The sequence below is a fragment of the Clostridium lentum genome, assembly GCF_014287815.1.
GTDB lineage: Bacteria > Bacillota > Clostridia > Clostridiales > Clostridiaceae > Clostridium > Clostridium lentum.
Window position 1 is genome coordinate 1 of the sequence record NZ_JACOOQ010000005.1, and the last position, 57,671, is coordinate 57,671.

General features: G+C 28.3%; 57 protein-coding genes, 1 pseudogene and 2 riboswitches (1 of these 60 running past the window's edge). Of the genes and pseudogenes, 34 read left to right on the forward strand and 24 right to left on the reverse strand.

Annotated elements, in window-relative coordinates:
- The 3 genes from H8R92_RS04090 to H8R92_RS04100 form a co-directional block, all read right to left on the reverse strand.
- Nucleotides 1–673, reverse strand: a 673-nt coding sequence (locus H8R92_RS04090) for a transposase (protein ID WP_186834807.1), incomplete at its 3' end; no start/stop codon positions are given.
- Nucleotides 674–787: 114 nt separating this feature from the next.
- The gene (locus tag H8R92_RS04095; RefSeq protein ID WP_186834808.1) at nt 788–1,609 is read right to left on the reverse strand and encodes a TPM domain-containing protein; all 822 of its coding nucleotides are present in this window, start codon (nt 1,607–1,609) and stop codon (nt 788–790) included.
- 6 nt (nt 1,610–1,615) lie between these two features.
- Nucleotides 1,616–2,185, reverse strand: coding sequence for a LemA family protein (locus H8R92_RS04100; RefSeq protein ID WP_022211056.1), 570 nt, complete (start codon nt 2,183–2,185; stop codon nt 1,616–1,618).
- 86 nt (nt 2,186–2,271) lie between these two features.
- Between H8R92_RS04100 and aat the strand changes: the two genes are divergently transcribed.
- On the forward strand, nt 2,272–2,925 hold the full coding sequence (aat, locus tag H8R92_RS04105; RefSeq protein WP_022167235.1) for a leucyl/phenylalanyl-tRNA--protein transferase: 654 nt from the start codon (nt 2,272–2,274) through the stop codon (nt 2,923–2,925).
- Nucleotides 2,926–2,961: 36 nt separating this feature from the next.
- Here aat and H8R92_RS04110 read toward each other — a convergent pair whose 3' ends face one another.
- Nucleotides 2,962–3,426, reverse strand: coding sequence for a peroxiredoxin (locus H8R92_RS04110; RefSeq protein ID WP_022211057.1), 465 nt, complete (start codon nt 3,424–3,426; stop codon nt 2,962–2,964).
- A 204-nt stretch (nt 3,427–3,630) separates the two neighbouring features.
- Between H8R92_RS04110 and H8R92_RS04115 the strand changes: the two genes are divergently transcribed.
- Nucleotides 3,631–4,410, forward strand: a complete 780-nt coding sequence (locus tag H8R92_RS04115) for a PHP-associated domain-containing protein (protein ID WP_022211058.1) — start codon at nt 3,631–3,633, stop codon at nt 4,408–4,410.
- A 46-nt stretch (nt 4,411–4,456) separates the two neighbouring features.
- Here H8R92_RS04115 and H8R92_RS04120 read toward each other — a convergent pair whose 3' ends face one another.
- Nucleotides 4,457–5,179: a polysaccharide deacetylase family protein gene (locus tag H8R92_RS04120; protein ID WP_022211059.1), complete on the reverse strand. Its 723-nt coding sequence runs from the start codon at nt 5,177–5,179 to the stop codon at nt 4,457–4,459.
- Between the two features lie 326 nt (nt 5,180–5,505).
- On the opposite strand from H8R92_RS04120, the gene H8R92_RS04125 reads away from it, so the two are divergent.
- The 6 genes from H8R92_RS04125 (at nt 5,506) to H8R92_RS04150 (ending at nt 13,424) form a co-directional block, all read left to right on the forward strand.
- On the forward strand, nt 5,506–6,519 hold the full coding sequence (locus H8R92_RS04125; RefSeq protein WP_022211060.1) for a LacI family DNA-binding transcriptional regulator: 1,014 nt from the start codon (nt 5,506–5,508) through the stop codon (nt 6,517–6,519).
- Nucleotides 6,520–6,647: 128 nt separating this feature from the next.
- Complete coding sequence (locus H8R92_RS04130; RefSeq protein WP_022211061.1) at nt 6,648–7,622, forward strand: alpha/beta fold hydrolase; 975 nt, start codon at nt 6,648–6,650, stop codon at nt 7,620–7,622.
- Nucleotides 7,623–7,709: 87 nt separating this feature from the next.
- Nucleotides 7,710–9,776: an alpha-galactosidase gene (locus H8R92_RS04135; protein ID WP_186834809.1), complete on the forward strand. Its 2,067-nt coding sequence runs from the start codon at nt 7,710–7,712 to the stop codon at nt 9,774–9,776.
- A 57-nt stretch (nt 9,777–9,833) separates the two neighbouring features.
- Entirely contained in the window at nt 9,834–9,986 is a 153-nt protein-coding gene (locus tag H8R92_RS04140) for a hypothetical protein (protein ID WP_186834810.1), read from the forward strand.
- Nucleotides 9,970–11,340 carry a melibiose:sodium transporter MelB gene (gene melB / locus H8R92_RS04145; protein WP_186834811.1) on the forward strand — a complete coding sequence of 457 codons (1,371 nt, stop codon included), beginning with the start codon at nt 9,970–9,972 and terminating at the stop codon, nt 11,338–11,340. Before H8R92_RS04140 ends, melB begins: the two co-directional genes overlap by 17 nt.
- A 131-nt stretch (nt 11,341–11,471) precedes the next feature.
- Nucleotides 11,472–13,424, forward strand: coding sequence for a beta-galactosidase (locus H8R92_RS04150; protein ID WP_022211064.1), 1,953 nt, complete (start codon nt 11,472–11,474; stop codon nt 13,422–13,424).
- 54 nt (nt 13,425–13,478) lie between these two features.
- On the opposite strand, the gene H8R92_RS04155 is transcribed toward H8R92_RS04150, so the two are convergent.
- Both H8R92_RS04155 and H8R92_RS04160 read right to left on the reverse strand, forming a co-directional pair.
- On the reverse strand, nt 13,479–14,501 hold the full coding sequence (locus H8R92_RS04155) for a LacI family DNA-binding transcriptional regulator (RefSeq protein WP_022211065.1): 1,023 nt from the start codon (nt 14,499–14,501) through the stop codon (nt 13,479–13,481).
- A gap of 73 nt (nt 14,502–14,574) precedes the next feature.
- Entirely contained in the window at nt 14,575–15,729 is a 1,155-nt protein-coding gene (locus H8R92_RS04160) for a galactokinase (protein WP_370545589.1), read from the reverse strand.
- Between the two features lie 452 nt (nt 15,730–16,181).
- Between H8R92_RS04160 and H8R92_RS04165 the strand changes: the two genes are divergently transcribed.
- The 10 genes and pseudogenes from H8R92_RS04165 (at nt 16,182) to H8R92_RS04210 (ending at nt 29,299) form a co-directional block, all read left to right on the forward strand.
- Complete coding sequence (locus H8R92_RS04165) at nt 16,182–17,285, forward strand: ABC transporter ATP-binding protein (RefSeq protein WP_022211067.1); 1,104 nt, start codon at nt 16,182–16,184, stop codon at nt 17,283–17,285.
- Between the two features lie 35 nt (nt 17,286–17,320).
- Nucleotides 17,321–18,289: a PucR family transcriptional regulator gene (locus tag H8R92_RS13450; RefSeq protein ID WP_022211068.1), complete on the forward strand. Its 969-nt coding sequence runs from the start codon at nt 17,321–17,323 to the stop codon at nt 18,287–18,289.
- A 126-nt stretch (nt 18,290–18,415) separates the two neighbouring features.
- A pseudogene (locus H8R92_RS04175) lies at nt 18,416–18,841 on the forward strand (LacI family DNA-binding transcriptional regulator); the annotation flags it as partial.
- A 31-nt stretch (nt 18,842–18,872) separates the two neighbouring features.
- Nucleotides 18,873–20,372: a 4-alpha-glucanotransferase gene (gene malQ / locus H8R92_RS04180; protein WP_022211070.1), complete on the forward strand. Its 1,500-nt coding sequence runs from the start codon at nt 18,873–18,875 to the stop codon at nt 20,370–20,372.
- 2 nt (nt 20,373–20,374) lie between these two features.
- Nucleotides 20,375–22,735 carry a glycogen/starch/alpha-glucan phosphorylase gene (locus H8R92_RS04185; protein WP_022211071.1) on the forward strand — a complete coding sequence of 787 codons (2,361 nt, stop codon included), beginning with the start codon at nt 20,375–20,377 and terminating at the stop codon, nt 22,733–22,735.
- 158 nt (nt 22,736–22,893) lie between these two features.
- Complete coding sequence (locus H8R92_RS04190) at nt 22,894–23,670, forward strand: potassium channel family protein (protein WP_022211072.1); 777 nt, start codon at nt 22,894–22,896, stop codon at nt 23,668–23,670.
- Between the two features lie 65 nt (nt 23,671–23,735).
- Complete coding sequence (locus H8R92_RS04195; RefSeq protein WP_186834812.1) at nt 23,736–24,704, forward strand: D-2-hydroxyacid dehydrogenase; 969 nt, start codon at nt 23,736–23,738, stop codon at nt 24,702–24,704.
- A 119-nt stretch (nt 24,705–24,823) separates the two neighbouring features.
- Nucleotides 24,824–26,491, forward strand: coding sequence for a 2-isopropylmalate synthase (leuA, locus tag H8R92_RS04200; RefSeq protein WP_186834813.1), 1,668 nt, complete (start codon nt 24,824–24,826; stop codon nt 26,489–26,491).
- A 57-nt stretch (nt 26,492–26,548) separates the two neighbouring features.
- Nucleotides 26,549–26,625: riboswitch (glycine riboswitch) on the forward strand.
- Nucleotides 26,626–26,712: riboswitch (glycine riboswitch) on the forward strand.
- 101 nt (nt 26,713–26,813) lie between these two features.
- The gene (locus H8R92_RS04205) at nt 26,814–28,190 is read left to right on the forward strand and encodes an alanine/glycine:cation symporter family protein (protein WP_022211075.1); all 1,377 of its coding nucleotides are present in this window, start codon (nt 26,814–26,816) and stop codon (nt 28,188–28,190) included.
- Between the two features lie 146 nt (nt 28,191–28,336).
- Nucleotides 28,337–29,299, forward strand: a complete 963-nt coding sequence (locus tag H8R92_RS04210) for a glycoside hydrolase family 73 protein (protein ID WP_022211076.1) — start codon at nt 28,337–28,339, stop codon at nt 29,297–29,299.
- A 37-nt stretch (nt 29,300–29,336) separates the two neighbouring features.
- Here the strand turns inward: H8R92_RS04210 and H8R92_RS04215 are convergent, their stop codons facing one another.
- Genes H8R92_RS04215 through H8R92_RS04240 form a run of 6 tightly spaced genes read right to left on the reverse strand, consistent with a single transcriptional unit; the run spans nt 29,337 to nt 33,965 of the window.
- Complete coding sequence (locus H8R92_RS04215; protein WP_022211077.1) at nt 29,337–29,606, reverse strand: acylphosphatase; 270 nt, start codon at nt 29,604–29,606, stop codon at nt 29,337–29,339.
- 13 nt (nt 29,607–29,619) lie between these two features.
- Entirely contained in the window at nt 29,620–30,678 is a 1,059-nt protein-coding gene (locus tag H8R92_RS04220; RefSeq protein ID WP_022211078.1) for an ABC transporter substrate-binding protein, read from the reverse strand.
- On the reverse strand, nt 30,679–31,482 hold the full coding sequence (locus H8R92_RS04225; RefSeq protein WP_022211079.1) for an ABC transporter permease: 804 nt from the start codon (nt 31,480–31,482) through the stop codon (nt 30,679–30,681).
- On the reverse strand, nt 31,483–32,322 hold the full coding sequence (locus tag H8R92_RS04230; protein WP_022211080.1) for an ABC transporter permease: 840 nt from the start codon (nt 32,320–32,322) through the stop codon (nt 31,483–31,485).
- Between the two features lies 1 nt (nt 32,323).
- Entirely contained in the window at nt 32,324–33,367 is a 1,044-nt protein-coding gene (gene potA, locus H8R92_RS04235; RefSeq protein WP_022211081.1) for a spermidine/putrescine ABC transporter ATP-binding protein, read from the reverse strand.
- A 58-nt stretch (nt 33,368–33,425) separates the two neighbouring features.
- The gene (locus H8R92_RS04240) at nt 33,426–33,965 is read right to left on the reverse strand and encodes a helix-turn-helix domain-containing protein (protein ID WP_022211082.1); all 540 of its coding nucleotides are present in this window, start codon (nt 33,963–33,965) and stop codon (nt 33,426–33,428) included.
- 409 nt (nt 33,966–34,374) lie between these two features.
- Between H8R92_RS04240 and pflA the strand changes: the two genes are divergently transcribed.
- On the forward strand, nt 34,375–35,091 hold the full coding sequence (gene pflA / locus H8R92_RS04245) for a pyruvate formate-lyase-activating protein (RefSeq protein ID WP_022211083.1): 717 nt from the start codon (nt 34,375–34,377) through the stop codon (nt 35,089–35,091).
- Nucleotides 35,092–35,177: 86 nt separating this feature from the next.
- Here pflA and H8R92_RS04250 read toward each other — a convergent pair whose 3' ends face one another.
- Both H8R92_RS04250 and rocF read right to left on the reverse strand, forming a co-directional pair.
- Entirely contained in the window at nt 35,178–35,810 is a 633-nt protein-coding gene (locus H8R92_RS04250; protein ID WP_022211084.1) for a 3'-5' exonuclease, read from the reverse strand.
- A 99-nt stretch (nt 35,811–35,909) separates the two neighbouring features.
- Complete coding sequence (rocF, locus tag H8R92_RS04255) at nt 35,910–36,809, reverse strand: arginase (protein WP_022211085.1); 900 nt, start codon at nt 36,807–36,809, stop codon at nt 35,910–35,912.
- Between the two features lie 317 nt (nt 36,810–37,126).
- Between rocF and H8R92_RS13150 the strand changes: the two genes are divergently transcribed.
- From H8R92_RS13150 to H8R92_RS04275, 5 genes are all read left to right on the forward strand, one after another.
- Nucleotides 37,127–37,366: a hypothetical protein gene (locus tag H8R92_RS13150; RefSeq protein ID WP_243166591.1), complete on the forward strand. Its 240-nt coding sequence runs from the start codon at nt 37,127–37,129 to the stop codon at nt 37,364–37,366.
- 12 nt (nt 37,367–37,378) lie between these two features.
- Nucleotides 37,379–38,482 carry an LCP family protein gene (locus H8R92_RS04260; RefSeq protein WP_420314169.1) on the forward strand — a complete coding sequence of 368 codons (1,104 nt, stop codon included), beginning with the start codon at nt 37,379–37,381 and terminating at the stop codon, nt 38,480–38,482.
- A gap of 125 nt (nt 38,483–38,607) precedes the next feature.
- Nucleotides 38,608–39,243, forward strand: coding sequence for a site-2 protease family protein (locus H8R92_RS04265; protein WP_022211087.1), 636 nt, complete (start codon nt 38,608–38,610; stop codon nt 39,241–39,243).
- A gap of 71 nt (nt 39,244–39,314) precedes the next feature.
- Nucleotides 39,315–40,691: an arginine--tRNA ligase gene (locus tag H8R92_RS04270; protein ID WP_022211088.1), complete on the forward strand. Its 1,377-nt coding sequence runs from the start codon at nt 39,315–39,317 to the stop codon at nt 40,689–40,691.
- Between the two features lie 46 nt (nt 40,692–40,737).
- Entirely contained in the window at nt 40,738–41,853 is a 1,116-nt protein-coding gene (locus H8R92_RS04275) for an AI-2E family transporter (protein ID WP_022211089.1), read from the forward strand.
- Between the two features lie 22 nt (nt 41,854–41,875).
- On the opposite strand, the gene feoB is transcribed toward H8R92_RS04275, so the two are convergent.
- Nucleotides 41,876–43,774 (reverse strand): ferrous iron transport protein B, encoded by a 1,899-nt coding sequence (gene feoB, locus H8R92_RS04280; RefSeq protein ID WP_186834814.1) that lies wholly within the window; start codon nt 43,772–43,774, stop codon nt 41,876–41,878.
- A 12-nt stretch (nt 43,775–43,786) separates the two neighbouring features.
- On the reverse strand, nt 43,787–44,008 hold the full coding sequence (locus H8R92_RS04285; protein WP_022166644.1) for a FeoA family protein: 222 nt from the start codon (nt 44,006–44,008) through the stop codon (nt 43,787–43,789).
- Nucleotides 44,009–44,214: 206 nt separating this feature from the next.
- On the opposite strand from H8R92_RS04285, the gene H8R92_RS04290 reads away from it, so the two are divergent.
- Nucleotides 44,215–44,910 carry a ribonuclease H-like domain-containing protein gene (locus tag H8R92_RS04290; protein ID WP_022211091.1) on the forward strand — a complete coding sequence of 232 codons (696 nt, stop codon included), beginning with the start codon at nt 44,215–44,217 and terminating at the stop codon, nt 44,908–44,910.
- A 46-nt stretch (nt 44,911–44,956) separates the two neighbouring features.
- On the opposite strand, the gene H8R92_RS04295 is transcribed toward H8R92_RS04290, so the two are convergent.
- Nucleotides 44,957–45,826, reverse strand: a complete 870-nt coding sequence (locus H8R92_RS04295; protein WP_022211092.1) for a ComEC/Rec2 family competence protein — start codon at nt 45,824–45,826, stop codon at nt 44,957–44,959.
- Between the two features lie 115 nt (nt 45,827–45,941).
- Here H8R92_RS04295 and H8R92_RS04300 point away from each other — a divergent pair, with 115 nt between their 5' ends.
- Both H8R92_RS04300 and H8R92_RS04305 read left to right on the forward strand, forming a co-directional pair.
- Nucleotides 45,942–46,658, forward strand: a complete 717-nt coding sequence (locus H8R92_RS04300; protein ID WP_022211093.1) for a lysophospholipid acyltransferase family protein — start codon at nt 45,942–45,944, stop codon at nt 46,656–46,658.
- 363 nt (nt 46,659–47,021) lie between these two features.
- Nucleotides 47,022–48,770, forward strand: coding sequence for a phosphoenolpyruvate carboxykinase (ATP) (locus H8R92_RS04305; RefSeq protein WP_022211094.1), 1,749 nt, complete (start codon nt 47,022–47,024; stop codon nt 48,768–48,770).
- 38 nt (nt 48,771–48,808) lie between these two features.
- On the opposite strand, the gene H8R92_RS13455 is transcribed toward H8R92_RS04305, so the two are convergent.
- The 3 genes from H8R92_RS13455 to H8R92_RS04320 all read right to left on the reverse strand — a co-directional run bounded on the left by H8R92_RS13455 (nt 48,809) and on the right by H8R92_RS04320 (nt 50,294).
- Nucleotides 48,809–49,471 (reverse strand): putative ABC transporter permease, encoded by a 663-nt coding sequence (locus H8R92_RS13455; RefSeq protein WP_186834815.1) that lies wholly within the window; start codon nt 49,469–49,471, stop codon nt 48,809–48,811.
- Between the two features lie 91 nt (nt 49,472–49,562).
- Nucleotides 49,563–49,763: a DUF378 domain-containing protein gene (locus H8R92_RS04315; RefSeq protein WP_022211096.1), complete on the reverse strand. Its 201-nt coding sequence runs from the start codon at nt 49,761–49,763 to the stop codon at nt 49,563–49,565.
- 63 nt (nt 49,764–49,826) lie between these two features.
- Nucleotides 49,827–50,294: an Lrp/AsnC ligand binding domain-containing protein gene (locus H8R92_RS04320; protein WP_022166651.1), complete on the reverse strand. Its 468-nt coding sequence runs from the start codon at nt 50,292–50,294 to the stop codon at nt 49,827–49,829.
- A 203-nt stretch (nt 50,295–50,497) separates the two neighbouring features.
- Between H8R92_RS04320 and H8R92_RS04325 the strand changes: the two genes are divergently transcribed.
- Complete coding sequence (locus H8R92_RS04325) at nt 50,498–50,845, forward strand: hypothetical protein (protein WP_022211097.1); 348 nt, start codon at nt 50,498–50,500, stop codon at nt 50,843–50,845.
- Between the two features lie 24 nt (nt 50,846–50,869).
- On the opposite strand, the gene H8R92_RS04330 is transcribed toward H8R92_RS04325, so the two are convergent.
- Complete coding sequence (locus H8R92_RS04330) at nt 50,870–51,913, reverse strand: CehA/McbA family metallohydrolase (RefSeq protein ID WP_022211098.1); 1,044 nt, start codon at nt 51,911–51,913, stop codon at nt 50,870–50,872.
- Nucleotides 51,914–52,034: 121 nt separating this feature from the next.
- Here H8R92_RS04330 and H8R92_RS04335 point away from each other — a divergent pair, with 121 nt between their 5' ends.
- Together H8R92_RS04335 and H8R92_RS04340 are read left to right on the forward strand one after the other, a co-directional pair.
- Nucleotides 52,035–52,535: a gamma carbonic anhydrase family protein gene (locus H8R92_RS04335; RefSeq protein WP_022211099.1), complete on the forward strand. Its 501-nt coding sequence runs from the start codon at nt 52,035–52,037 to the stop codon at nt 52,533–52,535.
- Between the two features lie 13 nt (nt 52,536–52,548).
- Nucleotides 52,549–53,382 carry a CvfB family protein gene (locus H8R92_RS04340; RefSeq protein WP_022211100.1) on the forward strand — a complete coding sequence of 278 codons (834 nt, stop codon included), beginning with the start codon at nt 52,549–52,551 and terminating at the stop codon, nt 53,380–53,382.
- Between the two features lie 69 nt (nt 53,383–53,451).
- Here the strand turns inward: H8R92_RS04340 and H8R92_RS04345 are convergent, their stop codons facing one another.
- Both H8R92_RS04345 and H8R92_RS04350 read right to left on the reverse strand, forming a co-directional pair.
- A complete protein-coding gene (locus H8R92_RS04345; protein ID WP_022211101.1) occupies nt 53,452–53,943 on the reverse strand; it encodes a restriction endonuclease in 492 nt (163 codons plus the stop codon).
- A complete protein-coding gene (locus H8R92_RS04350) occupies nt 53,936–54,490 on the reverse strand; it encodes a restriction endonuclease (RefSeq protein WP_022211102.1) in 555 nt (184 codons plus the stop codon). Before H8R92_RS04350 ends, H8R92_RS04345 begins: the two co-directional genes overlap by 8 nt.
- Nucleotides 54,491–54,753: 263 nt before the next feature.
- Here H8R92_RS04350 and H8R92_RS04355 point away from each other — a divergent pair, with 263 nt between their 5' ends.
- From H8R92_RS04355 to trxA, 4 genes are all read left to right on the forward strand, one after another.
- Nucleotides 54,754–55,140 (forward strand): hypothetical protein, encoded by a 387-nt coding sequence (locus tag H8R92_RS04355; RefSeq protein ID WP_022211103.1) that lies wholly within the window; start codon nt 54,754–54,756, stop codon nt 55,138–55,140.
- 79 nt (nt 55,141–55,219) lie between these two features.
- Nucleotides 55,220–55,642 (forward strand): YaaR family protein, encoded by a 423-nt coding sequence (locus tag H8R92_RS04360; RefSeq protein ID WP_022211104.1) that lies wholly within the window; start codon nt 55,220–55,222, stop codon nt 55,640–55,642.
- 21 nt (nt 55,643–55,663) lie between these two features.
- Entirely contained in the window at nt 55,664–57,379 is a 1,716-nt protein-coding gene (locus tag H8R92_RS04365; RefSeq protein WP_022211105.1) for an ABC transporter ATP-binding protein, read from the forward strand.
- Between the two features lie 227 nt (nt 57,380–57,606).
- Nucleotides 57,607–57,671, forward strand: partial view of a thioredoxin gene (trxA, locus tag H8R92_RS04370; protein WP_186834816.1) — the beginning only. Its footprint extends 250 nt past the window's final position; the window shows 65 of its 315 coding nt (coding positions 1–65); the start codon lies at nt 57,607–57,609; the stop codon falls past the right edge of the window.

The window sequence follows — 57,671 nt, forward strand, 5'->3', positions numbered from 1 at the left end:
TTTTACCTTTTCCATGAACAAATTCAATTTTATTTTCAACTTTAATAGTATCTAACTTGTGTAATATTTTAGATACGAAATCAACTGTTATTTTATCATTATTAATATTGATTTTTATATCTAACTCATCTTTTAAATGTTTTAAAGTATCTTTAATTTTTTCTTGTAGTTTATTTTCAAATTTATCAGTTGCTTTTTTCCATATAAAAGTATACTTATTAGCATTCGCTTCGATTTTTGTACCATCTACAAATAAATTTTCATATTGAATTTCATTATTTTCTCCTAAATAAATAATAAGTTGATTAAATAAATCACGAAGGCAATTTGCTAAACGTTGACTTCTAAATCTAGCAATTGTATTATGATCCGGAGCCTTTTGCCCCTGCAAAAGCCAAATAAAGTTTATATCACGTTTGCAAGCCTTTTCTAATTCTCTACTGGAGTATATTTTGTTCATATCTCCATATATTAATAGCCTAAATAAAGTGACTGGATCGACTGCTGGATTTCTACCTAATGTAGAGTATGTTTTATATAAATTTGTATAATCTAATCCCTCCGTAACTTCAAATAGCAGTCTTACAGGATCATCTTCTTTAGGTATAAAAGGGACCTGTATTGGAAAACCTATTTGTTGCATAGGTATCACATTCTTTTTGAAGTTTTTCATAACGATATTATATGCAAAAAAGGGAATTCAAATACGAATTCCCTTTTTTCAAATATTATTTTGATACAGCCCCATTTTTTTTATTTAAAAATTATTTATTATTGGGTAAAAATTTTACCATGAACCTGAAGAACCTCCACCATTGGAAGAGCCACCACCGAATCCGCCGTTTCCACCACTGTTTCCACCACCAAATCCGCTGCTGCCACCACCAAATCCGCCACCACCGCCTCTAGGACCACGATGATGACTAGAGATAATTATCATTTGTAAAAAAGTACGGCATACTCTTCCTCTATTTAAAATGATATCTAAAAAGATAAGTAGTATAATAACTCCAGGAATAACCTTATTGGAAGTATTAGATGAAGAGTTATTATTGTTGTAATCTTTAGAAGAAACATTTATATTTTCTAGGGAAGTTAACGAAACTCCATATTCTTCAGCAATTTTATTAGAAAATTCATAATAACAATTCAAGAGACCGTCATTATAATTTCCATCACGGAAATAAGGCTTTCCATAAGAAGTCATAATTTTGTTGCTAAGTACATCTGGTACAGCACCTTCAAGACCTTTACCTACTTCAACTCTCCAATTTCTATCATCCATAGCTAATAATATTAAAAGACCATTATTTTTTTCAGAGGTACCGATACCCCATGAGCGAAATAATTCATTTGCATATTTCTCTATAGGTACATTATTAGTGGAGTTTATTACTACAATAACACATTGTGCAGTTGTTTTTTCTTCAAGTTCCTTACCAATTGATATAATTTTTTCAGTATAATTTTTTGAAATTGTTCCAGTATAATCATTAATATACTTATTGGTTGTAACTGAAGGGAATTTGGTATTTGCCGCAAAGGTAATAGAATAAATACATACTAATAAAAGAGAAGAAATTAATAATACCTTTTTAAAAAGTTTCATTATATATTAACTTGAAAAATCTACAGAAGGAGCAGTTTGAGCACCTTCGCTAGCTTTATATAATGGCTTTTGTTCAAAATTAAAAATAGAAGCAATTATATTGCTTGGAAACCTTCTCCTCTTAGTATTATATTCAGTAACAGCATCATTATAATCCTGACGGGCTATAGTAATTCGATTTTCTGTGCCTTCAAGTTCAATAGCTAAGTCTTGGAAATTTGAACTTGATTTTAAATCAGGATAGTTTTCTACAACCACAAGAAGTCTTGATAAAGCACTAGTTAACTCATGGTCAGCAGCAGCTTCTTCTTGGATGGTAGAAGCACCTGCTAATTTACTTCTTGCATCAGCGATATTTGTATAAATTTCGCTTTCTAAGTTAGCATATCCCTTTACTGTGCTCACTAGATTTGGAATTAAATCTGATCTTCTTTGAAGTTGAGTATCAATATTAGATTGAGCAGTATCAACTTTTTGCTCTAAAGCTACTAAGTTATTGTAGCCACTAACTACTGGTATAGCTATGATTATTATTACTACCAGTATACCTATAAGTACTTTTGATAAATTTTTCATATTTTTACACCTCTTTATATATTATAACAGATGAAATACGGTATAATACAACATATAATAAAAAATTAAGTAGTGAGGAAAAGAAAATGGCAGTATTTAGATTAAATAATGAAATAGTATTTCCAAATCCTGAATTATCAGAAGAAGATGGATTATTAGCTATAGGCGGTGATTTATCTGTAGAAAGATTAATACTAGCATATTGTAATGGAATATTTCCTTGGTATAATCCAGGAGAGGAAATATTATGGTGGTGCCCTAAACCAAGGTTTATTATTTACCCAAGTAAAATTAAAATATCAAATTCCATGAAGAAAATTTTAAAGAAGAATCAGTTTAAAATAACTTTTGATAATGATTTTGCTGCCGTGATTTCAAATTGCAAGGAGATTAGGGAGTGTCAAGAAGGTACATGGATAACAGACCATATGAAAGAAGCATATATAAAATTACATAACTTAGGATTAGCATCTAGTGTTGAAGTATATGAAGATGAGCAGTTAGTAGGTGGTCTTTATGGAGTTAAAATAGGGAAATGTTTCTTTGGAGAAAGTATGTTTTCAAAGGTAAGCAATGCTTCAAAAGCTGCACTGATATCTTTAGCTAAGAAGCTAGAAGAAGAAGGGTTTTTATTTATAGATTGTCAAATGCATACCAATCATCTTGAGAGTATGGGGGGAGAGTTTGTAGAGTGGAACAAATTCAAAGAGATGCTTAAAGAAGGAACGAAATTTAATTAAGAATGAAAAATTGAGGAGGGAACTCCATTGGAGTTCCTAAAGGTTGCATTTTACATCATCTACGTGGCCGGCAACTTTTACTTTTCTATAAATCTTAGTGATTATTCCTTCTTCGTTAATGATAAAAGTACTACGTTCTACACCAATTCCTGTACGACCACACATAGTTTTTTCTTTAAGGACATCATATAATTTACAAACTTCTTCATTTCTATCTGATAAAAGTACAAAAGGTAAATCATATTTAGCTATAAATTTATTATGTGAAGCTATAGTGTCTCTGCTAACTCCAAGTATTACAGTGTTATTCTTATTGAATTCTTCAGCATTATCTCTAAATGCTTCAGCTTCTCTTGAGCAGCCAGGGGTATTGTCTCTTGGGTAGAAATATAGAACAACTTTTTTTCCAAGATAATCACTTAATTTATGGTTTTTTTCATCTGAACCAGGAAGTGTGAAATCAGGTGCTTTCATTCCTTCTTCTAAAATTATATTTTCCATAAGTACCTCCTATATAATATAAAGTTATATAAGAATTATTATTATATAAAAAAATATATTTGTAAAGTATAAAAGAGATGAAAATACAATAATAATTATTATATTAATATGTAGGCAGAAATCTCATATTAAGCATATACATATAATAAGATGAAAATTAAAGTTTTGTATAGATTAAAAAATAATTAATAAGGAGAAAACAGTATGAACATAGACTTCCATGTTCATGGTTTGCTAAGTAAAAGAAAAGATTTTAATGAAAATTTTTTTTTAAATGAAATAAAATATGCCAAGGAAAATAAGATAGATGGAATAATTTTATGTGAGCATTTTAATGCTATATGCTTCAATGTAATATATAAATATTTAGAAGAAAACTATATATATGAAGGAAATAGATATATGGTTGATGGAGTAGCTATATTCCCAGCATTAGAAGTTAATGTGAAAGGAAAGGGCCACGTTATAATAGCAGGAGATAGAGATGACATAATGGATATTCATAAAATCTTAGAACAATACATGGAAAAAGAAAATTTGATTGAATTTGAAGAATTACTAGATATGTCAGATATTTATAACTGTTTGAAAATTGGAGCTCATCCTTGTAGAAAGGGACACAAGCTTTTTAAGCATTCAGAAGAAAGTTTAAAAAGGTTAGATGCCATTGACTTAAATGCTAAAGATATATTTAGAAAAGGGGAAACAAAAGCTAAAAATGAACTTATTGAGCTATCTAAAAAGCTTTCTGTTAATATAGTTACAGGAAGCGATAGCCATACTCCTTTACAGATAGGGGCTATATTTACCACTTTCAATAAAGAATGTAGTACTATAGAAGAAATAAGAAAAGCTATAAAGTCAGAAGAATATTCTATTAATATAAGCGATTTACTTCCTTTTAAAGTTTATTCATCGAAAGTATTAAAAAGATATTTAATGTCTACTGGTCAATATAATGCTAATATGAATTTTAATTTGTAAATATAAATTTGATATTAAATAGGAGCTAAAAATTTAAGCTCCTATTTTAATTTAAAGTATCAAATTTATAACCTTGCTCTTTAAAATATTCAATTATTTTTGGCAATGCTTCAACAGTTGTTGTTTTTGTCATACAATCATGCATAAGGACGATAGCTGGTGATTTTAAATGTCCATCTTTATCTTTTGAATCTTTAACTACATTGTTATAGATGGTTGTAGCGGGAATATTATTTCCTTTGGCATCTCCAGAATCAACATTCCAATCATAACAATTTATACCTTGTTCATTTAGCTTTAATATGATGTTTTCTGTAAAAGAACTTCCATGAGCATTTCTAACTAAAGTGTTATGAGATCCACCAGGAAATCTAAATATTGTACAATCTTTTCCAGTTATTTCTTTAAGGAAGTTTTGATGTTTATTAAAGTTATTCCAAAAAGCTTCTTCTGATAAATATATATATTTAAATTCGTGATTATGAGTATGGTTGCCAATAGCATTACCTTCATCATAAGCACGTTTTATTAGAGCATTATGGGACTCTATGTAAGGACAAATTACGAAAAAAGTTGCATGTACATCATTTATTTTAAGGATATCTAAAATTTTAGAGGTGTTTTTACTAGGACCATCATCAAAGGTTAAATATACAACTTTTTCTGTGTTAATTTTATCATAAGCATTACTGTATACATAATTAAAGCATGAAATTAATAGTGAAAATAAAGCGAAATATACAAAAATTTTAATAAATAAAGTTTTCAAATTTACACCTTCTTCAGATTTAATAAATGATAATTTAATATTAGTTTGTTTTATAAATTATTAAATATTCACAAAGAAAATATATTATTAATAAAAATATGAAGATGATAATTTTATTGAGAGTATTACTAAAGCACTAAAGGATAAAGAAACATTTTTTATTGTTGCCATTGTACATGTGAAGATGCATACAATAAGATTAAGAAGAGACTAAAAGAAAAATTCATATTATTAAAGTTGGGGGCTGTATAAATAAGAGATGTAAGTAGTGTAATTATTTATAAAATATATTATAATAAAGTAAAAAGGCATTATAGGGGGTAAAAGTGGCAACTTTAAAGGAAATAGCTGATAAGGTAGGAGTTTCTTTAGCTACTGTATCGAGAGTTTTAAATAACGATTCTAAGATTGTAGTTTCTGATGAGACAAGGATACAAATATTGAGAGTAGCAGAAGAATTGAAATATAAGACAGCAAAGCAAAGAAAGAATAAAAGTAAGAATATCTATGTAGTTGGAATTGTTGAAATGTTTGATGTTGCACAACAACTGCAAGATCCATATTATCTTTTTTTAAGAAGTATAGTTGAAAAGCAATGTTTTCAAAAAGGTATAAAAGTAGTAAGTGTATTTAAAAATGGGGGAGCTTATCAATTGTTTGAAGACACTAAGCTAAATGGAATCATTTGCATTGGTAAATTTACAGAAGAGGAAGTAAAAGAAGTATCAGCAATTTCTTCTAATTTAGTCTTCCTTGATTCAAGTCCAAATGATGAAATATATGATGGGGTTAAAACTAATTTTAAATTAGGTGTATTCCAAGCGTTAAATTATTTTACTAAAATGGGTCATGAAAAAATAGGGTTTGTTGGTTCAAAAAAAACACTAAATGATTTAAAGATATTTAGTCTTGATGATAGATTGAAATTTTATAATGAATATATGAAAGAAAAATCGCTATATAATGAGCAGTTTATTATAGATAGTAAAATGACATATGATGGTGGATATCGTTCAATAAGTGAGTATTTAAAAAATAATGATAGTCTTCCAACAGCTTTATTCGCATCAAATGATGCAGTGGCAGTAGGGGTTATAAGGGGACTTAAGGAAGCTGGATATGAAGTTCCAAAAGATATCAGTATAATTGCTTTTAATGATACAATAGTGTCTCAATATACTAATCCACCATTGACATCAGTTTCTGTACATACAGAATACTTAGGAGAGGTAGCTGTAGAACTTATGGTAGAAAAACTTTCTAATGATAGGCGCTACGCTAAAAAGGTTATAGTACCATCGGAGTTTGTGATTCGAGAAAGTGTAAAGAGAATAATATAGCCATATATTGAAAAGGAAGTATGATTATTTAAAAAAAGTTCATACTTCTTTATTTTTCGATATTTACAATGAATAGTAGTATAATATATGATTAGGTTGTACATATAAAATTAAAAAGAGGGATAAAAATGAATGAAATAGCAAATATATTTTGTTCAAATTATGGACAAGATGAAGAAATTATTAGATATGTGGAAAGAAAATTAAATACAAAGAAGGAAAGTGGGTATTTTAAAGGTTGTAATAATATAAATATCTATTATGAAAAATTTATTGTTCAAGATGAAAAGGGAATCATTGTTATAAGCCATGGATTTACTGAATGTTTAGAAAAGTATACTGAACTTATTTATTACTTTACAGAAATGGGATATTCGGTATATGGTCTAGAACATAGAGGTCATGGAAGATCATCTAATTTGAATTTTAAGGAAAAGAGTCAAATTCATATAGATAGCTTTGATTACTATATAGAGGATTTAAAGATTTTTATGGATGAAGTAGTGAAAAAGAAAGGTGAATCTGTATTTTTATTTGCTCATTCTATGGGTGGAGGCATTGGAGCTTTATTTTTAGAAAAATATCAAGAATATTTTGAAAAAGCTGTATTAAGTTCACCGATGATGGAAATAAACACAGGAAATTATAGTGAAAATATGGCTTATTTAATCAGTAAATTCTTTATATATGTTGGAAAAGGTAATAATTATATTTTTGGACAAGGTCCTTTCAATGGAGAGTATAATTTAGAAGAATCAGCTACATCAAACCAATATAGATATTCACGACATTTAAATGCATTACGAGCAAATGAAGTGCTTCAGAGAAATGGAGGATCTTTTAAGTGGATTAATGAAGCAATAAAAGCAACAAGAAAATTAAAAAAAGAAGAAAATATAAAGAAAATTCAAATTCCAATTTTATTATTTCAATCAGGAAAAGATACTTTTGTAAATGATGAAGGACATAATACTTTTCGTAAATATGCTAAAAATTGTAAATTTGTTAGATTTGATAATGGCAAACATGAGTTATATTTTGAAAATGATGATATCTTAGAGCCATATTTAAAGGAAATAGTAAAATTTTATAATGAAATTTAGTAAAAATATTGATTTTTTTACTATGAGTATATTATAATCTAATTAAGAAAACGTTATCTTAGTAAAGGGATTGAAAAAGGAGAAATTATGGGAATTAAGATTAATGAAAATCAAAATATATTTAGCATTGAAACTAAAAATACATCTTATATCTTTGGAGTTGATAATTTAGGACTTATAAGGCATTTATATTGGGGAAATAGAATTGATAATATTAATGACTTCCAAATGCCTGTTTTAAATGAAGTATCAACTAATGATCCAGTTCATGAAATAACTCCAGAAGAGTTTCCAGTGCATGGAGGATTAAGATATAAAGAAACTTGTTTAAAAGTTAATTTTAGTGATAAGACAAGAGAAATAGTATTACGATATGAAGGATATGAAATAAATGGACAAGAACTAATCATAAAATTAAAAGATAATCATTATGATTTTGATGTAAATTTACATTATAGATCACATTATGATTATGATCTTATGGAAAGATGGGTTGAAGTTGTAAATAATACTAAAGATCAAGTATTGGTGGAAAAGATACATAGTGCTCAATTCCATATTCCATATGAAGGATTAAATTTTTCTAATACTTGTGGACATTGGGGAGCTGAACAACAAAGATTCACTCAAAAGATGAGCTTTGGAAAAGTAGTTATTGAAAATAGAAGAGGAATATCAACTCATAATCATAATCCTCATTTTATTTTAGATAAAGATGCCACAGAAAGTACAGGGGAAGTTTATTTTGGAGCTTTAAAGCTAAGCGGAAACTTCAAAGGTGTTGTTGAACAGACGCAATATGGTGAAACTTTAGTTCAAATGGGAATTAATGAATTTGATTTTGAATTATCTCTTGAAGCAGGAAAGAGTTTTATAGCGCCAGCAATTATATGTGGATATACAAGCAGAGGTTTTGAAAGAATGAGCCATAATCTGCATAAGTTTGCTAATGATAATATTTTAAGAAGTGGTTTAAGACCAGTATTATATAATTCATGGGAAGCTACTGAATTTAAAGTTACTTGTAATGAACAAATAAAATTAGCTAAAAAAGCAAAGGAAATAGGAGCAGAATTATTTGTTGTTGATGATGGATGGTTTGGTGAAAGAGATTGTATATATAATGGTCTTGGTGATTGGTATGTAAATGAAGAAAAATTTCCTAATGGTTTAAAACCTTTGATTGATGAAGTTAAGGGGTTAGATATGAAATTTGGTATATGGGTTGAGCCTGAGATGGTAAATCCGTTAGCAAGCTTATATAAAGAGCATCCAGATTTGATATATCACTATGAAACTAGAGTTAGTGATACTTCAAGAGGACAATATGTATTAAATATGACTAAAAAAGAAGTTAAAGAGTTTGTTTACCAAATGCTAGACAATTTGTTATCTTCATATGAAATAGATTATATAAAATGGGATGCTAATAGACCTATATCACAAGCTGGTGTTGAAAAAGATATCTGGTATAAGCATATTGAAGCAATTTATGATATTGTAAAAGAATTAAAGAAGAAGCATCCAGATGTATTATTTGAAGCTTGTGCTTCAGGTGGAGGAAGAACTGATTATGGTATACTAGGTATATTTGATGATTTCTGGACAAGTGACAATACTGATGCATATGATAGATTAAAAATTCAAAATAGTTATTCATATATTTATCCAATAAAGGCCATGAGAGCTTGGGTGACAGATTGCCCAAATTTTTTATCACAAAGAGTAATACCTATGAAATTTAGATACCATAGTGCCATGATGGGTACACTAGGCATTGGCTGTAATATATTAAAGTTAAGTGAAGATGAAATAGAGCTTTCTAAAGAGATGATTAATGAATATAAAAATATTCGTCATATAGTTCAAGAAGGAAGTTTCTATAGGCTAGAAAACACATCTGAAAATGATTATGCCCTATTCCAATACGTAAAAGAGGGAGAGGTATTATTATTTGCATTCTTACCTCAAAGTAAGTTAGGACATAGAGCTGCAAGGGTAAAGCTTAGAGGATTAGATGGTGATAAAATTTATAAATTCCAAATAAATGAAGAAGAAATTGAAAAAAGCGGAAGCTATTTAATGAATCAAGGAATTGATATAAAATTAATTGGAGATTATGATAGCAAGATAATAAAATTTATTTGTAAATAGGCTTAAAATAAGACTGTATAAGATGGTTATACAGTCTATTTTTAACTTTTTAGTAAAATGTATATAAAAAAGATAGTAAAAAATAGTAAAAAACTCTTGCAAATTATTGGTGAAAATGTTATCATAAATCTTGTAACAGATGTAAACAGTTTCAAAGATAAATGTGAAATTGAAAATGAAAGGGATGGGAAATATGAATTTATCTTTTAAAACAAAATATTCATTTGGTGTAGGAGCCTTAGGTAAAGATTTAGTTTATGCTATAGTTTCATCATACTTAATGATTTACTTAACAGACTTAGTTGGAATATCACCGCTATTTGTTGGGAACTTATTTTTAGTAGCTAGAGTATGGGATGCTTTTAATGATCCAATGATGGGGATGATAGTTGATAATACAAGAAGTAAATATGGTAAATTTAGACCATGGATTTTACTTGGAACATTGGTTAATGCAGTAGTATTAATTTTCTTATTTAAAAAGCCAAATTTAACAGGGACAAGCCTTTATGCTTATTTCTCAGTTATGTATATTTTATGGGGAATGACATATACATTAATGGATATACCATACTGGTCAATGCTTCCTTCATTATCTAAGACTAAGGAAGAAAGAGATCAAATGTCAGTTATTCCAAGAATTTTTGCTAGTTCAGCATGGCTTATTATAGGAGCATTTGGTTTAGCAATGGTTAATAAGCTAGGTAGTGGAGACCAAACAATAGGATATGGAAAATTAGCAATTATAATTTCGGTAATATTTGTTATATCATCAATAATTACAGTGGTAAATGTTAAAGATAGTAGCTGCAATATGGCTTCATCAGGACAATCAGCTGAAAAGACAACATTAAAACAAGCGTTTAAAGTAATTAAAGAAAATGATCAATTATTAGTATATATTGGTGTAGTATTAGCTTACAACTTAGTTGCTCAATTAGCAGGTGGTATGGCAATCTATTATTTCAAATATGTTACAGGAAATGAAAATATGTATTCAGTATTTACAGCATTTGCTTCACTTGCTGAAATCAGTGCTTTAATATTATTCCCAATAATATCAAAGAAAATGAGTAAGAGAAATGTATTTAGAATGGCATGTTACTTACCAGCAGTTGGTTTAATAATGTTATTATTAGTAGGAATATTTATGCCAACAAATGCAACATTAATAGCAACTTCAGGAATTATCATGAAGATGGGTACAGGATTTATCTTAGGAGCAACAACAGTTATGCTTGCTGACGTTATTGATTATAACGAAGTTAAATTTGGTACTAGAAATGAAAGTATTATAGCTTCATTCCAAACACTTTTAGTTAAAGGTGCATCAGCAGTTTCTGCATGGTTAATCGGTGTAGGTTTAACAATAGTAGGATATAAAGCAAATGTAGTTCAAACAGCTGGTACAATATTTGGTATGAGAGTTTTAATGATTGGTATACCTTCAGTAATAAGTATTATAGCCTTTATAATTTATAAAAAAGGATATAAGATCGAAGGACAATTCCAAGATGAAATTATCAATAAGTTAGAAGAAAAAAGAAATGCTGAAATGGCATAATATACAAAACCCAGTCTTAGGGCTGGGTTTAAATAATATTTTTTAGTAAAATTTAGTAAAAAATAGTTAAAAACATATATAAATGTGGTAAAATTATTATAAAAAAGAGTTAAGGTAATGGAGGTATAAAAATGTACTTAGGTGTTGATTATTATCCAGAGCACTGGAATGAAAATATGTTAAATGAAGATTTAGATAATATAATAGAATTAGGTAGTAATGTAATAAGAATAGGTGAATTTGCATGGCATATGATGGAGAGAATTGAAGGGGAATATGATTTTTCTTATTTCGATCATGTGATAGCAAAAGCTAAGGAAAAGGGATTGAAAGTTATTTTCGGTACTCCTACAGCTACTATGCCAGCATGGCTTGCAAAAAACTATCCTGATGTGTTATCAGAATTTGAAGATAACACAAAGAGAGCTTTTGGAGGAAGAAGACAGTATTGCTTTAACAGCAGAACATATCATAAGTTTAGTGAAAAAATAATAAGAGCTCTTGCAGAGCACTATAAAAATGAAAAAGGAATTGTTGCATGGCAAATAGATAATGAGTTTGGTCATGAAGGAAGCGATATTTGTTTTTGTGATGAATGTAAGAGAGCTTTTAGAGATTATTTAAAAGAGGCTTATAATAATAATATAAATAGACTTAATGAAATTTGGGGAACAGTATTTTGGTCGCAAGAGTACAATGACTTTGACGAAATACCTCTTCCAGCTAAAACTATAACCACTCATAATCCTTCATTACGTATGGAGTGGGAAAGATTTAGAAGTTTAAGTGTTGAAAGATATGCAAAGATGCAAGTGGATTTATTAAAGGAAGTATTAGGTGAAGATTCTGTAGTAATGCATGATTTTTCAGGTGGATATTTTGATAAGAGCTATGATTTTTCAAAAGTTGCACAGCATTTAGATGTTGTAGCTTACAATAATTATCCAGTATGGGGTGGGCAAAGAGAGCCAATTCCAGCTCATGAAATAGCATGTGGTTTAGATTATATGAGAGGTGCTAAAAAGCAAAATTTCTGGATAACTGAAGCCATAATGGGTGCTCAAGGACACGATGTAATTGGATATCTTCCAAGACCAAATCAAGCAAAAATGTGGTCATATCAAGCAATGGCTCATGGATGTAATTCGCTTATGTATTTTAGATATAGAGGAGCTGTTAAAGGTGCAGAGCAATATTGTTATGGAATATTAGATCAAGATAATATAAAGAGAAGAAAATTCTTTGAAGTTCAAGATTTCTTTAAGGATATTAAAGAAAATGAAGAAGTAGTTAATAGTAAAGTAAAAGCTGAAGTAGCAGTTATTTATGATTATGAATCTATGGCTTCATTTAGAATTCAAAAACAAAGTTTCTTAATGGATTATAAGAATGAAGTATATAGACTTTACAGACCATTCTATAATAAGAATATAAATATTGACGTTATTCCATCTTATACTGATTTTAGTGAATATAAAGTATTATTAATACCAACAATGATAGTATTTAAATCAGAGGTTCAAGAAAGAATTAGAGAATTTGTTAAAAATGGTGGAAAAGTTGTATTTAGCTTTAGAACGGCTATTAAAGATTACTATAATAATCTAACTCTTGGAGAGCTTAATCCAACATATTATAATGAGTTAATTGGTGGTTATGTTGAAGAAATAGAATCTCTTCAAGAAGGACAAGAGGTAGATATAAAAGGTATAGATGAATTTGCAGGCATTTCAGGTAGTGGAGTTGTCTTTAGAGATATGTTAAAAACTACTACTGCGAAACCTCTATTTGTGTATAATGATGAATTTTACAATCATTTAAGCGCTGTAACTGTTAATAATTTTGAAGAAGGTCAAGTTTATTATATAGGAACAGGTCTTGATAACTGTACTATGGATGCCATAGCAGCAAAGATAATTACTGATGCAGCTATTGAATGGATAGATACAGAAGAAGGCGTTGAAGTAGTTAAGAGAGAAGTTAATGGAGAAACTTATTACTTTGTTATGAACCACACTGACAAGGTTAAGAACTTCAATAATATAGAATTAAAAGCTTACGAAAGCAAGATAATGAAAAACTAATAAAAATAACCTGGTAATTCTAAATTACTGGGTTATTTTTATTAGTTTTGAAGATTAATCACCTTGCTGATTAACAGTTTCTCTTATCACAAGTTTGTTATTTAAAATTATTTTTTTGCTGAATTCATTATTATAAGTTATCTTTTCTAATAATAGTTCAGCAGCATTTTCTCCTAAAAGAGACATATTTTGATCTATGGTAGTTAATTTAGGTTCTACTATTTTGCTTAACTCAGTATTATCAAAACCAATTACAGAAATATCTTCTGGAACATTTAAGCCTAGTCTTTTGCAGGCATTTATGGCACCAACGGCCATAAGATCATTACAAGCAAAGATAGCTGTTATTTTTCTATTTTTAGTTAAGAAATTAGTTACAGATACAATTGTATTATCTACGGTTTCACTACCATTTCCCTTACCGATATTAATTACATTAGATGGGTGGTAATGATTTGAATTTGTAAGCATGCTTATATATTTTTTTTCTTTGATATCATAAGAAGCACTATTTTCTCCACGAATGAAAAGAATATTCTTATGGTTATTATTGATGAGATATTTTAAAGCAATCTCAGCACCAATGCTTTCATCATTGGAAACAGAAGATATGTTTTCTACGGAAGCATGCCCGTTTATAAATACAATAGGAACTGTTTTAGCAATTGATTTATAAAAATCTGAATTGATATTTGAAGTGTTAGGATCTAGTACAATTACGCCTGCAACATTTCGTGCAAGGAGGTCATTGATACATCTTACCTCTTCTTCTCTATCATTATTAGAGCAGCAAAGAATTAAAGAATAGCCTTTTGCTTTTAAAGCAGTTTCTATGCTTGTAACAACTTCAGGGAAAAACATATTATTAATACTAGGGAGAACAACTCCTATGGCAGTGGATTTTTGTCTAGTAAGTTCTCTAGCTTGTATATTAGGAATAAAATTAAGTTCTTTTATTACTTTTTGAACTTTTTCTTTTGTTTCAGCTTTTACAGGATAGTTGCCATTTAGCACTCTAGATACTGTGGCAACAGAAACTTCAGCCTTTTTAGCAACATCTTGAATAGTAATCTTCATTTAATCACACCTTGCATAGTAATAAATAGGCTATCCTTTTATGGATAGCCTATTTAAATAATTGTATAATATATTATAATAATTTTCTAGCACCATCAGATATAGTTGCCACATAGAAATCAGGAGCATAACCGATGATTTCAGTATATTTTTTAGTGATAGTATCTATGAAGTTTTGAACATTTTCTTCTTTGACTATACTAACTGTACATCCACCGAATCCAGCACCAGTCATACGAGCACCTATTACTCCAGGCATTTCCCATGCTAAAGATACTAAAGTATCTAATTCCTTACCAGTAACTTCATAATCATCTCTTAAAGAAATATGAGATTCAGACATAAGTTTTCCAAATAATAATAAATTGTTATTTTCTAAAGCCTTAACAGCTTTTAAAGTACGTTGGTTTTCATAAACGGCATGTTTCGCTCTTTTTCTTACTATTGGATCTGTTATTACGTTCTTAACTTCTTCAAATTCTTCTTCAGTAAGTTCTCCTAAAGAATTGATATTTTTAACAGTTTGTATTTGAGCTAATGCAGTTTCGCATTCAGAACGTCTTTCATTATATTTAGAATCAGCAAGTCCACGTTTCTTATTAGTATTACCGATTACTATTTTATATCCTTCCATATTGATTTTACTATATCTATATTCTAAAGTGTTACAGTCTAACAGTATAGCACATCCTTCAGTACCCATACCAATAGCAAATTGATCCATGATACCACAGTTAACGCCAATGAATTTATTTTCAGCTTCTTGGCACATTTTCACCATAGATATCATATCTAAATTAAAGTTGTTTAAATCATTAATGATTACAGCCATTAATACTTCTAATGAAGCTGAAGATGAAAGTCCAGCTCCGTTTGGAATATTTCCGTAGAATAATATATCAAAACCGTGTTCAGTTCTATATCCATGATTTTCAAAAGTTTTTATAACTGCTTTTGGATAGTTTGCCCAATCATGTGCTTTATCATAAACCATATAATCTAGACTAAACTCAATAACTCCTAAATCTTCAAAGTTCATTGAATATAATCTTACTTTTCTATCATTTCTTTTAGATATTATTCCATATGTTCCAAAAGAAAGTGCACAAGGGAAAACATGTCCACCATTATAATCTGTATGTTCACCTATTAAATTAACTCTTCCTGGTGAGAAGAATAAGTGTTGATCCTTTACATTAAATACGTTTATAAAATTGTCTTGTAACATTGATACTATATTCTTATGCATATTAATTACCTCCTAAATATACCATTAATATTATAGTAACCGATTACTATAAAAATGTAAATAGTAAAATTATAAAAAATAATAGAGTTTTAAATATAGGAATATACAGATAGTAACCGATTTCTAATATTCTTTTTGAATTACCATAAATAAATGAAAAATACTTCTTGGATAATTAAAAAATAATAAGTAAAAAAGGATGAATTTTTTTGATGTATATAGTGAGTAGAAACTTTAATACATTGAAAATAAACTTTATGTTATGTTATGATTACAAAGTAAAAGTATATATGTAAGAAATTAACATATTAGATATTATTACAAAAAATAATATGTTAATTTGTAACTATTACATATAGATGAAAACAATTTCAAGAAGTACAATATAAATATATTAAGAGTTTAAAAATGAATTTATGGAGGGAATATATATGGCAAGTTTATCATTAAGACATATTTATAAAATTTATCAAGGCGATGTAACAGCAGTTAAAGATTTCAACTTAGAAATAGAAGATAAAGAATTTATAGTTTTCGTTGGACCATCTGGTTGTGGTAAGTCAACTACATTAAGAATGATTGCAGGGTTAGAAGATATTTCAAAAGGTGAATTATATATAGGGGATACATTAGTAAATGATGTTGAACCAAAAGAAAGAGATATAGCAATGGTTTTCCAAAACTATGCTTTATATCCTCATATGTCTGTATATGACAATATGGCTTTTGCATTAAAATTAAGAAAGATGCCAAAGGATGAAATAGAAAAGAAAGTTACAGAAGCAGCTAAAATTCTTGACATCGAACATTTATTAAAGAGAAAACCAAAGGCTTTATCAGGAGGGCAAAGACAAAGAGTTGCATTAGGAAGAGCCATTGTAAGAAATCCTAAGGTATTCTTAATGGACGAGCCATTATCTAACCTTGATGCAAAACTAAGAGTTCAAATGAGAACTGAAATTAGTAAATTATATAGAAAATTACAAACAACATTTATTTATGTTACACATGACCAAGTAGAAGCTATGACAATGGGTACAAGAATTGTTGTTATGAAAGATGGTGTAATTCAACAAGTTGATACTCCACAAAATATTTATAACTATCCAACAAATTTATTCGTTGCTGGATTTATGGGAAGCCCACAAATGAATTTTATAGATGGTGTTATTGAAAAATCAGGAAATGATTTATTTGCATCATTTAATGGAAATAAGATCAAGTTTCCAGCAGATAAATGTGATGCATTAAAATCTTATATAGGAAAAGAGGTTACTTTTGGTATAAGACCACAAAGCTTAAGTGATGACAAAGAACTTATAGCAAATAATCCACATTCAACTATTGTTGGTGATATTGAAGTTGTAGAACATATGGGAGCAGAAAGTTATGTTTATACTAAATGTGGAAATGCTTCAGTAACAATAAGAATAGAAGGGACTACGAATTTAAAAGTAGGAGAAAAAGCTAAGATATACTTAGATGCTAATAGTTTACATGTATTTGATAAGGATACAACTTTAAGGGTAATCTAAGATAAAGTATATGTAAGTGCTTAAGAGGTGATATTGTGGAATGTATTGAGAACATGGTAAAAAATATTTATGAATGTTGTAATATACCTTTCCGATTATCAATTGAAAGCTTAGGAGTTTATGAAACTTTAGAATATGATGATAGTGATCAGATAGTAAGTAAAAGTATTAAATTTAATGGAACCGAATGCTGCTTGAAAACAAAAGCAGCATTTGGTAGTACATTAAATTTATTGGCATATTCTTTAGAAAATAAGCTAAAAGATATTTTGATTCATAAGGAAAGTATAGTTACATCATTACTAGAAGGAAAAAATATAGAAAAAGATATAATTTCGGCAGTATGGCCTGCTCTTTTAGATAAGTTTTATTTAATAGATATATATATAGAAAGTAAATTATACGATGCTTATCTATATATAAAAGAGTTATATCATGATAGTGATATAGAAGTTATTTTAATTAATGATAAGTTACTTTTGATTGCTGAAGTAAAAGAAATTTATGAGCATATTATAGGAATAAAGGATGCTTTACTTAATAATTTTACCAGTAGATATTATATAAGCTATTGCCAGATTGAAAATTATGAAGCCTTAAAAAAATCTTTTGAAGAGTGTGAATATAAACTTATGTTAGCTAATAAATATAAAGTAAGTGAAAGTGTTATTAATGAAAAAAAATTAATTTTAGAAGGAATTATTGATTCAGTATCAGAAGAAAAGAAGGAGAAGATATATCATATATTTAATGAGGGATTTTCTAAGCTTGACAATGAAATGATACGAACTATAGAAGTGTTTTTTAGGTGTGGACTTAATTTAAGTGATGCAGCTAAGGCGTTATATATTCATAGAAATACACTTATATATAGGCTGGATAAGATAGAAAAATACACTGCTTATGATATACGTAACTTTAATACTGCAGTATTATTTAAGGTTGTTTTTTTTATTTGGAAAGAAAAAAATAATATTATATTTGAAAACAGTTTAAAACGATAATATAATGTAAATATAGAAAAAAATGTAAATAATTTTAGTGGTAATAATTGTACAAGCCATTAAAATTATTTTTTAATGATTTTTTGGAATAGTTACCGATGTATTGTTCCAAAAGAAGGGTTAAAAATGAATATAAGAGATATAGCTAAGTTGACAGGAGTTGGAGTAAGCATAATTTCAAGAGCGCTTAATAATCATCCAGATGTTAAAGAAAGTACAATAGAAAAGGTGTTAGAATTTATTAAGGATAGTAATTATATCCCTAATAACAGTGCTAGAATACTAAAGCAAAATAATACAAAAAAATATTGGTGTTTTAGTAAAAGGGGTTTTTAACCCACTCTTTTCTGAAATGATCAGTATAATAGGTAATAAGATAAAGGAATCTAAATATACAATGATATTCTAGCAAAATGATTATACATTAATATTGATATGTTTATATCATTTGTAAAAGAAAAGAGACTACAAGGGATAATATGTTTATGAGGAAACTTTATAGATGGAACAGAAAATAGTTTTGAAAGTTTAGGAATATCTATAGTAATTACTATAGATTATTTATTCTTAAGGGAGGATAATCATGGATAGAAGTGCAGGAGTTATAATGCATATTTCTTCTCTGCCAGGTAAGTTTGGCATAGGGACATTTGGCAAGGAAGCATATAAATTTGTTGATTTTTTAAGTAGGACAGGATTAAGTTATTGGCAGGTACTTCCTCTTGGGCCTACTGGATATGGAGATTCACCATATCAATCATTTTCAGCCTTTGCAGGCAATCCATATTTTATTGATTTTGACATCTTAAATGAAGAAGGTATTTTAGAAAAGTTAGATTATGAAGATGAAGATTATTACAAAGATAAAGAAAGTATTGATTATGGATTATTATTTAAAACTAAATACAAGGTGCTTAAGAAAGCTTATCTAAATTATAAAGAAAGTGGCAATCTTAGAATTAGCAATGAAATAGCAGCATTTAAAAAAGCAAATAAGAAATGGTTAAAAGATTATTCATTATATATGGCTATAAAAGAATACTTTGGCTTAGTATCATGGCTTAAGTGGGATGATGATATTAAAAGAAGAGATATAGAAACTTTAGAAAAATGTGAGTTACTGCTAAAAGATGAAATTGAATATTGGAGCTTTATACAGTATTTATTTTTTAAGCAATGGCACAAGCTTAAAAGCTATGCCAATATGCAAGGCATTAAGATAATAGGGGATATACCTATATATGTGGCTATAGATAGTGCAGATGTATGGAGTAATCCAAAAGATTACTTAGTAGATGAAGATACATTAGAACCTAAAGCTGTAGCAGGATGTCCAGCAGATGCTTTCTCAAAAACAGGACAATTATGGGGAAATCCTATATATAATTGGAAGGCAATGGAGGAAGATGGATTTACTTGGTGGATAAGAAGAGTTGAAGAAAGTTTAAAGTTATATGATGTTCTGAGAATAGATCATTTTAGAGGCTTTGAAAGCTATTGGAGTGTGCCATATGGAGAAAAAACAGCAGTGAATGGCAAATGGGTCAAAGGACCTGCAATGAAGCTTTTTGAAGCCATAAAGAATAAATTAGGTAAAGTAGATATAATAGCAGAAGATTTAGGATATCTCACTGAGGAAGTTATAGAATTCTTAAAAGAATCAGATTTCCCAGGTATGAAAGTTCTTCAATTTGCTTTTGATGCAAGAGAAGAAAGTGATTATTTACCACATAATTATATGAACAAATGCATAGTGTATACAGGTACTCACGATAATGATACCTTCAGAGGATGGTATGAAAAAACAGGAGCTAAGGAAGATGTTAAATATTGTAAGGAATATTTAGCTATGAATAGCAATGAAGGATATAATTGGGGCTTCATAAGAGGTGCATGGTCTAGTGTTGGAAGTTTAGCCATAGCACCTATGCAAGATTTCTTGAATTTAGGAAATGAAGCAAGAATGAATTTACCATCAACCTTAGGTGAAAATTGGAAATGGAGAGTTAGAGAGAATATATTAAACTGTGATTTAGCAGATAAAATATATAAATATACAAAAATGTATGGAAGGTGTGAATAAAAGTGGTAAGAGAAGAAATAAAAAGAGGAATTGAGAGATATTTAAAGATAAAATACGCAAAAAGAATTGAAGATGCAGAGGATTTTGAAATATTTAATGCTCTTTCTCTTACAATAATGGAAGAAATAATTGATAAATGGAATGATACAAAGGAATTATATGAAAATGGAAAGCAAGCATTTTATCTATCTGCTGAGTATTTAATGGGACGAGCATTAGGTAACAATTTGATATCAACTGGATTATATGAAGATGTTAAAGCAGTTTTAGAAGAGCTTAATATTGATATAAATAAAATAGAAGAAATTGAAGAAGATGCAGGACTTGGTAATGGAGGTCTTGGAAGACTTGCTGCTTGCTTTATGGATTCAGCAGCTACAATGGAAGTACCACTTACAGGTTATGGAATAAGATATAGTAATGGATTATTCTCTCAATATATTGAAAATGGAGTACAAAAGGAAACTGGGGATTTTTGGCTTAAATATGGAGATCCATGGAGCATAAGAAAAGACTGTGAGACTGTTATTATCAATTACAAAGATATGAAGGTTAAAGCAGTACCTTATGATACTCCAATCATTGGTTATGGAAATAAAAATATAAATACATTAAGATTATGGAAATGTGAACCTATAGAAGAGTTTAATTTCACATTATTTAATGCTCAAAAATATGATGAAGCCTTAGAAGATAAAAATAGAGCAGAAGATATCTCAAGAGTGTTATATCCAAATGATTCTAATAAAGAAGGTAAGATGCTTAGACTTAGACAACAATATTTCTTCTCAAGTGCATCATTGCAAGATATAATAAGAAGTTATAAAAAGAAATATGGTAAGGTAACAGAAGATATAGGAGATATGATTGCTGTACAATTAAATGATACTCATCCTACTATTGCAATTCCTGAGCTTATAAGAATATTAACACAGGAAGAAGGAGTTGAATTTGATGCAGCTTTAAGAGTTGCAAATAAAGTATTTGCTTATACTAACCATACAATTTTAGCGGAAGCTTTGGAAAAATGGAATGAAGATTTATTTAAGGAACTATTTCCAGAAGTATTAGATATAATAAAAGAAATTGATAAAAGATTTTTAGAAGAATTAAAAGACAAGGGATATGCTGGAGCAGAAATTCAAGAGTTCAGAATAATTAATAACAATACAGTTAGAATGGCCAACTTAGCTATACATGTTGGACATACAGTAAATGGAGTAGCACAACTTCACACTGATATTTTAAAGAAAACAGAATTAAATAATTGGTATAAATTATATCCAGAAAAATTCCAAAATAAAACTAATGGAATCACTCCAAGAAGATGGTTAAGATTGTGTAATAAAGAATTATCAAAATTAATTACAGAACTATTAGGTAATGAAGATTGGGTGAGAGAGTTATCTTTATTAAAAAATCTTGAAAAATATGCAGATGATGAAAAAGTCTTAACAAGGTTTATGGATATAAAACATGCAAAGAAGGAACAATTAGCAAAATATATCAAAGATACTGAAGGGGTAGAAATAGATCCAGATTCAATGTTTGATATTCAAATTAAGAGAATGCATGAATATAAGAGACAACTTCTTAATGCCTTTTATATTCTAGATTTATACTATAGAATTAAAGAAAATCCTCAAATGGATATACCAAAAACAACTTTTATATTTGGAGCTAAGGCTTTCCCAGGATATAGAAGAGCAAAGACAATAGTTAAATTTATTAATGAAATAGCAAGACTTGTTGATGAAGATGAAGAAGTAAGTAAGAAAATCAAAGTTCATTTTGTAGAAAACTATAGAGTTTCATATGCAGAAAAATTATTCCCAGCAGCTGATCTTTCAAAACAAATTTCAACTGCAGGAAAAGAAGCATCAGGAACAGGAAATATGAAGTTTATGCTTAATGGGGCACCTACTTTTGGAACATTAGATGGAGCTAATGTAGAAATAGTAAGAGAAAGTGGAGAAGAAAACAACTTTATCTTTGGATTAAAGGTTGAAGACATTCAAGAAATTCAAGGAAAATATAAATCAAAATCATATTACGAAAGTGATGATTCAATAAGAAGAGTAATGGATACACTGATAGATGGAACTTTAAATGATGGAGGAACAGGAGACTTTGATGATTTATTTGATTCATTAATCAAAGAAGGAGATCAATATTTCTTATTAGCTGATTTTGAAAGTTTTAAAAAGACAGAAGATGAAGTATTTAATGCTTATAAAGATAAAATGGCTTGGGCAAAGAAATGTTTCTTAAATGTATGTAATGCAGGAACATTCTCTAGTGATAGAACAATACTTCAATATGCAGATGAAATATGGGATGTAAAGAGAACAGAAAATAAATAGAAGTAAAAATGTGCTGTAGCTTTTAATACAGCACATTTTTTATGATGAATTATAAGTATAATAAATATTTTTAAAACATAGAAACTATATATAGAATTATAATTATGTAGATTACATATAAATTAATATATTATCTTTTAAAAAGTGAGAAGAGGCATATGAATAAAAAGAGCGTATATGATTATTTTATAGGTTTAGTGGCATTAATGTTAAGCTTAATAATAGTTATAGATATATTTGTAAGTATTCCTAAAGAAGTACGTCTATCATTTTATTATATAGAAAATATTATTAGGCTTATATTCATTGGTGATTATATTGGCAGATTAGTATTAAGTAAGAATAAGAAGGAGTTTTTTAAGGAAAATATAATTGATCTTTTATCAATTATCTCCATAAGAATATATTTGAAATGTTTTAAAGTAGTGAAGATTACTGAAATTATTCCTGCATATATGGTAATTAGACTATGTAAAGTTTTTATGGTTATAGTAAATATCATTAAATTTAAAGTTAAGGTAAGAGATGAAATAAGAAAAAACAAATTCAACTTTTTGCTGGTTATATCAGTGATAATAATTGTTATTGGTGCAGTAATTATTTCTACTATAGAAGGTATAAGTCTTGAAGATGCTCTTTGGTGGAGTTTTGTTACTTTTACTACCGTTGGCTATGGAGATGTACTTTTAAAAACGCAGTTAGGTAGAATTTTTGCTGTTATACTTATGATAATTGGAATTGGGGTTATTGGAGTAATTACTACTACAATAACATTATATATAGTGAATTCCGGAAGAAATAAGAGTTCAGATAATTACAAAAGTCATATTATTGAAGATATTAAAGAAAAGCTAGATAATTATGAAGAGCTTAGTGATGAAGATATAGATACAATTATAAAAGTATTATCATCTTTAAAAAAGCATGAGAAATAATAGATATAGTGATATAATGTTTAAGTATTTATGAAGTATTTAAATTTAATGTAAAGGAGAAGAAAATGAAGAAGAATATTGTTATATTAGATGGAAAAAGCTTAGGCGATGTATCTTATGATAAATTAAAGAAGTATGGGAATTTTACTTATTATGATACAACTTCTTATGAAGAAGTAAGAACAAGGATTAAGGATGCTCATATAGTATTTACTAATAAGGTTGTGCTTGATAAAGGAAATTTATCAGCAGCAGAAAATTTAGAGTTAATTTGTGAAGTTGCTACTGGTTTTAATAATATAGACATAGAATATGCTAAGGAAAGAAACATAGCTGTAACAAATGTTGCAGGTTATTCTACTAGTACTGTAGTTCAACATACCTTTGCCACAGCTTTAGCTTTAATGGATGAAGTACTTTATTATGATAATTTTGTAAAGAGTGGTGAATATTCTAAGTGTGGATTATTTACATGTTTAAATAAACCTTTTAACGAAATAGAAGGAAAGACATGGGGAATAATAGGTTTGGGAAATATAGGAATAAGAGTGGCTAAGATAGCAGAAGTCTTTGGTGCAAAAGTTATTTATTACTCTACATCAGGAAAAAATTCATCTAAGGACTTTGAAAGAGTTTCATTTGAGGAATTATTAAAAGAAAGCGATATAATATCTATTCATGCACCATTAAATGAAAAGACTGATAGATTAATAAATTATGATGCATTATGTCAAATGAAGAAAAGCTCTATTTTAATAAATATGGGTAGAGGACCTATAGTATGTGAAGAAGATCTTGCTAAAGCCTTAAATGAAGGAAAAATAAAAGGTGCTGCTCTAGATGTATTTGAAATTGAGCCAATAAAAGAAGATAGTCCAATATTAAAAGTTGAAGATAAAGAAAAACTTATTTTATCACCTCATATTGCATGGGCAAGTGTAGAAGCTAGAGGAAGATTATTTGATGAGGTAATAAGTAATATAGAAGCTTTCTATAATGGGGAAGAGAGAAATAGAGTAGAAAACCAAAAGTAAAATATTGACAAAAAAGTATTAATTAGATAATATAATAAAAAAGAATACTTAAAAGTAATAATTGAGAGTATTAGAAGGGTGAAGATTTTTTATATAAACATTTTTAAGGGGGCTATTAAATGTTAAATTATAAAAAATACAAAAGATTTGAAACTATAGAATTGAAGGATAGAAAATGGCCAAATAATACAATTAATAAAGCGCCTATATGGTGTACTGTGGATTTACGAGATGGAAATCAAGCATTAATAAATCCAATGACTGTAGATGAAAAGGTAGAGTTTTTTAAGCTCTTAGTAAAGCTTGGGTTTAAGGAAATTGAAGTAGGGTTTCCTTCTGCATCAAAAATAGAATATGACTTTTTAAGAAGGTTAATTGAAGAGGATATAATTCCAGATGATGTGCTTGTGCAGGTTCTTACTCAGGCTAGGCCACATTTAATAGAAAAGACTTTTGAAGCTTTAAAAGGAGTAAATCAGGCTATAGTTCATATTTATAATTCTACTTCAATACTGCAAAGAGATGTTGTTTTCAATATGAGTAAAAGTGAAGTAAAAGAAATAGCTATAGAGGGAACAAAACTTGTAAAGGAATATGTAAAATCATTTCCAGGGAAAATATATTTAGAGTACTCTCCAGAAAGTTTTACAGGGACAGAAATGGATTATGCTCTTGAAGTATGTAATGCAGTGGTAAAAACTTGGGGAGCAGATAAGAATAATAAGGTCATAATAAACTTGCCATCAACAGTGCAGATGGATACACCAAATATATTTGCAGACCAAATTGAATATATGTGCAGGGGTATAAAATCTAGAGAAAATGTTATTATAAGTGTACATCCACATAATGATAGAGGAACAGGGGTAGCTGATGCTGAAATGGCACTTTTAGCTGGTGCTGATAGAGTTGAAGGAACTTTATTTGGTAATGGTGAAAGGACTGGTAATGTAGATGTACTGACAGTTGCCTATAATATGTTTTCTCATGGAGTAAATCCGGAGCTTAATATTGAAAACATCAATGAAATAATTGAAATATATGAAAGGTGTGTAAAGATTCCAGTGCATGTAAGGCATCCATATGCAGGAAACTTAGTCTTTACAGCATTTTCAGGTTCACATCAAGATGCAATAAATAAGGGAATAAAAAAATATAATGAAAGGCATAAGAACATATGGCAAGTACCGTATTTACCTGTAGATCCAACTGATTTAGGAAGAGAATATGAGCCTTTAGTAAGAATAAATAGCCAATCAGGAAAAGGAGGAGTAGCCTTTATTATGGATCATTGTTTTGGGTATAAGCTTCCAAAATCAATGCAACAAGAGTTTGCAGAAGTAGTTCAGAAAATTTCAGAGTTAAAAGGTGAAGTACAACCGAATGAAATAATGAATGCTTTTACAGAACAATACTTAGATATAAAAGAGCCCATGAAGCTTAATAACCTTAATATTGAAGATATAGTAGAGGTAAATGAAAAGGTAAATACAAAAGTAAAGGCAGAAATAACTTTTAAAAATGAAAAACATATTATTGAGGGAATTGGAAATGGACCTATTGATTCTCTTTTAAATGGATTATCAAAAAGCAAATTGATTAATGTTAAAATATTAGATTATAAAGAACATTCCTTAAGCATGGGTTCAGAAGCGGAAGCAGCTTCCTATGTGTATATGGAGAGACGGGATAGCTTTATAAAAACTTTTGGTGTAGGTGTAGATAGTAATATTACTAAGGCTTCTATTAAGGCTATGATCAGTGCTATAAACAGATTATATAGATAAATATTGAAAAAATTTATCATAAAGTATATAATTAATCTAACAAAATAATATGTTCGGTTGAAGGTAGTGGGAGAGCGATTTAATAATCCACCGAAGAAGTAAATCTTTCAGGTTTGTAGGACCGCTATTGGACGAGCCCTTGGAGAGACTCAAAATTTTTGAGCACCGAAGGAGCAAGACAGAAATGTTGAAACTCTCAGGTAAAAGGACAGGGGATTAAATAAAAATATTATATTTAATTTCTTAAATATTTTAAAAGTTTAAATATAATTATATATAATATTTTTATTAATCTCCTCCTAAAATAATAGGAGGTTTTTTTATGAAATTTTTAGAGATAGTAAAAAATATTTTAAATTTAATGAACAATTTAGTATGGGGACCACCACTATTAATTCTCTTAGTAGGAACAGGAATATATTTTACAGTAAAGTTAGGCTTTTTACAGATAACCAAGCTTCCACTTGCTTTTAAGTATTTATTTTCTAAGGATGAAGACCAAGTTAAAGGAGATGGTGATATATCTAGCTTTGCTGCGCTATGTACAGCTTTATCAGCAACTATAGGAACAGGAAATATTGTAGGGGTTGCAACGGCTGTGGGAACAGGAGGACCAGGAGCAATACTTTGGATGTGGATTGCAGCTTTTGTAGGAATGGCCACAAAATATGCAGAAGGATTTTTAGCTATAAAGTATAGAGAATGTGATGAAAATGGTCAGATGTGTGGAGGCCCTATGTATTATATAGAGAAAGGAACAGGCAATAAACTTTTAGCAAAATTATTTGCTTTCTTTGGATTAGCAGTAGCTCTTTTAGGAATAGGAACATTTGGGCAGGTAAAATCTATATCAGATGCAGTTACTAAAGGTTTTAATATTTCTCCCCAGATTACAGCAACTGTAATTACAGTATTAGTTGCTGCTGTTACATTGGGAGGAATTCAAAGAATATCTAAAGTAGCAGAAAAAATAGTACCATTTATGGCTTCACTTTATATTATAGGAGCCTTACTAATACTTATATGTTATTTTAAGGAGATACCAGAGGCTATTCTGTTGATAGTGAGCAGTGCATTCAATCCCCAGGCTGCACTGGGAGGTGCAGCTGGAATTACTATTAAAACAGTAATTCAAAGAGGTATAGGTAGAGGTATCTTTTCTAATGAAGCAGGTCTTGGAAGTGCACCTATAGCAGCTGCAGCTGCAAAAACAAAATCACCAGTTAAACAAGGACTTATTTCAATGATAGGAACATTTATTGATACTATATTAATATGTACAATGACTGGTCTTGCACTTGTATTGACAGGAGCATTTAATAGTGGACTTGAAGGTGTGGCTATGACAACAGCTGCTTTTGAAACAGCATTTCCTATAGCAGGTATTGGAAAGTTTATTGTAAATATAGGGCTTATATTTTTTGCCTTTACTACAATTATAGGTTGGAATTATTATGGTGAAAAGTGTCTTCAATATCTAGCAGGTATAAAGAGTATAAAATTATATAAGATAGTATTTATATCATTTGTTGCTGTTGGGCCATTTTTATCGTTGGACACGGTTTTTGTGATAGCAGATATAGTTAATGGATTAATGGCTTTACCTAATTTGGTGGGACTTATTGCTCTTAGAAAAGTAGTAATTAGCGAAACTGAAGAATTTTTTTCCAAAGAAGAGTTAAAGATAGAAAAAGTTTAAAAATATAAGTATAAAAGGTATTAACAAATTATGGAGTAGATATGGTATGTTAATACCTTTTATTATTTTTGTTTAATTTTTTTGTAATAGTAATGTAATAAATAATTCAAAGAATATATATATAATTAAAGAGGGAGGTGGAAAGAGTGCAAAATAAGAGTGTTTATAATGGAATTGAAGAATATAAGGTTGAAAAAAATAAAACAACTTCAGTAACGATATTTGTAATATTGTTTATAAGTGTTTTTTTACTTACGTTTTCTATAGTAATAAATATGTTTAATATAGATATTTTAAAGAAGGAAATATTTACAGCAGAACAGATGGAGGATTACATAAATATAGCTGATTCAGTGAGTTATGGAAGAGCTCAAGTTAATTGGCAGGAGGTTATGGCCATTGCCATGGTATTGTATGATGGAAACTCTACTTTAATTCAAGATGATGATTTGACTATGATTGCAGAACGATTCTTAGAAAAGGTAGATGCACTATATAAGATTAAGAATTTTCAAAGTGTATTAGAAGATTTAGGACTTGAAGAAGAACAGATTGTTGAAGCAAATGAGTATTTAGAAAAAATAAAGTACTGCTCACTATATGAAGGATTATATTACGATTATGATAAGATAGAGTTTATTGAATCAATAGAGCAGCAGGCATATATCAATTATAAGAAGTATGGTATATTGCCATCTATAACTATAGGACAGGCTATTTTAGAGTCTGGATGGGGAAAATCACAGTTAGCAATGGAACATAATAATTTATTTGGCATTAAAGCTGATAGTAGATGGAATGGGGATATAGCTACTATGACTACAAATGAAAATTATTCGGATGTAATTGAGGCTAGTTTTAGGAAGTATGATAGCAAAGCAGAATCGATAGAAGATCATGGACTATTTTTATATGAAAATGAAAGATATACCGTTAATGGTGTATTTATTGCAAAAGACTATCGAAGTCAGGCTTTAGCCCTTCAAAGGGCAGGATATAGTACTGCTAAAAATGAAGCTGGAGAGCTTATATATGCTGATAAGCTTATTAATATAATTAAGAATTACAATTTAATGTTATATGATACAAAAGTGGAAAGGGAGGATTGATAATTGAAAAAAGGACTTTTTTTCAGTCCTTTTTTCGTTATCTTATTGAAAACTTTTTTTCGGAAGGATGTAAATCTATTTTCTTCTGGCTTAAGTTATTTACTCTTATGAAGAAATTACCTTTTTTTATGTTATGAATAAATATATTTATTTTTTCTTCAGAGCCTTGAACTTCAATTTCTACCATGCCGTTATTAAGATTATGGGCATAACCAGTTAAATTAAGTTCAGCGGCGTTCATCTGACAGAAATATCTAAATCCAACTCCTTGTACCCTACCCTCACATATTATATAGTATCTTACCATAGTTTAAATTGCCTTAATTTGAAAGTACATCAGTAAATGCTGATTCATATAGTTTTAATGTTTCTGAATTTAAGTTAGTAAATATTGTACATCTTGCTAAAGTTTCTTCAGAAGGGTAAGCAGCAGGATTATTTTTTGTTTCTTCATCTAACATCTCAAAAGCAGCTGTATTTGGTGTTGAGTATTCAATATATTCAACATTTTTTAATGCATTATCAGGATCACATAGGAAGTTTATGAAAGCTTCTGCACCTGATTTATTTGGAGCACCTTTTGGTATTACTAAAGCATCAAACCATTTATTAGAACCTTCTTCTGGGATAGCATATTTTAAATCAGGATTTTCATTCATGATATAAATTGCATCACCAGACCATACTGTAGCTAATGCTTTTTCTCCAGCTATCATGTTATCTTTAACTTCATCAACAACATATACTGGATTAGTTGCATCTCTTTGTGCTATTAAAGCATTTTTAGCAGCTTCAATTTCTGATGCATTAGTTGAGTTGATAGATGAACCAGTTTTAATTAAACCAATAGCCATTGTATCTCTAATTGAATTGAACATATAAACATTATCTTTATATTGTTTATCCCATAGAATATTCCAACTTGTTACAGGTTCAGTAACAACTGAAGGATCATAAATTATACCAATAGTTCCCCACATATATGGTACAGAATATTCATTATTAGGATCGTAAGAAAGGTTCTTATAATCTTCACCAATATATTTATAGTTAGGAATATTTGAAAAATCTATATTTTCTACCATATCTTCTGCAATCATTTTTTCAATCATATAATCAGAAGGAACAACTATATCATATGTTCCAGGATTAGTTTTAACTTTTTGATACATTATTTCATTTGTATCATAAGTATCATAATTTACTTTAATACCTGTTTCTTTTTCGAATTGGTTAATTAATGAAGGATCAATATAATCACCACAGTTAAATACGTTAATAGTTCCATTTTCTCCAGCAGAGCTTCCAGAGCATCCTACAAAAGCAGAAGATGCTAATAATACAGCTGAAACACAAGCAATAGATTTTTTTATTTTCATTTACTTTTCAACACCTTTCGTACTAAAATCTTTTCTATTTACTATTAATAATAGTATAAGCACTATTATAAACATTAATGTAGATAATGCGTTAATTGATGGATTTATTCCTTTTCTAGCCATTGAGTAAATCTCAATAGAAAGGTTAGTAACACCAGGACCTGTGGTGAAGAAGCTTATTACAAAGTCATCAATAGACATTGTAAAGGCCATAAGCATACCAGCAAAAATTCCTGGCTTTATTTGTGGAAGTACTATCTTTCTAAGAGTATACAAAGGAGTTGCACCTAAATCTAAAGCAGCTTCTTCTATGTTAGTTGGCATTTGCTTTAATTTTGGTAGTATTGATAATACAACATAAGGAATATTAAAAGTAATATGAGCTATTAGCATAGTAGTAAAACCAAATTCAATATTTAAATAAGGAGTTACAAATATAAATAAGCTCATAAGTGAAATACCAGTAACAATATCAGGATTTAACACAGGAAGATAATTGATATTAAGCAATGCTTTCTTTTTAAATCCCCTCATTTTATGTATTCCTATAGCAGCAAAAGTTCCAATGATAGTAGCAACAACTGAAGCAATTACGGCAATTATCAATGTTGTTTTAAGGGCAAGAAGAATTCTATCATTTTGCATAAGCTCCTGATACCATCTTAAAGTAAAACCCTTCCATTGCCCCATAGATTTAGAGTCGTTGAAGGAGAAAACCATTAATGTTACTATAGGAGTATATAGAAATATAAAGATTATTAATAGATAAAACCTTTTGATAAAACTAGATATTTTATTTAACATTTATTTTCCTCCTTCCATACTTTCAGTACCTTCAAATTTATTCATTATAGCCATAGAAATCAAAATTATAATCATCATGAAGATAGCTAGTGCTGAACCAAAATTCCAATCTCCCATGGTTGTAAATTGGGTTTCTATTAAGTTTCCTAACAGCATGTACTGTCCACCACCAAGAAGTCTTGAAATAACAAATGTAGAAACAGCAGGCATAAATACCATTGTTATTCCTGTAATAACTCCAGGCATGCTTAATGGAAATATTACTCTAGTAAATATTTGTCTTTTATTTGCACCTAAATCTGCAGCAGCATCAATAAGACTGTTATCCATTTTTATCAGCACTGTATATATAGGCAGTATCATAAAAGGCAAAAAGTTATAAACCATTCCTAAAAGCACAGCTGCATCAGTATAAAGTATATTTATAGTATTTAAGCCAATGGCAGATAAAAAGTTATTTATTACACCGTTTTTTCCTAGTATAGGAAGCCATGCATATGTTCTAAGTAGAAAATTCATCCACATTGGAACAATAAATAACATGATTAATATATTTCTTCTATTAGATTTCATTTTTGAGATTAAATATGCTACAGGGTATCCAAGTATAAGACATAGCACTGTAGATTGAAAAGCTAACACTAGACTTCTTCTAAATACAGAAACATACTGTGAATTTAATACTCTTTTAAAGTTTTCTAAAGTAAAAGAATAGCCAGAAGCTGTTTCTTGTGTGAAGCTGAAGAAAACAATTATAATAAGTGGAATTACAATAAATAATGTGCTCCATACTATATAAGGTGAAGCAGGAAGAGTACTTGAACCATTATTCTTCTTCATTTTACATCATTACCTTTCTCATGATATGAATAGACTCTGGAGAAATATTTAATCCCACCATAGCTCCGATTTCTGCATTTTTTATATTATGTACAATCCACTTATGTTCATTTTCAATTACTTCTATCTCATAATGAACGCCTTTAAATTTAACGGAATTTACTTTACCAGTAATCATTCCTTTTTCAGGTGAGATAATTTCTATATCTTCAGGTCTTATTACAACGTCCACTACTTCATTGGAATTAAATCCTTTATCAACACATGTGAATACATGATTACAGAATTCAACTTTTAAATCTTCAAGCATTATTCCATCAACTATATTACTTTCACCAATAAAATCAGCAACAAAAGCATTGGCAGGTTCGTTATAAATATCTTCTGGAGAGCCCATTTGTTGAATTATTCCCTTATTCATAACAACAATAGTATCTGACATTGTCAGTGCTTCTTCTTGATCATGAGTAACAAAGATAAATGTTATTCCAAGTCTTTGTTGAATTCTTTTAAGCTCACTTTGCATTTCTTTTCTAAGTTTTAAATCTAAAGCACCAAGAGGTTCATCAAGTAGTAGTACCTTAGGTTCATTAACTAAAGCTCTAGCAATAGCAACTCTTTGTTGTTGTCCACCACTTAGAGAATCTATAGATCTTTTCTCAAAACCTTCAAGAGCAACAAGCTTTAGCATTTCACTAACTTTTTTATCTATTTCATTTTTTGATACTTTCTTAATTTTTAATCCAAAAGCTATATTTTCATATACATTCATATGAGGAAATAGGGCATATTTTTGGAATACAGTATTTAATTGTCTCTTATATGGAGGTAAAGCTGAAATGTCTTCATCGTTAAATAAAACTTTACCGATGTCGCTATTTTCGAAGCCTGCTAATATTTTTAGAGTTGTTGTTTTACCACAGCCACTTGGACCTAATAAAGTAAGAAATTCATTTTTCCTTATATTAAGAGATAAGTTATTTAAAACAGTATTATCACCGTATGTTTTAGACACATTTTTTATCTCAATTATATTTTGACTCAATATAAACACCTCTTTCTGTATATTAAAAATTATAATTTATTACTAATATTTATATTAATTAAAATGATGGAGGAGTACTAATCCAAATAACTTTCGCTACAGTTTTTCCATTGTTTGAAATATAGTGGTTGGCCTTAGGTTTAAAATAGAAGCTTTGGCCTTTTTTTATCTTATGCTTAGTATCACCAAGATGTAGCGTTATATTACCAGAAAGTACAAATCCAAATTCTTCTCCTTCATGAGGATCTTCTTCTAGATATTGTCCTCCAGGTTGTAATGTAATCATAATTGGTTCCATCATGTTTTTCTGTGCATTAGGCACAAGCCACATAAGGGAATACTTTAATTCCTCATTTTCTGTTTCAAACATATCTTCATAAGTATATGTAATTTTTTCAGCTCTATCATCGCTAAAAAACTCTTTTAAATTTGTACCAAGTATCTCTAATATATCTATTAAGGTTGCAATAGAAGGAGATGTTAAATCATTTTCAAGCTGTGAAATGAATCCTTTAGATAATTCACATCTATTGGCAAGCTCTTCCTGAGTGAGACCTTTTTCAATACGCATTCTTTTGATTTTATCACCGATTTTCAAACTATTCACCTCCCAGGATAAATTTTAATTTGTAGAACTATTACTAAACTGAGGGTTTAAAATTACTAAACAAACAAAGCATATTATATATATATTAGTAAAAAAAATCAATATTTTTAAGGAAAAAAATGCTTTGAAATGCCAATCCTTTTTATTTTATAACATATATTGTTAAAAATATTAAATAAAGTATTAGAGAAAATAAAAGAACATTTAGTTTTATAAGATTAATAAAAAGATCAACAATTAGAATTTAGTAGCAGAACATTCCATGAATTAATGTAATGTGATATTATATATTTGTGGATTGTAATATCAGATTAATAATAAAGTAATTTATTGTTAGCAGGTTATGGTTTGTTAGCAATATTTATAATTCATATTAGTATGACTTGTGGGAGGATGGCAGATGATTAAAGGAAAAATTCATTCAGTGGAAAGTATGGGGCTAGTAGATGGGCCTGGTATCAGAGTTGTAGTATTTATGCAAGGTTGTACACTAAGGTGTCTTTATTGTCATAACCCAGATACTTGGACTTTAGATGGAAATAAAGATGCGTTAGATTTTACACCTGAAGAATTAGTAAATAAGATATCTAGATTTAGAAGTTACTTCGAGAAATCAGGTGGTGGAGTTACTTTTTCAGGAGGAGATCCATTAAAGCAACCTGAATTCCTTAAGGAAACATTAAAGCTATGTAAGGAAGCAGGAATCCATACTACTTTAGATACTTCAGGAGTAGGATTTGGAGATTATGAAGAAATATTAAAATATACTGATTTAGTTTTATATGATGTGAAGCATTTAACTAGAGAAGGTTATAAGGATATGACTGGAATAGAAATAGATGAAACACAAAAGTTCTTAGAAGCATGTAAGAAGATGGGTACTAAAATGTGGATAAGACAAGTAGTAGTTCCAGGAAAAACTGATAGTGAAGAATACATAAGAGAGCTAGGAAAGTTTATTAAGACACTGGATAATGTTGAAAAGGTTGAATTGCTTCCATATCACTTACTTGGTGTAAATAAGTATGAGACTTTAGGTATTAAGTATAGACTTGAAGGATTAGAAGCGATGGATAAAGAAGCTTGTAAGGCACTTTATAAATTCTTAGAATTATAAAAATAGATTTATTTTTACTATGTTTAAGTATTAATAAAGGATTTAAATATTAGTTAAAGAAATAGCATCCCATTAATATTAGGATGCTATTTCTTTAATTGTTCTGAGAAAAAGCCAGGTTTGATATATTTTTGCTTTATACCTTCTATAACTAATAAATAAGTAGCAGCAGTATCAAATCTTGCATCATGGTAGTTTCCACTTCCTTGGAATAGTTCATTAGCTTTGGTAGCTATTTTATCTTGAGATATGTTTAAGAAATCAATAACTTCTGAAAGTTTAGGATTCTTAATGCCATTCCCTCTTGGAGCAGGAATATTGCAAATGTTTTTATAATATGTCATAGTACAAAATGAGTTTTTAGGTTCCCATGTCTCATCAATCATACCCACTTCATAAAGAGAGTTTAGTTCATGTTTTAAGAATTTAATATCAAATTGAACATTGTGTCCAATAACAAAATCAGCATCAAAGAAGTCTTTCATAAAATCTTGTAGTTGATCTAAAAATTCCATTCCTTCAGAAAGCTCATATAATTTTTCAAGAGAAAATCCGTGAACTTCTTCAGCACCTGGATCCATTTCATCTACAGTAAAAAAGAAGTTTTTGCCAATAGTTCTTTGAGGTTTAGTAGTTGTATCTACTGTAATATAACTTAACTGACATATATGGCCAGGTTTTACGCTTGTGGTTTCAGTATCAAAAAAAAGTAATTTCATTTTTTCCTCCAAATGTATTTAATTATGATTTTATAATATCATAATGTGCTTTAATTAACAAATTACTTATTATTAAAAAAACTCCATAAATATGGAGTTTCAATGAAGTTCTTGAGACATTAAGTTAATAAGCTGTATACAGGTTTCTTTAGTTTTGTTATCTTTATCCAAGGTAGGGTTATATTCAACAAAATCAATACATTTTACATGGCTTGTACCAAATATTCCATGAAGAAGTATTTGGCTTTCTTCAAATGTTAATCCATTATTTACTGGGGTTCCAGTACCAGGAACATAAGAAGGATCTAGGCAGTCAATGTCATAAGAAAGATGTATATTAGTTAAATGGTTGTTATTGATTTTTCTTAGTAATTCTTCAATGGTGGCTTCAGCTCCTTTATTTTTAATATCTTCAATTGTCCACATATTTATTTCTAAATTATTTATTAATTTAATTTCGCCACTATCTAAATCTCTACAGCCTAATAAAAAAATATTTTTTGGATTTACTTTTTTTTTATTAAATAGAATAGATGTTAGAGATTTATATCCAAGGCCTATGGAAGCTGCTAAAGGCATTCCATGAATATTACCACTAGGTGAGGTTTCGTGAGTATTTAAATCGCCATGGGCATCTATCCATATTACAGCCAAATCATCATTAAAGTATTTACTAGTGCCTGCTAAAGAACCTAAAGCAAGTGAATGATCTCCACCTAAGATAAAAGGTATAGTACCATTATTAAGAGCAAGATATACTAGTTCAGCTAAAGAGGTGTTACATTCAATAACTTCATTTAAATATTTCATTTTAGGATTAATCAAAAATTTTTTCTTAGCATCTAGGAAAGGTACGCTTATATCGCCTAAATCAATAACATTATGTTTTTTTGCAAATATATCTATAACATTATTTTCTCTAAGTATTTTTGGTCCTTGCTCAACACCGGGTTTATCACAGCCATAAAAAAGAGGCATACCAATAATGCTTATATTCATAGAAAGACCTCCAATCATAATTACCTTATTAATGATATATTACATTAATAAAGTTAAGTAGATGTAATAATTTATAATAGATTATTAATATTTTGTCCTAAAACAATAAAAAAATGATAGTATATATTAAGGTATAAAGGAATATTATGTTTTAAAAAGTAAAAAATACACAAAATATGATAAATTTAAAAGTGGCAATTTTACAAAATACCATATTATATACAAAGATAATATGAATTTACTTAAAATATATTATATTATTATTGTAATATATTTTAGATTAGTTATATAATATTATAAGAAAAGGAGGCGGAAAAATGAGCAGAAAGAAAAAGAACTGGTCAACGACAAAAAAGGTAGTCTTATCTTTAGTAATGGTTTTAGTTATTTTAATAGGAACTGTATTAGGATTTTATAAGCATATAAAAAATAAAATTTATGTAAAAAAAGAACCATCAATTTCTAACAATGATTCAGAATTCAAAGAAGTTGAAGGAATTACAAATGTTTTATTAATAGGAGTAGATGCAAGAGATTTAGATGAACCTTGTAGATAAGACTCTATGATAATTGCAACATTGGATAATAATAATAAAAAAGTTAAATTAACATCGTTATTTAGAGATACTTTAGTAGATATACCAGGACATGGAGAAGCTAAACTTAATGCAGCATATATGCTTGGTGGGCCAGAGCTTTTAATGAAAACTGTTAAGGAAACATATAATGTAAGTATAGATAAATATATAATAATTAATTTTTGGGGATTTGAAACTATTGTTGATTACATAGGTGGAATAGAGGTTGATGTAAAAGATTATCAATTAGAAGAGCTTAATAAATATATAGGTGAATCAACTGGTGGAAATGATTGTCCTGTTGAAAAGGCTGGTATACAGACTTTAAATGGTAAACAAGCTTTATCGTATGCGAGAATTAGATATAACGTTGGGGATGAATATGAGAGAACTGACCGTCAAAGAGAAGTAATATTTAAAGTGATAGAAAAATTACAAAATACCAAGCCAAGTAAATATTTGGGAATAATGAATACTATGCTTGAATATATCAAGACAAATATTGATCCGTTGGAAGCTTTAAATATGGCATATACAATATATAAGCTCCCAAGTCTTGATGTGGAACAATTACAAATCCCATTAGTTGCTTTATCTGAAACAAGAAACTATAAGGAGTTAGGTTCTGTATTCTTGATGGATAGACTACAAAATGCAAGTATATTATATAACTTTATATATGAAAATAAATATCCAAATGAAGAAGAATTTAATTATGATTCATTAAAAACAGAACTTCAAAAATATGCAAATCAAGAATCAGTTTATAATAAAATGTACGATATAAATCCAAATGATTATATTGAAGCACAAGATGGTGAAGTCAAAAGAGGTAATAATTATATGGAAGCACCGCAAGAACCAAATTATGTACCGAATGAACCAATTTCTGCACCTGAAGAAGAAGCAGGTGATAATAGTGGACAAGTTCCACCAAATGAAGATTCTGGAGAAAATATACCAAGTACACCTGTCCCAGAAGTACCTAAAGAACCATCTGAAGGAACTGGAGATAGTAATTCTGGAACTGAAGAAACTGAAACTCCAAGTGAAGGAGTGCAGCAAGGGATAAATGATAATTTAAATGGAAATTAAATTTAAAAGAACTGCAATGTTGCGGTTCTTTTAAATATGTAAAATTATAAACTTATTATTAAATTTATATTATTTGAAAAAATTATGATATAATAATAAGCAAATTATGCAAAAGAGGTGAAAAGATGAGAAATTTTGATTTATTTAATTTGATTATATCTGTACCAGCAGTATTAATTGCTTTTACAGTACAGGGATATGCTAAAGCTTTTGTAGCTGATAAGTTAGGTGATAAGACACCTAGATTTCAAGGAAGATTGACTTTAAATCCAATAGCCCATATTGACATTGTAGGGTTTATCATGATTTTGTTATTTCGTTTTGGGTGGACAAAGCCTCTAGAAACAAATCCAAGGGCTTACAAAAGAGGATATAAAGATGCAATAAAAGTATCTATTGCTGCACCTATAGGAAATTTAATTGCAGCATTTATTGGAATGTTTATATATGTATTCTTAATAAGATTCATGGGAACGGTGTTAAGTGGTGCAGCTGGAACTGTAATATTAAGCATGGTTTATGCTGTTGTAAGTGTAAATGTAAGTTTATTTGTATTTAATTTACTACCGCTTCCAGGATTGGCTGGATTTGAGATATTTAGAGATTTAGCACCTAAACATTTTTATAAAATGGCAGATAAGATATATGAATATCAATTTTTAATCTTAATGTTTGTAGTTTTTGTGGGATCAAGCATTCTTTACTATCCTGTTAGTTTTATAATTAATTTATTTTATAGTATTGTGAGAATTATACTTTAAAAGAAGTGGCTTTGCCACTTCTTTTGTCTTATAATTAATTTTTAAATATAGATATGTTTAGGGAGAAGTTTATGGATGAGATAAATATTATAGTAGGCATTATTGAAAAAGAATTTGATGTTAATAGAGACATAATAAAAAAATCTATACGAAGAAATACTTCAAAAGAGTATGGAGATTACAGTGTGCTGTGCTATATGTTAAAAAAGAATTTTAAAGAAAGTCCTTTAATTATTGCAAAAAAAATATCATATATTTTAAAGGAAAATGGAATAGAAAGCTTTGAAGTAATAGGGCCTTATGTAAATTTATATATAAAAAAAGATAGGATGTTAGAAAGTTTTTTTTCGCAATTTAAGGTTGAGGATAAAAGTATACATAGCAATGAAAAAATATTGATTATAAATAAAATGAAAAGTTTATCTATAGTAACAGAATTAAATGATCTATATAAATTAATAATAAATAAATTTATTGAAGGGCTATATAGAGAGCAGGGGTATAATTGTGAATTATATAATCCAATCCATAGGGAGAAAAAATTATTTAGTACTAATTATATTTTAGAAAATATTAGAAATAAAGGATTAATAAAGAAATTTAATCATGAAGAAATAGTAGAGCTTAAAGAATTTAATCTTCCACCTTTAATAATTAGAGATAAAGATTATAATTTGACCATAGAAGATTTAGCTTATCCGTTACATAGAGCATATGATAAAAATACTACTAAGATAATAATAATTAGAAATAAATATGAAAATACCAGATACAATCAAATATATTCTATTATGAAAAAGGTAGATTATGAAATAGCAGAAAAGCTAGAAAGTGTATCCTTAGGATTTATTAAATTAAATGAAAATATAAAAAAATATATAAGGAATGAAAATCATATTATAAAATTATTATTAAAGAGGTCTAGAGAAGAAGTGGTTCTTGCTTTGGATAAAAATGAAATAAATATTAAAGAAGTAGATATTGAGAGGATAGTTATTGAAAATTTGATTTTTAAATTTTTTAAAAAAGATATAGGTAGTGATGTTATTTTTGATTACTATGAATCATTTAGCATTAAAGATAATAGCTATTTAAAAATTAAAATTATGGAATGTTATCTTAATGAAAAGTTTAATAATATGCAAGGAAAAGAGTCAGCTATAAATTATGATTATTACCACTTAAAAGATAAATTAGAGTTAATAAATTTAATAGAGGAGTATATACAAGCTATTAAAACTAGTAGAAAGAATTATAGTAGTGCACAAATAATAAAATTAATAGATAGAGTTGCAGAGCAAATATCAATAATACGTGAAGAAAAAATAGATGATGAAAAGATTTATTTATTAATAGCGATTTGTAATGTTACAAAAAAGGCTTTTAAGTTGCTAGGGGTCAGCAATGATATGTTAATAAATAAGATACAAAAGTTAACTGTATCTTAATAAATTTTTTGGTATAATCAAATTATGTAATAAAGGAGTGAAATGATTGTTTTTAAAAGATAATAAATATAAAGATGTAATAATAGCTGCTTTGATAACATTTACATTTTGCATAATTATTTATAAAGCATTTGATATATTAGGTCCAGGAATAACTTATTTTTTTAAGGAGTTTGTATCATTATCAATGCCTTTTGTTTATGGAATTGTAATTGCGTATATTTTAAGTCCTGTTGTTAGGATTTTTGAAAGAAGATTAAAGTTAAGTAATGGAATTTCTATTGCACTAACATATGCAGTATTTTTAGGAATAATATTTGTTTTATGTATTTATGGTATACCATCTTTAATTGATTCCATAAAGGATATAGCTTCTAATGCAGATAGTTATATGGAGTCAGTACGAAGTTTTATTGATAAAATAACAAATAATCCTATGTTAAAGGATTTTGCAAGCACTACTGGAGTTGTAGCAAATTTGGAAACATATATTAGTAAGGTTGGCACAATAGCTGTTAATTTATTAGAAAGCTCATTAAGTGGAATATTTAGTGTATCTTCCCAAATAGTAAAAGTTATTTTAGGATTTATAGTATCCATATATGTTTTAATAGATAAAAATCGTTTAATTGCAGCAAGTAAGAAATTTTTAGAACTTTTTATTAAAAAAGAAAAAACGGAAAAAATTATTGAATTTATGAAAATTTATAATGATATGATAGGAGCCTATATAGGTATAAAGGCTTTAGATTCATTGATAATAGGCATAATGGCATTTATATTACTATCTATCGTTAATTCTGAATATGCTGTACTTTTATCAATTATTGTAGGATGTACTAATATGATTCCTTACTTTGGTCCTTTTGTGGGAGAAATAGTGGGATTTTTAATTAATTTATTTGTTTCACCTATAAAAGCAGTTATAGTGTTTGTGGTGCTATTTTCTTTACAGATGTTTGATGGATGGTATCTAGATCCTAAATTAGTAGGTAATAAAGTTGGTGTAAGACCTTTTTGGATTATATATGCTGTGGTTATTGGTGGAGGATTCTTTGGAGTGGCAGGAATGCTTTTAGGCTCACCTACAGCAGCAGTAATAAATATTTATTATAAAAGAATAGTTGGAAAAAAACTATCTAAGAAAAAAGCAGAAAAATAGAAGGCAGAAATTAATCTGCCTTCTATTTTTCTAATTTAATATTACAACTATCACAAGAACCTTTGCAGTTTTTGCATGAATTATTTTTTGAAGATCTATATAATATAAAGATAGCTGAAATTAATAATAAAGCTGTTATAAATATTTCAATATAAGATTTATTGTAAATAATTAGTGATCCTATATTATATACAGCAAATGATGCTATCCATGCTAATAATACTTGATATATAACAGAAAAAGCACACATTTTATTGCCAAATTCTTTTTTCATAGTTCCAATAACTGAAATACATGGTGTATATAAAAGTACAAAAACCATAAATGAAAATGCTGAAAGTGCCGTAAAGTGTAGCGGAAGCACAGCATATAAATCTCCAGAGAAGATTACTGACATTGACGCTACAACAGATTCTTTAGCTAATAGTCCTGTTAATAATGAAACAGAAGATTGCCAGTTTCCAAAACCAAGAGGTTTGAATATAGGTGCAATAAAGCTACCTATTGAAGCTAATATACTGTCATTTACATCACATAATCCATGGATATTAAAGTTTGATAAAAACCATAATACTATGCTCATAGCAAATATCAGTGTACCTGCTTTAGTTAAAAAGCTTTTAGTTTTTTCTAATAATTGATTAGAAAGATTTTTAAATGATGGTGCTTTATATTCAGGTAATTCTATTAAAAATGGCTCTTCATCATTTTTAAATATAGTCTTATTAAATATAAGACCTATTACAAAGGCCATTATTATACCTAAGAAATATAATGAAGCAACTACTATTCCAATATGTTTTGGGAAAAATACTAAAGCAAAAATACTGTAAACAGGAAGTCTTGCATTACAACTCATTAAAGGAACAAGCAATGCTGTTAACTTTCTATCTTTTTCACTTTCCAATGTTCTTGCATTCATTATAGCTGGTACAGAACAGCCAAATCCCATGATCATAGGAATAAATGCTTTGCCAGATAAACCAATTTTTCTCATAATCTTGTCCATTAAGAAAGCTACTCTAGCCATATATCCACTATCTTCAAGGATTGTTATGCATGTAAAAAGAGAAAGTATTATAGGTAGTAATACTATTATTCCTCCTACACCAGCAATAATACCATCTAGAATTAATGATTGAAACCATGGGTTAAAACTAGAAATAGAATTTGCTACAAAAGGAGTGAAATAATCATCAACTAATACTCCTAATAAATCTGAAAGAGGTTGTCCAATCCAAGAAAATGTTACTTGGAACATCAATGCTAAAATCATAAAGAATATAGGATAAGCAAGCCATGGGTTAAGAAGTAGGCTATCTAGCTTATCATTTCTTTTAGAAGTCTTTGGTTTGATGTTTTTTTGAGACTTTGACAAAATTGTCTCTATGTATTTATAGGTTTCTTTTTCAGATGAAAAACTATTTATTTTATTTGTACATTTTAAAGCCTCTAAATTTTTCAAAGTAGCTTTGATTTCACTAATACCTAAGCCCTTAGAAGCTTGAATTGGTACTATAGTAACATCTAATAGAGAAGATAGTATATTGAAATCAATAAAAATACCTTTCTTTTCAGCTACATCAATCATATTTACTGCTAATACTATTGGTTTATTAAATTGTTTTAACTGAGTTGTAAGGTATAGATTTCTATCTATGTTGGATGCATCTACAATATTTAATATTATATCTACATCTTCATTTAGTAAAAAGTTCTTAGATACAATTTCTTCGTTAGAATAAGTATCCATAGCGTATATACCAGGCAAGTCCACAATTTTGATATCATCAAAAAATCCTTCCTTTTTATCAATGGTTACACCAGACCAATTTCCCACTTTTTGATTAGAACCTGTTAACAAGTTAAATAAAGTGGTCTTACCAACATTAGGATTACCAAGTAATGCAACAGTTTTCATATAATTCACCGCCTATTTAATTAAAAAAATATTCTTTGCATCTTTTTTTCTTATGGCTAAATCAAAGCCACGTATATTTATTACCAAGGGGTCACCAAGAGGAGCAACGCGTTTTAGTTCTACTTCCGTACCTTCTACTAATCCTAAAGCAGAAAGTCTTTTTGCTAACTTTAAGTCTCCTTTAATGCTATGAATTTTACCTTTTTCCCCTAATTTCAAATCACATAAACTCATAAAATCACCTCGAATTGAAAATCATTATCGTCTGATTAGTTATGTCAATATAATATCAAAATCTTTATAAAAGGTCAATGAGGTGTACTTGTTATCTAAAAATTACATATATCTATAACAAAATAATTTTGTATGATATAATATATTCTATAAGTGTAGAATTAGTTTATACAGGCGATAAAATTATGTAGAGAAAGAGTGATATTGTGATTATTCGAGAAAATGTCATTGAAGTTGAAGGCTATGATGGGATTGATATGCTAGAAATTGATGGGGAAAAGTGTAAGCCAGAGGAATTGATATTTTTTGATTTAGAACATTATGTATATAAAAAACCTAAATGTATAGGTGTTTTTGGTGCTTGTATATATAATAATATAGACAAAAAGCTTTATGTTACCCAATATATGATTGAAAATAAAAGTGAAGTAGTAGATATATTAGTTTTAGCAAAGAAGTATTTTATAAAAATGAAGGAAATGAGAAAGAAGTCTATTGTGACCTTTTCTGGAAATAATGATTATACTGTTATTAATTATTTATTCAAGAAATACAATATAAATTTTAATATTGAAGGGGAATTTAAATCTATCGATATTCAAAAGGAATATGAGAAAAATAAAAAGACTTCTATAGGGCTTAAGAACTTAGAAAAGATTTTTGAGATATTTAGAGAAGGCGAAGTAATAAGTGGATCAAATTTAGCTAAAACTTTTCATAAAGTTTTAAAAGATGATGAATATATTGAAAGAATGCCTAAAGAAAAAATTGATACTATCTTGCTATATAATGAGCAAGATGTAGTAAACTTATTTAAAATTCTTACTCTATGGGGAAGATATATGAAAGAAGAATTTTTAAGTGATGATGAGCAAAAAGAAGATGAAGAGGAAAGTCAATAAAAAAAATGAAAGATAGATTCTTTTTAAGAATAAATCTTTCATTTTTTTATTGATAAGATATGGAAAAAGATGAACCATCAGATTTTATAATTATGCTTCCTAAGAGGTCTGTTCTGTAAATTTTTATATGATGATTTTTTAAGAGATTTAATGTTGAATAAGCAGGATGACCATACTTATTCTTAGAGCCCACAGATATAATAGCGACTTTAGGATTTACTGAGTTTAAAAAAACTTCAGAGGTAGAGGAACTTGAACCGTGATGACCAATTTTTAGTATATCAGATTTGAGATTTATTTTATTATCAGTTAAAAATTTTTCATTTTCTAATTCTGCATCACCGGTAAATAAAAATGAAATATTTTTATATGTAAATTTTATTATTGGTGAATAAAGATTTAATTCATCATTTATATTTATATTTGGTAAAGTGTAAAATGTAATAGAGGTTCCTGTTCCTAAATTAATAGAGTTAGAACCTGTAGATATAACGGAAATTTTTAAATTTTTATCGTTTAAAGCAGTAACCATATTTTCAAAGGTTATGGTTGAAGCAGTTGCTTTAGGTGCAAGAAATTTACCAATATGGTATTTGCGTATTAGGGCATCCATGTTTCCTATATGATCCTCGTGAGGGTGAGTGGCTATTACGTAGTCAAGCTTAAAAATATCTAGTTTATCTAGATAGTTCAGCAAATCATTTCTAGCGGTAGATGGTCCGGAATCTATTAGTAAATTATAATCATTAACGTTAATAAGGATACAGTCACCTTGCCCTACATCGATAAAATGAACTGAAAGGTAATTGCTATTTGAATTAGTTTTATTATATAATGAGGTGAATTGCTGAGAACACAGTAAGGTAAGAATTAATATTAAAATGGTAGTAAAAGTTTTAAAGTGCGTCTTCTTCATAATTCACCTCCATGGTTAAGAGTTTTGACATGAATATGAAATAATATTCGCTAAAAAATAAAAAAAAGTTAGACTTATAGTTATATATTACAAAGTAAGGAGAATTAAAAGTAATATGTTTTTTAAAGGAATAATGTACATAATATATATGATTGTAGTAAGAATTAAAGGAATTAAATATTCTTATTTAAAAAGATATAAGGGAGATGAAACAGCAGAAAAGTTTGTAGAAGATATAACCATGAAATGGTCTGATTACACAATTAAAACCATAGGAATAGAAATTGAAGTTGAAGGAAAAGAAAATATTCCTACAGAACATTGTGTATTTATAAGTAATCATACAAGTATATTGGATATTCCAATACTTTTTAGAACTATTGGAAAGCCTTTAGGGTTTATAGCGAAAAAAGAAATGTTAAAGGTACCTGTACTGGGATATTGGTTAGAAAAGGCTCATTGTGTTCCATTAGATAGAAGCAATGCCAGAGAGGCTGTTAAATCTATTAGCGAAGGTGTAAAAAATATAAAAGAAGGGTTTTCTATGGTTATCTTCCCAGAGGGTACTAGAGGTAAAATGGGACAGGTAGGTGAATTTAAAAGAGGGAGTCTTAAATTAGCCACAAGAGCTGAGGCATTAATAGTTCCTGTAACTATTGAAGGAGCTAGCAAAGGGTTTGAAGATGAAAGAAGATTTAAACCTTGTAAAGTGAGGGTTGTATTTGGTAAAGCTATAGATACTTCAATGCTATCTAAAGATGAATTAGTTAATTTAGCTGCAAATATTAGGAGTGAAATAGTTTTGAATATAAAAGATTATGGATCAAATTGAAATATTAACTCAATTTGATCCATTGTTTTATCAAAAATTCTTTTTATTATGCAATAATATTAAATTAAAAATTGCAAAAAAAATAGTTAAATATTTCATTACTATATAATATTTAGTTTTACATCACAAAAATACAAAAATTTAGTGAAAATAATAAGTAAAAAATTAAAATAAATTAAAAAAATACATATAAAATATTAAAAATATAAAAAAATATACGTAAAAAATTAAGTGAAAATAAAAGTGGATTAAAATAGTGAATAAAAATATTTTATTTATTGCAAAATAGTGATATAATGTAGGAGAGAGACAAGTATATTTGTGGTACAAATTGGTGTAAAAGTATAAATGGAGGGGACAAAAATGAAAAAAGAATTTTCTATTAGTAATGATAAAGTTTTATTGAATTTTTCAGCAAAATATTGTACTAATTTTGAGTCTGTTTTAGATAGTGAAGGATTTAGAAGGGTTTTAGATGTATATTTAAAAAAATCAGAAAAAAATGTTACGCTTTCATATAGATTTTTAACTGATTCTTTAGGAAGTAAGGATAGACATTTTATAAAAAGAGAACTACTTAAATTATTTAAATGGCTTACCATAATGGATGCAAATGAAATAATAGAAATTGAAAGTAATTACAGAGCTATATTTGAAGATAATCAAGAGTTTATTAAGGTAATAGAAGATTTATATTTATTTTGGAGAAGATTAGAAAGATATACAATTATTCATACAGATAAAGTAAGACAAGGTATTGCAGCAATGAATTTTACTGAAGCTAACTCTGAATTTGCTAAGCTTATTTTAAGATTATATAGAAGAATAGAAGAAAATATTTTAGGAGTCTCTCCTAAAGTATTTAGACAGATACCAGCAGGAGGTAACTGCAGTCTTATGATTAACTCTCTTTTATGGCCAGTACCTAATTGTTATGAAATATTAGAGGATATAAGTTTTATAGATTCTATATTATTAGAAGCTCCATTCATAACATATCCAAAGAAAAATACAAGAAATGGTATATTTAAAGAAATAAAATATAATCCATTAGAATACGCACATATAACTAAAGAGCATTGGTTCTGTTATCCTGCTAAAGTTGGAGAACTTTTGGCTTATGTGTATTTCCATAGAGATTTTATGGAGCACGGAGTTACTCTTTGTAATCTTTTTGAAATGGCAAAAGTAGAAGAATGTAGAGGTAGAAAACCAGATATGATATATGTCTTTGGGGCAACTGATGAGGATGAAGAATTAAAAACAGTATTTTATGATGACAAAGATAATAATATAATGCTTGGTTATGTAAATTATTCAGATGAAATAGATTATTTTGGTTATATGAAAAAGATGCTATTAACACTGCATAATTTAATAATGATAAAAAGAGGATATCTACCAATACATGGTGCCATGGTAAATATTGAAATGAAGAATGGTAAGCATGCTAATGTTGTAATAATGGGAGATAGTGGTGCAGGTAAATCAGAAAGCTTAGAAGCATTAAGAGCACTTGGTGAAAATCAAATAAGTGGTATGATAACTATCTTTGATGACATGGGTATATTTAAGGAGAAAGATGGCAATATTTATGGTTATGGAACAGAAATAGGTGCTTTTGTAAGATTAGATGATTTAGATCAAGGATATGCATTTAAAGAATTAGATAGAAGTATATTTATGAACCCAGATAAAATTAATGCAAGGCTTGTTATGCCAGTAGCTCCATATAGTGAAATAATAAAAGGATATAAAGTAGACTTATTCCTATATGCTAATAATTATACTGAAGTAAAAGAAAATGAAAAGCATATAGATTACTTTGAAAATGTTGAAGCAGCAATTAAGGTGTTTAAATCCGGTGCAAGAATGGCAAAGGGAACAACCACAGAAAAAGGCTTAGTTGAAAGTTATTTTGCTAATCCATTTGGACCAGTGCAAAAACAAAAGGAAACAGATATATTAATTGATAAATACTTTGAGACATTATATAGTGCTGGTGTTAAAGTTGGGCAAATTAAAACTTGTTTAGGAGTAAGGGGACAAGAAAAAAATGGTCCTAAAGATGCAGCATTAGAACTATTTGATATTATTAAATCTATTAAATAAAACATAAGATATTGGCTTTTTCAGCCAATATCTTATGTTCATATTTTATTAAATGAAATTAATAATTGCAAATAAAGATTGTCTTTTATTAGTTCTTTATAAAAATTATATTGATGTATGTTGAGAGAAACTAAACAACTGGAAAACCAATAAATATTCTGCAAAGGTATTCTTACAAATGTTAATTTATATGAGCTCATAATAAGATCACCAATGAAATAAAATAAAATCAAAAAGCAAATGTAACCTAGTTTATTAGATGGTAGCAAAGATATAAGAAAAGAAAGTGCTGGATTTAATATTTTAATAAGTATAAGGGAGCTAATACCCCAAATCAGAGAAAAGTAGAGACATATATATCCTTTTATATTTAAAGGATAAGAAGTGTAATTCCAGTATCGTGTATGAAAGAAAGTATCTAAAGCCCAACCAGTAATAAGCTCTAGTGCAGAAGTGAGTAAAATTGAAAAAATAAAAAGTGAGCAGAGATTATTTTTAAATTTATGAAGTAGTAAGTAAATTATAAGGAAGCCGAATCCATAAATAGTACAAAAAGGACCAGTTAAGAATCCTCTGTTAACAAAGTGATGATGAATTGAATAGGCATATAAGACTTCACATGTCCAACCTAAGAAAGAATAAAGAGTAAATAAAATAATCATCTTGTAAAGATTTGAATTTATGGATTTATAAATTTTCATTAATTATCAATCCTTTTAAATTTATATCAATCATAAAAAACATAAAAAAGTCCTACATATTGGTAAGACTTTTTCATCATTAGTTCTATAATTAATCAATTACCTTACTTTTTGCAAAGAAAGAAATTGCATATAAGCCACTTATTCCAACAAGGGCATATATAATTCTACTGAACATTGTCATTGAGCCAAATAATGCTGCCACTAAATCGAATCTAAAGAAGCCTATTAAGCCCCAGTTTACTGCACCTATTATTACTAAAAGTAAAGCTATAGTATCTAATACTTTCATAAAAACAACTCCTTTATATTTGTTTATATATATTTTTTACATAAAGAAGTGTTTTTATGTATTCTAAATTGTAATGTTTCTATCGATTGGTTGATTTAGTGAAATAATAGTATCAGTTCTTTGTATACCGTGGATTACATTTATTTTATTTAAAAGAATATCTTGTAAATCAGAGATATTTTTACATATAACCTTAGCAAACACAGTATAATCTCCAGTTGTTAAATGAAGCTCAACAACTTCGTTGATTTTAGACATTTCATTAACAACTTCTGTATAAGAAGAAGTCTTATCAATATAAATTCCTACAAAACAACATACATCATAACCAAGTTTAGGAAGATTTAAAAGAATTCTACTTCCTTTAATTATGTTTAATTCCTCCATTTTTTTCATTCTTACATGAATAGTACCACCACTAACATGACACATTCTGGCAATTTCCAAGTATGGAGTTCTACAGTCTTTGATTAATATATCTAAAATTTGAAGATCTAAGTCATCAAGTTGATAGTTTTGATTTAAACCCATTATAACACCCCTTTTAGTAATTTAATAATATCTTTAGTACATTTTATCAAAATATATATAAAAAATGAAGTGAAAAATAAAATCTTTTAATAGTGAGCTGTATATTTAACAATTTATCAAAAAATGGAATATAAAATTATGTTGAAAATATATTCATTTCCTTATAATATATAAGTATATTGTTATGAAGGGAGTATATAATGATGAATTTTTTAAAATGGATATTATATTTTATATTATTATTTGCTTTGACTTTGGGAGTGTCATTTTTAGGGAGAAAATATGTTTTTTCAAAAGTTAGAATCAATAAATTTATTCCATTAGCAATTGCAATTATATTATTAGTTGTACAAATGTTCTTACCAAGCATAGTTAGTTGGGGAAGTAATATTATTGTTGTAGTTACAATGACTATACTAACAGTTACTTTTTTCATGTGGTTCTTAGAGATACAAGCTACTGGAGGACCTAAGAAAAAAGAAAAAGAAATAGTTATTAGACCTAAGGCTAAGCCTAATAGAGTTAAGCATTTAAATAAAGATGCAAAATAATTATATTTAATATTGGACTGCTGATTAATTTTCAGTAGTCCAATTTTTATTTTTAATTAGTGAATCTTCAATAAATATAGGAGAGCTTAAGGCTATTTTATTGTTTTCTTGCATCACTCTAATTACATACCATGTTTCATTTTTTTCATGAATATGCTCGTAAAAATAGCGGATATAGTTTAAGTTAATATTTTCAATACTCTTTATTATAGTACCTTTATTGGAGATGATTTGTATATGCAGTATTCTATATTTTACATCCTCTACAAAAATACTAAACTTTAATTTATTGGAAGTAATAAATAAGGTATCACCCATGAATGTGTTATTTAAAAGGAAGTGGAATTTTAAAAATTTAGATTCTGTTGAATAGGTACGGTGATTTCTAAATGCATCAATCAAGGAGTTTCTGGATAATTCATTACCTATATAGGCAGTTAGGTATTCTGAATCAGCAAAGTTTATGCGGTGGTTGTCTTGACCATTTATAGCACTGAGCTTCCACCCTCTATCTAGTAAAGCAAAGTAATATTTATCATGCCTAGTGTATTTAGAAGCAGGATTTCCGTTACAAACTTCAATGGAAGTTATAAGCTTATTTAAAATAGCATTATACTGAAGATTAAGTATGTTTTTATGAGGATGATTTATTGATATAAATGAGTTGTTATTATTTAGCATCCATAAGGTTAGTAAGCGGATATCAGATACAGTACCTGTAAAAAAAGAATTTGGATTTATTATATTTAAATCACCATAAACACTTTTACATTCAAAACCTAGAATAGGAATAAAGTTGGAGGAGTTTTTATAAGCTTTAGTAGTAATTATGGTACTTAATTCCCATTTGCTCATAAGGTCATCTTTATATTTTGTTTTAGTAATTAAAAAGGCATTATGGTCAGTTAAGAATAAGAAATCCAATCCGCATTTAATAGCTGCAGTATATATCTCAAGAGGATTTCCTTTTCCAGTTGAATAACTGCAATGGCAATGAGGAATACCATAATAGTATTTAATCTTATTTCGATCAAAAGTGATATTATTTCGATGCCTGCTTTTGCTCAAAAACTTTCCTCACAAAAAGTTATTTATTCTATATATAGTATTCTAGTTATTAAAATAATGACAATAATAACAAAGAGTGATAAAATAAAGTGATAATTTTATCCAAGAGGTGACTGGGAGTATGAAATTGCAGTTTAATGGTGTAGCCCCTAGTATAAATGAAAATGCATATGTATCGGAATCAGTAGATATTATAGGTGATGTTAAAGTTGAAGAAAACGTAAGCATTTGGTTTGGTGCCAGGTTAAGAGCTGATATGAACAAGATAGTAATAGGAGCAAATAGTAATATTCAAGAAAATGCTGTAGTGCATGTTGATATAGAAAGTCCTGTAATTATAGGTGAAAATGTTACTATAGGACATAGTGCTATTATTCATGGGTGCAATATAAGTAATAATGTTTTAGTTGGAATGGGTAGTATAATATTAAATAATGCTAAAATCTCAAAAAATTCAATTGTTGGAGCTGGTGCATTAGTAACTCAAGGTAAAGAGTTTGAAGAAGGGGTACTTATATTAGGTAATCCTGCAAAGGCTGTTAGGAAGTTATCAGAAGAAGAAATTAAAAGCATTAAGAGGTCAGCAGACAATTATGTTGCTTTAAGTAAAAAATATAAGTAATTAGGAGGTCTACATGTTAAGAATAGGCGAGTATAATAAAATGAAAGTTGATAGAGAAAAAGACTTTGGATTTTATTTAAGAGAATTAGATGGAAGAGCTGAAGTACTACTTCCAAAATCATTACTAGAAGGAAATAAAGTAAGTGTTGGTGATGAAGTAGAAGTATTTATATATAGAGATTCAAAGGATAGAGCTTTAGCTACATTTAAAAAGCCTTTAGCAAAGGCTTTTGACGTTGCGTATTTAAAAGTTGTACAACAAAGTGAATTTGGTGCATTCATAGATTTCGGTTTAGATAGGGATATTTTTGTTCCTCTAAAAGAGCAAAGATATAAATTACATACTGGTAAGAAATATTTATTCTATATTTATGTAGATAAGACAGATAGATTAGCAGCAACAACTGAAGTTGAAAATTACATAGAAATTGGTGAAGGATATAAAGTAGGTGACGAAGTTACTGCAATGGTATATTCAAAAACACCAGCTGGAACTTTAAATGTTGCCATAGATGGAAAATATAAGGGGTTAGTATTACCAAATGAATACTATTTCGAAGTTCATCCAGGTCAAGAAATGAAATTAAGAGTTAAAAGAGTATATGAAGATGGCGTAATTGGTTTAACACCTAGAAAGACAAGATTAAATGAAAGAGATGCCCTTCAAGAAAAAATTGTTAAATATATGAAAAAAAATGGAGGGTTTATGACTTTCAATGATAAATCAAGCCCTGAAGATATAAAAATAACTTTTGGAACAAGTAAAAATTACTTTAAAATGGCTTTAGGTGGGTTAATGAAAAAAGGATTAATAGCACAAGATGCAGAGGGATGTAGATTATTATAGTTTATGAAAAAATATAGGTAAATCAGAAAAGCTGATTTACCTATATTTTTATATTAATTATAAATTAAATTATTTAGGGTGATTAATGCTATACTTTAAATCATCACCAGAGATAATTTGAATATAGTAATCATTAGGGATAGAAGAAAGAGAATCTTTAATAGTTTTGCTTATTTTACCTGTAGTCACTACAATTCCTTTATGAATATTATCTAAAACCATGGAGCCTAACAAAGAATCAATATCATCTTTAGTAAGACTTTCAGTACTAGATGATTGCTTACAAAGTACATAAAATGTATTTTGATCTTTAGTGCATACTATATCTTGTGAATGACATTGAGAGTTTGAACAAGTAACAATATTGCTAAAGTTGTTATTATATAAAAAATCACAAGTCCAAATTGCAAATTCATCCTTGGTTAATGAGCACATGTAATTTAAGATATCTGTGGATTCAACGTATTCCTTTTTTAGCTTATAAATGATATAGATATTTTTAATAAGCTTACCGATAAAAGGAGAGATAAGTATCAAAAATATATAAATATAATCAAACATATTTAGCCTCCTTAGAAGTAATTCCATTTAAATTTCTAATAAATCTGCTAAGTTCATAGCCATCTATCAACTTAATTTTAAAAGAAGAATTATTATTGAAGTTATTGACAGCTTCAATATAATCAGTATTAAAAACTGAATTAGTAAATAAAAATCCATTTTTACATTGATGCTTTACCATATTAGCAATAAATATATCAAGCCAAGGTTTATTTGTTAAATCAGATTCTTTATTTCTGTAGGAAATAAGAGAAATATAAATATTATCTTCGTTTAAGTAACAGGTTAAAGATGGGGCTGAAATATCAGAATTCTTAATAACTCTGATATCTTTATATCCTTTTTTGGTAAGATAAGTATTTACCAAGGATAATAAATTACAAGAATCAATATCCATTAAGTCTTTAATAGATAAAAATCCTTTACTTTTTTGCATATCATTAATTTCTTTAATTATTGAATGCTGTTTTAATTGAAGCAAATAATTAATAATTTTTATAATAAAGAATAAAGAAAAAAATATTATTAAATAAATTAAAAATTTCATAAATATATCACCTCTTAGTTTGAAGTATATCCGTAAAAATAATCTATTATACATATAATGGATTATTGAATAACTAATTTTTACAAATTTTGTTTATTCAACAACTTAATATATAAAAGAAAAAGATAAAAAAATATTAAAAGTGATAAAAATAAAAAAATATTTGAATATTTTTGTTAGAAAGTTATAATAGATATAAGACTAAAAAAAATATATATAAATTGATTGACAATTTTTTATCAATTAAAGTAGTGGAGGAAAGTATGGGAAAGGTTGTTAAATCTACTATAGTTATTTACGACGATTTTAAAAATATACTTATTGCAGAAAGGGGAAAAGGAAAGAACACTCCAAAGCAATGGGGGTTATTTGGGAAAGAATTAAAGGGAAAAGAAACAGCAGAAAGAGCTATAATAAAAGCTGTAGATAAAGATATAAAATGTACTATCTTTGATTTAGAGAATTTTAAGGAATATAGTGCTAATGAAAATGGTGATGAAACTATTCAAGTTTATACAGGAACAGTAAGAGAGTATATCACTACACATAAAACAATTAACACTGTAAGATGGATAGGAAAAAAAGATATAGAAAAGTATAATTTTTCTCATGAAGATTTAGAAATTATAAAAGAGTATTTTTCAATATAAATAAAAGCTTAAGATAGCATAGTACATATGTATCTTAAGCATTATTTATATAAAAATAAGTAAACAGAGGGTGAATAATATGGAGATTGGAAGAATTCAAAGAGGAAATGCATTAACTCAAGAAGTAAAAGTATCAGGGAACAAGAAAGATTTTCCCCAAAGTTTTAATCAAGCTAGAGACAGACGTTCGCAAGAACAGCTTAAGCAACTTATTGATGATATAAAAAAGAAAGGTAATAGACTTGTTGTAACAAAGACTTATATAGATGTAATAAATTACAAAAAGATGATTAAGGAGTATCTAGAATCTGTATTGAAATATATGTATGAAACTAAAAAAGATATAAGCTTTTGGCAAACTCAATATTTTATTACAGTAAACACAATAGATGGAAAACTTGAGGAATTAACATCTGCATTTTTAAATGGAGAAATGGAAAATATAAATATTGCAGCAACTGTTGATGAGATACAGGGATTAGTGGTAGATATTTATAGATAAATAAAAGACGGGAGAAAATTAATGTTAAAAAGTTTTATAAAATTTTATAAACCATATAAAAAATTATTCTTTTTAGATTTGTTGGTGGCGACCATAGCATCGGTATGTGAATTAATATATCCAATGCTTACAAGAACATTGATTAATGAAACTATACCTAATAGAAATATAAGAACTATAGGTGTATTTGCAGTAGTTTTAATTATATTATATTTAATCAAAGCAGCATGTGCATATTTTATGCAATATTGGGGGCATGTAGTTGGTGTAAGAATGCAGGCGGACATGAGAAAGGAGCTATTTAATCATTTAGAAAGGCTTCCTAATAAGTATTTTGATAATACCAAAACCGGTGAAATAATGAGTAGAATGATTAATGATTTAATGGAGATTTCTGAACTTGCTCATCATGGTCCGGAAAATATATTTATTTCAGCAATAATGTTTATTGGTTCATTTATAATATTAGCAGGAATAAATATAAAGCTTACTCTTATCATATTTACAGTGCTTCCTGTTATAGTTATTTTTACCTTATATCAAAGAAAAAAGATGAAAAAGGCTTTTATGCAAACGAGAATTGAAACAGCGGAAGTAAATTCAACTTTAGAAAATTCCATAGCAGGAATTAGAACATCTAAGGCTTTTTTAGGACAGAAGTATGAAGAAGAAAAGTTTGAAAAGGGAAATGTTAGGTTTAAGGAAGCAAGAGAAAAAGCGTACAAGGTTATGGCAGAATACTCTTCAGGAGTGAATTTTGGACTAGATCTTTTAGATTATGTAGTTTTAATAATTGGTGGACTATTTACTTATTATGATTTAATAAATCTTGGAGATTTCTTAGCATATGTATTATATATAAAATTATTTAAGCAACCAATAAAAACTATAGTGGACTTTATGGAACAATATCAAAATGGTATGACAGGATTTAAGAGATACCTTACCATTATGGAAGAGGAAGAAGAAAAAGAAGGTAATGAAAACTTAAGAGAGGTTAAAGGGAAAATTACCTTTGACAATATTCATTTTAGCTATGAAGATAATAAGGTGTTAAATGGATTAAGTCTTAATATAGAAGCAGGAAAAATGCTTGCGTTAGTTGGACCTTCTGGTGGTGGGAAAAGTACTTTATGTAATCTTATACCAAGGTTTTATGATGTTGATGGAGGTGATATATTAATAGATAATAAGAGTATTTATGATTTATCACTAGAATCATTAAGAAGCAATATTGGTATTGTACAGCAGGAAGTATTCCTATTTACTGGAACCATTAAGGAAAATATTAAATATGGTAAGCAGGATGCAACTGATGATGAAATAATAGAAGCTGCTAAAAGAGCTAATATTCATAAGTTTATTATTAGCCTTCCAGATGGATATGATACTTTCATAGGAGAAAGAGGAGTCAAGCTTTCTGGAGGACAGAAACAAAGGTTATCCATTGCTAGAGTATTTCTTAAGAATCCTCCAATATTAATTTTAGATGAAGCTACTTCTGCTTTAGATAATGTGACAGAATTCTTAATACAAAAATCTTTAGAAGAATTATGCAAGGGAAGAACTACAATTGTAGTTGCTCATAGGTTATCTACTATTAAAAATGCAAATGAAATAATAGTGCTTACAGATAAGGGTATTGAGGAGAGAGGAAACCATGAAGAACTATTAAGAAAAGACGGAATATATGCAGAATTAAATAAATATGCAGAAAAACATAAGAGTATCAGCTAACTTAAAAAATTAGGATAAAAAGGTTGACATATAATATTTAGATGTATATCTATGTGAAAGATAAGTTTTAAATATAGAGGGTGTTTCACTTTTTTTACGGCATTAAGTTTAAAATAAAATTATATTGCATAGAATAATGATGTATAAATAGTGTATTGACTTATTTATAAAGTAGTTGTAGAATTTAAACAAGGAAATACCCCATGGGGGTACAAGGAGGATTTAAAATGGTAGAACATATAAGTGAAAATGATTTTGTATCTAAGGTAGTAGAATTCGATGGGATTTCAGT

Coding starts and splice junctions, on each gene's coding strand:
- H8R92_RS04095 (WP_186834808.1), bottom strand. CDS start 1,609: ATGAAACTTTTTAAAAAGGTATTATTAATTTCTTCTCTTTTATTAGTA.
- H8R92_RS04100 (WP_022211056.1), bottom strand. CDS start 2,185: ATGAAAAATTTATCAAAAGTACTTATAGGTATACTGGTAGTAATAATA.
- aat (WP_022167235.1), top strand. CDS start 2,272: ATGGCAGTATTTAGATTAAATAATGAAATAGTATTTCCAAATCCTGAA.
- H8R92_RS04110 (WP_022211057.1), bottom strand. CDS start 3,426: ATGGAAAATATAATTTTAGAAGAAGGAATGAAAGCACCTGATTTCACA.
- H8R92_RS04115 (WP_022211058.1), top strand. CDS start 3,631: ATGAACATAGACTTCCATGTTCATGGTTTGCTAAGTAAAAGAAAAGAT.
- H8R92_RS04130 (WP_022211061.1), top strand. CDS start 6,648: ATGAATGAAATAGCAAATATATTTTGTTCAAATTATGGACAAGATGAA.
- H8R92_RS04135 (WP_186834809.1), top strand. CDS start 7,710: ATGGGAATTAAGATTAATGAAAATCAAAATATATTTAGCATTGAAACT.
- H8R92_RS04140 (WP_186834810.1), top strand. CDS start 9,834: ATGTATATAAAAAAGATAGTAAAAAATAGTAAAAAACTCTTGCAAATT.
- melB (WP_186834811.1), top strand. CDS start 9,970: ATGAATTTATCTTTTAAAACAAAATATTCATTTGGTGTAGGAGCCTTA.
- H8R92_RS04150 (WP_022211064.1), top strand. CDS start 11,472: ATGTACTTAGGTGTTGATTATTATCCAGAGCACTGGAATGAAAATATG.
- H8R92_RS04155 (WP_022211065.1), bottom strand. CDS start 14,501: ATGAAGATTACTATTCAAGATGTTGCTAAAAAGGCTGAAGTTTCTGTT.
- H8R92_RS04160 (WP_370545589.1), bottom strand. CDS start 15,729: ATGTTACAAGACAATTTTATAAACGTATTTAATGTAAAGGATCAACAC.
- H8R92_RS04165 (WP_022211067.1), top strand. CDS start 16,182: ATGGCAAGTTTATCATTAAGACATATTTATAAAATTTATCAAGGCGAT.
- malQ (WP_022211070.1), top strand. CDS start 18,873: ATGGATAGAAGTGCAGGAGTTATAATGCATATTTCTTCTCTGCCAGGT.
- H8R92_RS04190 (WP_022211072.1), top strand. CDS start 22,894: ATGAATAAAAAGAGCGTATATGATTATTTTATAGGTTTAGTGGCATTA.
- H8R92_RS04195 (WP_186834812.1), top strand. CDS start 23,736: ATGAAGAAGAATATTGTTATATTAGATGGAAAAAGCTTAGGCGATGTA.
- leuA (WP_186834813.1), top strand. CDS start 24,824: ATGTTAAATTATAAAAAATACAAAAGATTTGAAACTATAGAATTGAAG.
- H8R92_RS04205 (WP_022211075.1), top strand. CDS start 26,814: ATGAAATTTTTAGAGATAGTAAAAAATATTTTAAATTTAATGAACAAT.
- H8R92_RS04215 (WP_022211077.1), bottom strand. CDS start 29,606: ATGGTAAGATACTATATAATATGTGAGGGTAGGGTACAAGGAGTTGGA.
- H8R92_RS04220 (WP_022211078.1), bottom strand. CDS start 30,678: ATGAAAATAAAAAAATCTATTGCTTGTGTTTCAGCTGTATTATTAGCA.
- H8R92_RS04225 (WP_022211079.1), bottom strand. CDS start 31,482: ATGTTAAATAAAATATCTAGTTTTATCAAAAGGTTTTATCTATTAATA.
- H8R92_RS04230 (WP_022211080.1), bottom strand. CDS start 32,322: ATGAAGAAGAATAATGGTTCAAGTACTCTTCCTGCTTCACCTTATATA.
- pflA (WP_022211083.1), top strand. CDS start 34,375: ATGATTAAAGGAAAAATTCATTCAGTGGAAAGTATGGGGCTAGTAGAT.
- H8R92_RS04250 (WP_022211084.1), bottom strand. CDS start 35,810: ATGAAATTACTTTTTTTTGATACTGAAACCACAAGCGTAAAACCTGGC.
- rocF (WP_022211085.1), bottom strand. CDS start 36,809: ATGAATATAAGCATTATTGGTATGCCTCTTTTTTATGGCTGTGATAAA.
- H8R92_RS13150 (WP_243166591.1), top strand. CDS start 37,127: ATGAGCAGAAAGAAAAAGAACTGGTCAACGACAAAAAAGGTAGTCTTA.
- H8R92_RS04265 (WP_022211087.1), top strand. CDS start 38,608: ATGAGAAATTTTGATTTATTTAATTTGATTATATCTGTACCAGCAGTA.
- H8R92_RS04270 (WP_022211088.1), top strand. CDS start 39,315: ATGGATGAGATAAATATTATAGTAGGCATTATTGAAAAAGAATTTGAT.
- feoB (WP_186834814.1), bottom strand. CDS start 43,774: ATGAAAACTGTTGCATTACTTGGTAATCCTAATGTTGGTAAGACCACT.
- H8R92_RS04285 (WP_022166644.1), bottom strand. CDS start 44,008: ATGAGTTTATGTGATTTGAAATTAGGGGAAAAAGGTAAAATTCATAGC.
- H8R92_RS04295 (WP_022211092.1), bottom strand. CDS start 45,826: ATGAAGAAGACGCACTTTAAAACTTTTACTACCATTTTAATATTAATT.
- H8R92_RS04300 (WP_022211093.1), top strand. CDS start 45,942: ATGTTTTTTAAAGGAATAATGTACATAATATATATGATTGTAGTAAGA.
- H8R92_RS04305 (WP_022211094.1), top strand. CDS start 47,022: ATGAAAAAAGAATTTTCTATTAGTAATGATAAAGTTTTATTGAATTTT.
- H8R92_RS13455 (WP_186834815.1), bottom strand. CDS start 49,471: ATGAAAATTTATAAATCCATAAATTCAAATCTTTACAAGATGATTATT.
- H8R92_RS04315 (WP_022211096.1), bottom strand. CDS start 49,763: ATGAAAGTATTAGATACTATAGCTTTACTTTTAGTAATAATAGGTGCA.
- H8R92_RS04320 (WP_022166651.1), bottom strand. CDS start 50,294: ATGGGTTTAAATCAAAACTATCAACTTGATGACTTAGATCTTCAAATT.
- H8R92_RS04325 (WP_022211097.1), top strand. CDS start 50,498: ATGAATTTTTTAAAATGGATATTATATTTTATATTATTATTTGCTTTG.
- H8R92_RS04335 (WP_022211099.1), top strand. CDS start 52,035: ATGAAATTGCAGTTTAATGGTGTAGCCCCTAGTATAAATGAAAATGCA.
- H8R92_RS04340 (WP_022211100.1), top strand. CDS start 52,549: ATGTTAAGAATAGGCGAGTATAATAAAATGAAAGTTGATAGAGAAAAA.
- H8R92_RS04345 (WP_022211101.1), bottom strand. CDS start 53,943: ATGTTTGATTATATTTATATATTTTTGATACTTATCTCTCCTTTTATC.
- H8R92_RS04350 (WP_022211102.1), bottom strand. CDS start 54,490: ATGAAATTTTTAATTTATTTAATAATATTTTTTTCTTTATTCTTTATT.
- H8R92_RS04355 (WP_022211103.1), top strand. CDS start 54,754: ATGGGAAAGGTTGTTAAATCTACTATAGTTATTTACGACGATTTTAAA.
- H8R92_RS04360 (WP_022211104.1), top strand. CDS start 55,220: ATGGAGATTGGAAGAATTCAAAGAGGAAATGCATTAACTCAAGAAGTA.
- H8R92_RS04365 (WP_022211105.1), top strand. CDS start 55,664: ATGTTAAAAAGTTTTATAAAATTTTATAAACCATATAAAAAATTATTC.